The sequence below is a fragment of the Streptococcus pluranimalium genome, from assembly GCF_047785705.1.
GTDB classification, from domain to species: Bacteria; Bacillota; Bacilli; order Lactobacillales; family Streptococcaceae; genus Streptococcus; species Streptococcus pluranimalium_A.
On record NZ_JBLOJV010000001.1, the window covers coordinates 1 to 57671 of the forward strand.

Consider the following 57671-nt stretch of genomic DNA (forward strand, 5'->3'; position numbering starts at 1 on the left):
AAACGAGCGTATATCTTACTTTACAAGTCATTTTTGGAGTTCAGATAAATCTGTCGACAGTATTAGATTAACTATTTCTTTATATATATTCTACCAAGAAATAAAAAAAGTGTCTTGCACTAAGTACAAAACACTTAATCTATTAACCTTTTTACTTTCATTGATTGTCCTGATTTGAATACTACCTCTATGCTCTTGTCTCCTACTACAACTTTGGTAATAATTTTCCGTACAATATCTTCATCAAATTCATCTATTAAAGTTGACTGTGATTCTATGAAATCATTAATTTCAGATAACCTATTTTGAAAATTCTCCTGTTCGTTGTTCTGTATTTGAGTGTTATTTTTTATACTTAATAATTCATCTATCTCTAATATGATATGCTCATAGTTTGTATTCTGATTGATGCAAGACTCCAACTCTCGCTGTAAATCTTTGATTCTTTTTTCTATTCCAGAAAGACTTCCACTATCCAATACTATAACTTCCTCAATATCATTTTTTAAGGATTCTAACATATTCACTCTATTACCTAACATTCTATTTATCACTCGTATAATATGATTTTGAAGTTCTTTTTCAGAAATAGATTCTGAGTTGCACTTACAAATCCCCTCTGTAATTCTAGTTTTGCATCGCCATCTAACATAGTGTTTCCCTTTTGAGTTATGTTCAACTCTTCTAAGGTAATTCCCACATTTTTCGCATTCCAAAATGCTAGATAAGGCATATTTACTATTGTATGCCGTTCTACTAATTTTCTGCTGTTCATGTAGCTTTGATCTTCTTTTTAATTCTTGTTGAACTCTTTGGAACATCTCCTTGGATATAATTGCTTCATGACTATTTTCTACATAATATTGTGGTGCTAATCCATTGTTTACTACTCGCTTTTTATTTAGCACATCAACTGTGCAAGTTTTCTGTAGTAAAGCATCTCCCATATACTTTTCATTTAATAATATCTTTCTAATGCTTTCACCTCGCCAAGTTGGTTTATTAGCTGCAGTCAAAATATTATCTTTCATCAAATCTTTAGCGATTTTGTTTAGGCTTTTTCCTTCTAAATACTCCTTGAAGATTCGTTTGACTACTTCTGCCTCAGCATGATCAATAACTAAGTTCTTGTTTTCATCTTTGGTATATCCTAAGAATCGGCTATGGTTTACTCTAACCTCACCTTTTTGATATCGATACTGAATACCCATTCTAACATTCTTACTAATAGATTCTGATTCTTGTTGTGCTAATGAGGCCATAATGGTTAGTAACACTTCTCCCTTAGAATCCATTGTGTTGATGTTCTCTTTTTCAAAATAAACGGGGACATTGTATTCTTTTAATTCACGTATATATTTTAGACAGTCTAATGTATTTCTTGCAAACCGACTGATGGATTTAGTAATAATCATATTGATTTTACCGTCTTTACACGATTGAATCATACGATTAAATTCAACCCTCTTTTTAGTGTTTGTTCCACTAATGCCGTCATCTGCAAAAATTCCTGCAAACTCCCAGTCATTTCTACTATTGATATAGTTAGTATAAAACTCCACTTGGGCATCATAACTGGATGCCTGTTCTTCACTATCTGTACTAACCCTACAATAGGCTGCTACTTTCTTCTTTATGACTTTGTTATTTGTTAGTCCAACATTATGATTTGTTGATGCTGGAATGACAGTAACGACACGTTTTTCTACCAATTTATATCCCTCCAATCTTTATTAAACTATATTTGTAAGATGATTCCTCGTAGGGATCATCAAACTCTCTATCTTTTGCCTCAATTATAAAATCCAGCGAGATTTTTCTATCTTTGACTTTTTCCTTGAAATTATCTCTTCCTAGTTTTTTTGCGATTTCGCTTCGTCTTGTTTGAACTTTTTCAAATATTTCTTTTGAAATAATTGGTGGGTAGTTCAAAGCACCGATGTATTTTTCGTTCTCAAGTATTCTGCTGATGGTTCCATGACTTCCTTTTATACCTACAGTCTCTGCTGCTTTTACTAAATTAAAACCCTCAAGATATTTTTCAAATAAAGACTGTATTTTTAATGCTTCTTCTTTGCTGACGATAATTTTCCCATTTTCAATCTTGTATCCTTTTGGTAAGTGTTTCATTCTAATCCAACCTTTCTTCTAGAGCTAAGCCACATTTCAAAATAAACTTAACCTTAGTACGGTTTATAACTTCAATGTTTTCTATAAACTCAGAAAATACTACATCGTCAAACTCTGCAAGATAGCATGATTTTTGGACAAACTCTATAAGCTTATCTAAATACATTTTTGACTTCTTTTTATTGTAATCATTACTCAACAAATGATTACTTTGTGCATTCAATCTTTCTTGATCCGATAATAGCTGATTCTTAATTCTAGAGTATGATTTAAAATCTAAGTATTCCCCATAAAATAGTTTTTCTGTTTCTTCTAACTTGATTTGTTTTTCAACTATTTTTTCCTGTAATGCTTCTAATTGCTTGTCGATAGAACGACTGTTAAGTTTTGCTAATTGCTTTTTTAGTGGATTCAATAAATAGTCACGTCCAAATATCAACTTGTTCATCATCATAATAAAAGCATGTTTAATCGCTTCTTCTTCAACATACTTCATGCTGCATTGTTCTTTATCCTCAATATGCCTACCACAGCACCAAGCGATGTACTTTCTACCTTTTGCTTTTGTATGCGTACGCCTTTTAAAAGTTCCCTTACATTCTCCACATATTATTTTGCCTGACATGGCATAACGATTGGCAGATTCTCCTTTGGCTTTATTTCCTTTTTCTAATCGTCTTTGTTCTAAAATCTCATTAGCTTTTTTATAGGTTTCCTTGGAAATAATTGCCTCATGGTGATTTTCAACCAAATAACTATCGACTTCTCCCTTATTGTGTTTTCTAGTGAAATCATCTTTTGTATATGTCTTTTGAAATATGGCATCCCCGGTATACTTTTCATTTTTTATAATTCCGTTGATAGTTCCTGCTGACCATTTTTTCTTTCGTTTCGTTTGTATATTTCTACTGTTCAAATCAGCTGAAATACTATGAGTGCTAAACCCCATAAGTGTTTTACTAAAGATTTCTTTTACAACATCTGCTTCTTCAGGAATAATCTCCATCACCCCATTGTTGTTACAGTAGCCATAGGGTGGATATGAAATAATGTAAGTTCCATTTTTAAATCGATTTTTAATTGACCATTTTTCATTTTCTGAAATGCTTTTTGATTCGTTAGCAGCAAGTTCTGCCAAAATCGAAAGCATAAGCTCGCCGTCCATATCATCAGTTTTGATGTTCTCTTTTTCAAAAAAAACAGCAACATCATAAGCTAAAAGCTTTCTAACCAATTTCAAGCAGTCTACTGTGTTTCTAGCAAATCTGCTGATTGACTTGGTTAAGACTAAATTGATGAGCCCTTTTTCACAGTCATCAATTAACCGATTTAAACCCTCTCGATTTTTTAGTTTTGTTCCACTTATCCCTTCATCAAAATACACATCAACGAATTCCCAATCTTTATTAGAATTAATGTATCTTTCATAATGCTCTTTTTGAGCTTTCAAACTAGATAATTGTTCTTCCGTATTAGAAGATACTCTAGCGTATGCTGCTACTCGAACTTTATGATTTAGCGGTATTTCTAAAGGCTTTATGGGATGAATTTTTTTCATACGATCACCTCCATTTTTGTTATGGACATATTCCCGTAATAAGTACTATTTATCAAGTCATTTGGGTGATTATTTCTGATAAATATGGTGTAAACTGGTCAATGATTTTTTGCGTGATTTTAAGCTTTTCATCACTAGTAATAAGTCCTTGTTCAAACATGTTTTTTACTATACTTAATGAAAGAAACGCATCGTACTCGTTCTCTAAATCTTTGAGGGTATAGGTAATCTCGTAGTCTCTTATTTTTGTATCTTCAATTTTGATTACTTCCATAAAAAAAAACACCTCCTACAAGGTAGCCTTGAGAGGAGGTAAAATCGGACGTTTCCCTTATTCTTTTTTATAAAATTCGCAAACATATCCATCAGAATCTAGCAGTAGACCACTTGCCCAAGTTGGAACAATGGACATGGTATTACAAATAGATTCTATCGTTACATCTGATGGTGCTTCTATGATAATCTCATCATGAACATGAGCCACAATTTGGTAATCTCTTAGATTATTCATCGCATACATTAAAATATCTCTAGCAATCCCCTGTACGATGTTTTCTACAAACTTAGGACCATAACTTTCAATTCTATCCCATTTCTTTGTTGTTCCTACACCTTCATAAGTTACTGACTCGCCACCAAATTTGTTCTCTCCAATTCGCGGTTTAATATATGAGAGCTTTCTTCCACTAGGAAGTGTGATAAACAACATACCACTTTTGTATGAAAACAAAATGCCATGAGTCGATGTTGTCATTCGTTCTTTAACTGTTTGTTTGACACAGCGATCAACCGACCACCACAAATCGACAATCATAGGATTTGAACTTCGCCAAGCATCTACTAGTGGTTTTAGTTCATCTTCTTCAATGCCCATATCAAGTGCTCCCATTGCAGTTAAAGCACCAACTGAACCACCATATCCTAAGGCAAGTTCTGCAATTTTTCCTTTCTGTCTAAGTCCAGCATTCACACCATGCTTTTCCACAGGAACACCAAACATCTGACTAGCTGAAGCACAATAAATATCTCCACCATCTTTAAACACGTTTAATCGCCACTTTTCTCCTGCAAGCCATGCAATCACCCTTGCTTCTATGGCTGAAAAATCGGCAACATAAAATAAATGTTTATCTTTTGGTATAAATGCTGTTCTAATTAATTGAGAAAGTAAATCTGGGATATTATCATATAAAAGTTCAACTGCATCAAAGTTACCACTCGCTACTAATGCCCTGGATTCACTTAAATCACCGATATGATTTTGTGGCAAGTTTTGAAGTTGCACTAACCTTCCTGCAAATCTTCCTGTTCGATTCGCTCCTAAAAATTGAAACATCCCTCGACACCTTTTATCCCTACAAGCAACCTCCTTCATTGCTTCATACTTTTTCACTGAGGACTTTGATAGTTGTTGTCTAATTTTTAAGACCTTTGATGATTCTTCATTGGCATCTTTTAATAGCAGTTTGACTGACTTTTTATCTAGGCTTTCTGTTTCTATCCCGTTATCTGCTAACCATTTTCTAAGTTGAATGACAGAATTAGGATTTTCTAGTCCCGTGATTTCAGATATTTGATTCATTAGCCTTTCTCTTGTTTTGTTATGAAGGCTTATCGCATGATTTACAAATGTCTCTTCAATCATAATGCCTCTATCATTAATTTGTTGATCCAAATGATATTCAGACCATATTTCATCTGTCACAGGAAACCTTTGAAGTTTATTTGCTATTTCCATTTCAACTTCCACATCTCGAATGTTGTAATTCTTAAAATCAGTCCATTTATTAGGAGCGTGAGAAGGAAGATTTCTCGTCCTTTGTCCATTTGCTTTGGTTGGAGTACATGGCATACAAAAATACTTAATTAATTCTTTTCCTTGTGTCAATTTTTGTTTTTCAAGGCCAAGGACACTGCCTACCCCTTCAAGAGATAAAGGAAGTCCAAGTGTTGCCGACCAAACCATCGTACATCGCCAAGATGATGGATTAAGGTATTCTCCATTTGAAAACTTGAGATACCGAGATAAACAAATTCTTTCAAACTGAGCATTAAACGCCCATTTCACAACAGATTCATCAACTAAAGCTTTTTTTATTTTTTCTGGTATTTCTTCTCCATTTTTTAAATCAATAACTTTAGCATTGCCATCATTAACGCTATATGCAAATAAAAGGATTTCAAAATCATCGGATTCAGCATATTTGTAAACGCCTGATTTTTGAAGATTGACACTACTATATGTTTCAATATCACAGTTAAGCTTTTTTATTTTCTCCAAAAAATCACCTCCTAAATAAAGGTGATAGGAAAATACCTACCACCCATTTAACCTACTTTTTATTAAGTTTCTCTTTGATATCTATATAGAGATTAACCATTGTTTTTGTCACGATTTCAAATAGTAATGTACCAATAAAAATCGTTAGAAATACTTCCATTATTTTCATCTTTTTGCTCCTCTAGCCTTTTTAGCTTTTCTATCTGCTAACCAATTACTAATGACAATTAACAATTGACCTAGGATCATTCCAACTGTTCCTCCAAAAGCAATAGATAGCATCATTTTTTCAATACCATTCATGCTTAACCTCCTACGCTAAAAAGTCATCATCTTCTAATGTCGTGAAATCATCACTCGCACTGCTACGTCCACCAAGTGGTGCTCCATCTTTAATTTTTTGAATATTTCCTAGTCCACAAGCAACCCCCTTATTGCCATTTGAATTAAAGGCATAAAAGTTAAGTGACACTCTTGCATAACAGCCTGAATAGACTTCGCTTTGGTCTAAAATCGGCTGTACTTGTTTATCTACAATTTGTGGTGCTTTGATGGAATTTGCATTAATAAAGTAATGTCCTTTATATGCTTCATCTTCTTTTTCAATATCACCATCACGAAGCGGTAATTTAATCGCAGCTTTATTTGGTTTCTTCCCACCAAATTTCGCAATACCTTCTTCAATAGCAGCATCAATTGCTTTTTCAATTTTTGATAATGTTTCTTTGTCATCTTTTGGAATTAGGACAGATACAGAATACTTCTCTGTTCCACCATTAATCGATACTGGTTCCCATCCATTAAAATAAGATAATCTTGTGTTTACTCCTGTAATTACTTTTGTGTTGTTAAACTTTGCCATATTAGTTTTCCTCCTTGATTTCATTAAATTCTTGTTTGGCATTTACAATGGCTTGTCTTTTATCTGTTAATGTAACAAGCGTTGGTTTTCCTAATTGTTTGATTAGTTGTTCGTTAAATAAAGTTTCAAATTTTGTCTTACCCATTAACTTTTGAAGTTCAGTTATTGAAAGTAAAGTTTGTTTGTAGATGTTGTCGTATCCATTTTCTTTTGCAATTTCCACAACTGTTTCTTCGTCTTTAAATTTCCTTGTACTTCTACCATGAACTAGTTTATAACCGTTCCACTGTTTTCCACTTTGAAGGGCTAGTTTAGTCGCATATTCTTTGACTTCATTTGACCACTTTACTAAATCATCAATGTGATCTAAAACTTCCTCAATCTCACTATCCGTTAGTAAATATGGTGATTTTAGTTCAAAACGTTCTAGTTTTTTATGATGGTCAAACCTTGCACGTAGTACAGCTCCACAGCTTGAAAATTGACACCAAGGACCATAAGTAATGACTCCCTTTCCTTCAAAGGCCGCTTCTGCTTTTTCTTTTAATTCAGTTTCTGCCCATGTTGTCAGTTTATCTACTCCTAATTCAAAGGTTGAGATATTGTATTTTCTCGGTTGAAAAATAGTCATCTTCACAGTCTCAATATCATAAAGTGCATCATAAATATTTAATGCTCCAAGTCCATATAACATCATTTGTGGATTGTTTTCTGCACTTACCTCTACTCCTTGACCATACTTAAAATCAATAATATGAAGGTTTTTATCCGAGATAATAATGCAGTCACCTGTTCCAAAGCCTTCTGGTACATAATGTGAAAAGTCTAAGCGTTGTTCAATGAGTACAACAACATCTTTTGTTGTTTGTTTTTCAAGTTCTACTTGTTCCAAGATATAAGAAACATAATCATCTGTGTGCTCTTGCATTTCTTGATTAAACTTCTTCATATTTAATGGTGCTACTTCTTCTTTCAAAACAACCCTTAGCTTATATTCTGCTAACTTATGGGCTAATGTCCCTTCGATGGCTGCATCGCTGATTTCATTTTGGAAAAATGATTCAAGCCTTGGAAGTGGTGGACAACTTAGCCATCTGTGACTACTTGATGCGCTTAATAATGCGTGTTTACTCATGAGATAGCTCCTTTGCTTTTTTAAGTAACAAAGCATAGTCTCGTGGATTAACATCGCTTAGTTTATTGACTCCAAAAGTTTGAATGAGCGCTTTAACTTCCTTTGTAAATCCTGCTCTACTTTTTTCAGCCAGCACACCTCTAACTTCCTCAAGTGTAATCACCGTTTCTTGCTTTTCTTTTATGTCACTTTCTTCTCGATTCTCACCAACAGCATTTACAAGCTCTGAAATACTTTGATTAAGATTGTCTAAGTCATCTAGCACTTGTTTAAGCAATTTCATCCTACTCATCTTGATCTCCTTTCTTTTTAATGGCTACTTCTTCAATCCTGTCACTTGGAATCAGTACAACAATGTCTCTTTTATTTCCAAATAGAAATCTTAGAAGTCTTTCTCTCATAGAAACCTTTCGACATCTCATCACACTGTCCGATGATGGTTTTTTTGAAACACTGACTTTTAATTGATGTTTCATAGTTGGTTCTCCTTTCTAGAGAGTGTTTATTTATCTCTCTAATAGTTAGCCTTGGGAGAGTACAAAATCGGACGGTAGTTTAAAAAATTTTTTCAAAAACAAAAAAAGACCTATCCAAGTACTATGACTTAGATAGGTTTATTGCTTAAATCATCTCATTTACTTTTCTTTGTATAGCGCTATAGTCATAACCTGCTTTTGATAGACGGTTCTTTCTATCTTGCCCGATACCCCATTTCCCATTAATGACCTCCTTGGCAATGTCATCGATCGGCTTTAGTGCTTTACTAGATTGTTCGCTTAATAACTCATTTACTTTTGCCTGAACTAGATTATAGTCATATCCAGCATGTAATAGTGATTTCTTACGATGTGATCCATTACCCCACTTCCCATCAATCACTTCTTTTGCGATATCTACCATATCTTTTAGGTTTTCTTTTGAAACGGGATAAACTGTATTTCCTTTTTCATCAAACACACGATAGCCATACTTATCTGCGCAAGCCTTCGCATTTTCAAAATGTCTAAATGCACCCTTTTGACTTTTAGCATCATTCCATGAAACTCGTACTCTAAATAAACCTTTAAGTATCACTTCTTTAGTCAACTTTTGATTTAATCTCTTGTTTACTTCAGATGCAATGTATGGAAACTTACTACCAAGATAAGGTCCTGGACAGTTGGTATTGGCAAACCATTCATGTTTGGTTAAATTTCCTTTGGTATCTCCTGTATAATTTAATGCCTTGATGCCATTTCTCTTACAAATATCGACACAAAGTTCGATAGTCTTTTCCAATGCCACATCACTAACATGCCAAGACCCACCAATCTCATCGTTGGCAACTTCGATGGTAATCGCTCGATGGTCATTTTCTGGACTAGAAGAACACCAAGAACGGTTATGTTCTTCCACATACATGCCAACTCTTCCTTTTGAGTCAACTGCGTAATTAGAACTTGCTTGTCTTGAAACAGGCTTAAATACCAAACCACAAGTTTCAACCGATAAATTACCTGCCATATGATGGATTGTAATTCTATCAATCTTATATTTTCTTCGCCCACTATGATTTGGACTTAAATTTACATGATTAACTAAGGGACTATTACTCATTATTTTCCACTCTCCTTATCTTTTAATTGTTCAAGTATTGATTGCAGTTTTTCAGGAATGGGAAGTCCTAAATGTGCTGCATTTTCAATGATTGAAATTCCTTCATTGGATAAATAAAAAAAGATCACAACAGAGCGTAGTACACCTGCATGACCTAATATTTGAACATCTAATAGATGACCAATTCCAACTAAAGAAAAGATGATGACTTTTCTTGCGATTCCATTAAATCCTATCTCGCTAGATAGCTTTCCATCTGATATAGCACATAGGACTCCTGTTAGATAATCAACGACTACAAAAGCAATTAATGTATATAACAGCCCGTCCATTCCTCCTAATAAATAACCAAGTGTTCCACCTACTGCAGATAGTAACACTTGTATGCTTATCCATAATTCTTTCATTGTTTTCCCTCCTATTTATTTCCATCTTCCGATGGCATAATAATTTAATATATAATTCGCATTTGTTGCTTCAACTCCTCTTGCGATTTGAAATGCACCTGTGTTTGATGTTGTTGATGGATGACCCGTAGCATTTACCAAAAAACCTACCCATGACAGTGATGATAAATTTACAATTAATGTTGGTACATCCTTAAATGTAAAAGGGTATGTCAAATTCGTATCGGTTATTGCCCCAGATACAAACAGACCACCCCATTTTGTTTTGATATCAATAGTTACTTGTTTTCTTGTTGTCATTTCCATTAATCCACTGTTCCATTTTCTCCATCTCCAACCAAATGTTGTGCCTGTCGATTCTATAAAATCTGCGATTTGACTTCCCTTATATCCAATAGTCCAACTCGGAGAGAGGTCAAATAGCAATGGCTCTTCAGATACTTTTCCGACACCGATTCCTTTACCTGTTTTATGAAAATCTAGTAACACAAAAGCTGTCCCGACATTAACAACTGCCCTACTTGTGGTAAAAGCATCAGTTAATTGAATGCTTACCTCCCAAGTATTCTCCCCACTAGCAGGAAAAATCACACTACCTGATTTACTGAAAGTATCCATTGTAATGCTTCGTGTTGTTTGAGTTGATTGATTAAGCTGTCGATAACTGTAGGACAGTGTCTTTTTATTTTTGTTATTAACCGGTGCAACAGCACAGGCATACTCTAGTTTGATGTGATTACCCGTTTCATCAATCGTTCCATTGGACTGACATCGATTCGCCTTTATCATTGTAATTTTAGGTTCATACCAATCATAAACAATCGGTGTTACAACCTTTGTACCAGTTAGACCTCTTGAGTCTGTTACTTTAGCTTCGATACGTTGTGTCGTAGATTTTATTATTTCTGATGTTTGGTCATTACTTTGATAAGTAATCCCATTTAAGAGTAAACTCCTTGTGGTAACAACCGCTTGCTCGTAAAGGGTCTCTGTTACTTTGGCTCGAATCTTTGATTTTCCTTTTACAAACCCTCCGTATGTTGTGTAAAAGTTGTTAGCATCAGTTAAAGCGATATTGACAACAGGTGTCATATCACTTGTTGCTCTGACACTAATTAAAGGTGCTTCTTTAGTTCCTATACGCTGCGATCCTGAATAGGTTAATACTCTAATTCTTAATTTATCTGTTGAATGGGTTAAATACCTCGCCCAAGTTTTAGGCAAGGTATACGTAAAGCTTGTGGCAATATTGGTTGCGATATTCGTATAATTTAACTTCCCATCAACACTTGCTTGTACGGTGTGCGTAAAAGTCGTAGATGCTCTAGGTGTACTAATGATGATACTTTCTCCAAATGCCATCGATGTTTTATTAACTGATGGCTGTGTCGCTCTTGCGATCATAGGTAATGCCCATGAACCACTTCCTCTTGCGTTAACAGCATAATAGTAAATTCCCGCTTCACAGCTTGCATTAAAGGTTTTATTCCCATCAGCATTATGGGTTATGGTATATTGCCCGGATGCAACGGTCGTAGTTCCTGTTAATTGAATACGAGTTTCCGATTGATAAACTGTCCGCCCTTCAATAACCACTTTAAAATTTCCAGACATATACCAAGTATAAGGATTTGTTCCATTTCCTCTTAATTTCCAATTTATTGTGGTTTGATTGGTTGCGACATTTTGGCTTGCCACACTCCATTCAAAAGTTAAATACCTCACTTCATAGGCATTTGTATTAAATGATCCACTCATCTTAGTCCTCCACTTTTGTAAAACTTAAATTTCCAGTTTGTCTAGGAATAAAGGCAAACTTCCCTAATTTCAAACTGTTAATGAACTCTCCATCTACCGCATAGAACTTACGATTATGCCAGTAGGCACTTTCAACACCACTTTCTAAAAAGACAATCCGTTCATTTTCTATTCTTAAAACAATAGGACTATTTTGTTCTCCAAGAATAATGTTTCCATTTTCAAATCGGATATATTTGCTAAGTTCCGTAAACTTCTTGGCATTTTCTCCATATAGCCTTTCTTGACTTTGCTTATATTGATTAAACTGAAAAGTAATGGCATTTGAGGTTTGTGTCATCAGCGTTTGAACTGATTGAAGTAGTTCATCTGATTTTTCTTTGTTATAGTATTTTTCAGACACTTCAAGCCTAATATCATTGGCAGATTGTTGGATGTATGAATTGGCTTCTCTAATTGCTCTAACAATCGCTAGTGCATTTAACTCTTTCATGTTTTCCTTTATATTTTGATGCATCGTTTCAATGGAATGAATCGTATTAAACTGAGTGGTTGTGAGTGTTTTTTCTTCACTACCGATTGTTAGAACATTACTTTCAGGATGTAGTAAATCAAGAGATAAGCCACTAATTAACATTCGCTCATTAATGTTTAAGCTTGGAACATTAACTTTTACTTTTTGTCCTAGATAAAAGGATGATACATCCTCTCCTGTTTTTGAAAGGTCTGCTGCTGTTAGCGTGATTTTGCTTAGTAGTTTTACAGAGTCAGCTAAATCTTTTCTTCCTGCTCTAAGAAGATTTTGTGGAAGTGTAATGCCCTCATGATGAACAACCTTTGTGATTTCGCCATACTTTTGAATCGCTGTTCCATCCCTTAAAGTCATCAAGCCATTATTAACACTTTCTATGGTTAGATAGGTTTCCTCGTCACTTTCTTCATCACTCATTTTTGCGCCAAGTGGAAGTATGATGGTTGCTAAATCTTCACTTAACCACTCCCTTTTAGCATCTAATAAGTTAACTGTTTGTGTAATTTCTTGCTCTCCTACATAATTTAGATCAGCTACATAATCTAAGTACGCTTCATTGTTTTCATAACGGACATAAAAATAACCACCTAGTTTCTTTAAGAGCTTATCTCTTAAAAAAGACCATGTGGTTAAATACTCTAAGCTACCTCGAACAATATCGCCACTTTCCGTATCGTTAGTAACACTAACCGTTCCTAGATTAAATTGTTTATCTTTTTGAACTTGCTTATTGTGTTCATTTAATACTTTGTTTAATACCGTTTGAACACTTTGTTTTCCAAAATGAAATGGTGCTTGTATCGTGTCATTAAAGAAAGCTAAATCTCCCTCGCACTCGATGGTTTCATTTTGAAATAGATCCATGCTCGGTGAAAAAGCACGACCTCTAAAAATGAGTTTACTATCGTCAAAGACTTTTATAATTGATTTCATATACTGTATACGACCATAAGACGGATTTGTCTTTGGAATAGTAATGACTAAATTCCCAGAAGCATTAATTTCAATATCAAGTCTTGCATCTATGACATCATAGTCAGAAATCAGCGGATGATAAATCAATTCTTCATCACAGTAGATTCGATACATTATAGCTCCTCCATTCTATACTGATAACTTAAGGTGCCTGAGCCCGATAGGGTAAGTTCGTTATTTCCTACTTCTAAAACAATACCTAGCTTATGTTCTCCTTTTTCAACTGAATACCTGTTTCCTTTATGTTCAATAATCGCATTTCCTGTTGTCTTAATGACAATAGGAACGGGCATTCCAAGGTAAAGCACATGAATCGTTCTTGGAGTAGAACTTAAAGCAATACTTGATGACACTTCTTCATTAGAAATCTTAAATGGATAACAGTCAACACTTGCTTGAATGGTTGATTTCGCAGGATTTCTCTCATAAGAATGAAAGGTGATATCGCCTAAAAAGTAGCCATTTAAATGCGAGAACTCTACCTTTACTTGTTTGTTCGTGGTGATTTGAAATAAAGCTGAGCGCTTTTCTTCCCTATCTGCTTCACTTCCTGTCAGTCCAAGTGTCAGATTAATCGTTCGGTTATGAAAATGCGTAAAGCCTGTTAATGCTCTTGTCATATCTAAATCACCATTTCGTCCAGGTACTGATACTTTATGCATTTTAGGATCAGGAATGCCAATATCAAAGTGTTCAAGCACAATTCCCATCTCGTCATAAATATTAAAACCATCGATTGCTAATGTAATCATCCCCTTGACCTCCTTACAGCTAATTTACCTAAGCCACTATCAATGCTTGGAAGTAGTTTCCCAACAAGTGTGCCATCATCTAAATAAATGTTTTGTGTGCTGTTTTCTGCGATTATCGCTAAATATTTCTCCATTGTTTCCGTACTTCCAAGTCGCTCTGAAAACAGCTTATCCAAGTGACTATAAAACCCTTTTAATGGTAGGATGGCTTCTGCTCCTGCCTCACCGCCTGCCAAAAGTGATGAACCATTTAGTCCAAATACTGTTGGCTTTGTCATAATTCCACCTTCTTTGTACCAATCAATTGATAACCTTGGTACAGATGGTGGCATTAATGAAAAACTTCCTTTAATACTAAAATGTGGCAGTTTAATTTTAGGAAATGAAATCTTCATACCCGAGAAGAATCCCACAACTGAATCAATTGCTTTTTTGACGGTATTCTTAGCTGCCTCAATTGGTGTTACAATTGCTGATTTAATGCCATTCCATACATTTGTTGCAGTAGATTTAATGCTATTAAATACTGTGCTAATCGTTGAAGAGACGGTATTAAAAACGGTAGAAACACTGGTTTTTATTCCATTAATAACCCCAGTAATGACTGATTTAATGCCATTCCAAATGTTACTAGCAGTCGTTTTAATGGAGTTAAATACGCTCGATACCACATTAAAAATAGATGACAACACAATTGAAATTCCACTACTAATAGCATTCCAAATCGTTGTAAGGATACTTTGTATCGTACCCATCACCGTTTCAATCACACTGGATACAGCACTAATCGCATTACCTACAATGTTTTTAATACTCTCCCATACAGATATGATGACCTCTTTACAGTTTTCCCATATGAATTGAAATGGTAGTGTGATAAGTGCAAATGCACCTTGAATAAGAGCTACTAAAAACTGCAATCCAACATCAAGAATATTTTTTATCAGTTCCCAAGTGGTAGTAAAAAAGCTAACAATTCCATTCCAAGCTGTCATGAAAAAGTTAGCTATATTTTGAACGACAGTCATTACTGTTTGCGTGATAGTCTCCCACACACCTTTAAACCACTCAGTAATAGCACCCCAATTTTTAATCACTAAAATGATGGCAGCAATAGCAGCGATAATACCAGCGATAATTCCTATAATCGGTAATAACGATAGATTTAATGCTCCAAATCCCGTTGCAGCCCCTGTTGCAGCAACACCAGCTGCTGTAGTTCCTGCTGCACTTGCCCCTCCAGCTACACCCATTGCAGTTGTCGCTGCACTTGTTCCAGTAATTAGACCAATAAGCGGTGCTAAAAGTCCTGTAATTGTTCCAATGGCAGATATTACTTTTCCAATGACAACGACAATTGGACCTACTGTAGCCACTAAAACACCAAATGAAACAATGGCTTCTTGCATACCTGGAGATAAGCTATCCCATCCTTTTTTGATGTTCTTAAAAACTTCTGAAAGCTTTTCAAGCATAGGTTTTAAGACGGTCATTAACGCATTCCCAACTTCAGCACCGACAATTTTTAATTGGTTCATTGTAGTTTTGAAACTATCAATTGGATCAATGGTATTTTCAAAGGTTGTTTCTACATTACCTAGATTATCTTGTAAGGAAGTACCAAGTTCATTAAAGTTAAGAGATCCATTTTTACAAGCTTGATAAATTGCACCACCTGCTCTTTTACCAAAAAGTTCATAGGCTTTTTCTAAACCTTCTGTATCTGATTTCGCATTGACCATGCTATCTTGAATCTCTGCTAGTGCCTCATTGAGTGGTTTACCTTCAGCCGTTGCAGTCGCTAATGCTTTCGTAAGTCCTGTCATCACTTGAGAGGTATCTGCACCAGACATTTCGACATTGCCTAGAAAGTTTGCAGCATCACTTGCATTAAAACCTAGTTGTTGTAATGTTGCTGCATTAGAAATTAAAGCACTGGATAAAGTATCCATGCTGATTCCTGTTCTCTGACCTACTGCATTCATCGTATCCAATAGGGCTCCAGCATCTTCTGTCGTAAGGCCAAAGGCTGCAATCACTTTTTGCGTGTTATCAATAGCATTAGATACATCAATGTTATTGATCTCGGCAAACTTGATAAACTTACTGGATAATTCTTCGAGCTTATCTCCTGTGACACCAAATCGAGTATTCACTTCTCCAATTGCGGCCCCTGCAGTAGCAAAGTCAGTCGGAATGCTTGTTGCGATGTTCTCCATGATGCCTTTCATTTCTTCAAGTGCATCACCACTTGCCCCTGTTTTAGTAACAATGGTATCTAAGCCTGCATCGACTTCATTAAAAGCACTAATGGATGCTGCACCAATCCCAACAAGTGGTAGTGTAAGATGGGTACTTAGTGTTTTACCAACTTCCTGTGTTTTATCACCAAGCTCTTTAATTTTATCTCCAGCTTCTTTTACTGATAACGTGACAGCATTGGGTACTTTCTTGAATTCATCTTGTAGTTTGGATAAAGACTGCTCTGTTTCGATAATTTCACGCTGTAAAGCATCATACTTATCTTGACCTAAGTCCCCATTTTCAAGTTGGACTTTAGCTTGTTTGTCAGCTTCTTTTAAGGCATCCAGTTTACTACTTGTTTCCTTAATGGCTTGTCCGAGTAATTTTTGTTTTTGCGATAATAACTCGGTATTCTTAGGATCAAGTTTTAATAATCGATTCACGTCTTTTAATGCTGACTGCGTTGAACGAATGTTGTTATTGACTGATTTTAATGACTTATCTAATCCTGTCGTATCGCCACCAATTTCAACAGTAATCCCTCTAATTCTTCCTGCCATATGGTCCTCCTTTCTTAAAAATGGGTATTAAAAAAGACCTTCTTTAAGGCCACTTATTCTTTAAAACCTATCAAACTCACTTTGTCCTGCTACTTTTTGATATTTAACACTATCGTTTCCTTTTTCAGTCCAAATATCTAAAACCATCCCGATAGATAATAAATCGAGTTCACTGATAGAAATACCTATCTCGACACATCGAAGTAGGAATAATGCTGTTGTCATTTCCCTACTACTTGATTGAACTTTTTTTTACTCTCAACTTCGACCCTAAGATTACTACCCCATAATTCTAGAATTTCTGGTAAGACTTCATAGATTGAAAACATTTCAAATTGATCTAACCATTCTTCAATAGTTGGTGGGATTGTGTTGTCCCCATGAAATGCCATAATATAGGCAACATTTTCAAAAATCTCTAAATCTTCAATCTCAAAACTACTATTATCTCCTTTATAGGATTTTTCTAGTTTCGATAAATCTTTAAAAATGTCACGCTTAAATTTCAAACGATATAGCCTTGGAATGGTGGCTGACGATTTGAATACTACCTCTTGGTTATTAATCATTATTTTCTTTTCTAACATTAGCTACCTGCCCTTCCTGTAGGTGATACTGTTTCTGTTTTTGGTGTAGGTAAATACACACTCTTATACCAATTTTGATAACTCGTATCCTGAGTAGCATCTCCTGTTCTTGATTTCACTAATCCATCTTCTCTAGGATCAGCAGTTAATGTTAATTTCTCTGTACCTGGGGAAATAGACTCTTCCTTCGTTTCCGATTCAATGGATGGTCTAGAAGTTGAACAGTTATATAGAACATGACGGATCGCTTTTTCATCGCCATCAAATTCAAAGAGTAATGCAAATTTTTCTGTTTCCTTAATGGATGCCTTCTCCACGAGCACTCCATTTTTATCTAATTCTTCTTTTAAGATATCGGTTCTAAACCATTCAGGGATAAGTGCAATCTCTAAATCCCCACTGTATCCATTATTAGATGTCGACCTAAAATAGACGATACCATCGGCGTAAAATGGACTTGATTCTCCTTCAGCCTCTAAACTAATACTGACCGCACCTGGTATTGGTTTAGGTGTTTCGTAAGTAAATGTACCTTCTTGTGTTTTTGTTAGTTTTGCAGCGTGTACATTTTTTAAATTATATTTGACTTTGTTTGCCATAATTTTTGTTCCTCCATTTCAAATGTATATAAAACTTCGTAGAGCTTTTCGCTCTCAATCCAAGTTTCATGCTTGTCATAGACAATCTCATACTTTTCTAAAATACTTTCTAATCTACTTTCTAAAGTGATGTCTTTTTTATCTGTATAAAGTTCTAGATGAACCACTGATATTTTATGATGGATTTTCCCATCTGCTTTGAAGTGATTGGTACTTGGTAACAGATAAATTAAAAAAGGTGGGCTCACCGCATTACTTTCTGCAAAGTGATGATAAGCATAAGGGAGATTCATTTCTTTAATCACGTTTATTAAACTAGTCATTTTCTAATATCTCCTTTACTTTTTGTTCAAATGAACTGACTGCTTGTTTCTCAGCATTTGCAATATGTGGCATCGCCCTTGTCCTTCCACCGCCTCTTTTTGCATGTCCAAATTCAAGTAAATGCGTCAGCTGATACTTATTTCTAGAGTGAACCACTACACTCAATGAACCACTTGTCTCTTTATCCCTTTTAACTGCCCAACTTTTCGCATACTTGCCACTTTTCTTCGGTGCGCTAGATTGAATCATTTCTTTTGTTTCTTTTCCAACTTCCTTGATGACTTTTTTTAGTTGTTCAGTTGTGACTTTTTGATATTTCTCTAATTCTTTTTGAATAGCATTTGCCATATCATCTACTTTGACTTTCATCTTTCCACCAACTGACAATGTAGCTTTAAGCTTTTCTTTCTAAAGTTCATATGGTCAATACCTTTGATGTTATAAATTTTGTCATTAAATAATACTCTATGTTTTGTACTATCAAGATGACTCACTTCAGATGAGTAGCGAATCGTAAAATCTATTTTAGACCTATCCCATATTGCACCCACTGATGTTTGTTCAAGTGGACTTTCCTTACTAACCGTTGCAAAACAAGAATACATATCCATCCAATCTTCAAGTTGATTGCCTATTTCATCCATTGTCATAATAGATTCTTGAATGATAATTCGAGTATTTAATAAGCTCACTTTCATTAGAATTCCGCCTTTCTAATTCCAAAAAGCAGACTTCTTAGTGTTAAAGTTAGCTCCTTGTGGTTTGCTTCTTCTCTATGCTCATATAGATAAGCGACACTATACAAAATAGCAGTCTTAACTTCTTCGCATAATAAAAGAGTAGACGTTTCATCTACTCTTAAAATATGCATACATAATTGTTTTGATGTTGCCAAGAGAGATTCAAGCAGTAAGTCATCATCACTTGAATCTACTCTGACATATTGTTTTACTTCTTCGAGTGTTGGACTCACTGCTTATCTCCTTTCTAGCCTTGAACACTTAAAATTTGAACTGCTTCTTTTACAATAAGTTTCGCATCAACTCTTTCTTTTGCCACATAACCAATCATGCCGTTTCCTGCAAATAACTCAGTTAATGCTTTAAATGAACGTGAACCACGATCTCCAATGTTGTAATAACTAATATCCCCAAAAGCAATCGCATTTTCTGGTGCAAATGCTGATGTATAAACTGGATAACCTAATAGTCTATCGGGCTCACCTTGTTGATAGCTTGGTTGCCAAATATAGGCGCCATTACTATCTTTGAATTTACGAATTTGCGCGATTGTCTTATCGTTTGTGATAAAGACTGCATTTTTACGATATGGACGTTTTAAGGCATGGACTAAGTTAATCACATCATCTGCTTTAATTGCAGATACCTTATCTAAGAACGTACCACCACTTGTCTCATTAAAGATACCGGTTGGTTTATTGTTACCATCACCATTCAAGAAGGCATCTTCTTCAGCATTGGCTAAGGCTTTACCAAATTGCTCTGTGATATAGTCTTCTAAATCAAAAGCACTATCATAGAGTAATTCTTCTGTGACTTTAATAGCGACATGAAGTTTATGCGCATCAAGTAACATCTGCTTAAATGTCGCATCAGAGAATTTTAGTTCCTCTCCCTCGTCAATCCAAGCTGCTGCAGGAGAGGTTCCTGCGATATTAATTTTGTGATTTCCTGATGTTTGAATGATTGTTGCTAAGCTACGGATAATATTTTCTTCTTCAAGAACAGTAATTAAACGCTCATCATATTCTTCTGGAACTAAATAACCACCATCTGCATCCACACCTTCTTGCAGCACGTTAGATACTTGCTTAAAGTTTGTTCTAAGTGCTTTTAACATGCCATCTTTATATTCTTTACTTGCACGACCTGTCTTTTCGTGTTTGTCCTGGTGCGGTTTTTCAGTAATGGGTTTATTAATTGGTTTTGATAATTCTTTCTCCATTTGTTCCTCCCTTTGCATACGATCAATTTCTTGACTAAAGTTTTTAATCTTATCTTCCATTTGTTGGTACTGATCCATGTGTTCTTTTGAAAGCAGTCCGTCTTTGTCTTTGTTGGCTTCAACAAAAGCCTTCGCACCTTCCCATGCTTTATTTCTTTTTTCAATCATTTCTAAAATTTTACTCATACTATTTACCTCCAATTTTTCATTAAGTTGAGTCTTTCAATTAAGTCCTTTGACTTAACAGTTTCTTGTTTTGTATTGATTTGGCATTTTTCTGCTATCTTCTTTCTTAGTGAGTTTTCGACAACGACCTTTGAATATTGACTAGATACATTTGGTATTTCTATATCGGATTCTTCTCTTTCAAGTAGTCCATCACAAAAACCAAGTTCAATCGCTTTATGCACATTCATCCATGTTTCACTATCCATCATGTTGGATAATTTTTGTCTAAGAAGTCCTGTCTTGATTTCATAAGCATTCATAATGGACTCTTTGACTTCATCTAACATCGACATCGCTTGTTTCATCTGTTCTTTATCTCCAAATGCAACCGTCATTGGATTATGAATCATCATCATAGATACAGGGCTCATTAATACCTTTGTACCTGCCATTGCGATAACCGATGCTGCACTTGCAGCAATGCCATCAACTTTAATAACGACTTCTCCTTTATGGTCGATTAACATGTTGTAAATTTGTGCCGCTGCAATGCAATCCCCACCTGGAGAGTTAATCCAAACGGTAATATCTCCTTTGTGGTTTTCTAACTCAGATTTAAAAAGCCTTGGTGTGATATCATCATCAAACCAAGACTCTTCAGCAATCGTGCCATTTAAAAATAAAATATGTTCACTATCATTTTTGGTCTTCCAGTTCCAAAATTTCTTCACTCGTATTGTCCTCCTTATTTATATTTGCAAATGCTCCTGCATTTTTTAGTGGGAGCATGTTCCCATTAATGAGATACAAATCGCCACCTTCTTCTTTGGGAATTTTATCCAAGTTTTCAAGTGCTCTGATATCATTGGCACTCATCCACCCATTTTGTCTACCGACTGCATAACCATTCATTCTTGATTGGTAGTCACCACGAAGTAAACCATCCACATTAAACTTCACGTAGTATGTTGATTTTTCATTTTCCTTTAACAGTCGTCTGTTGATGGCTTGTTCAAATCGAATAACCCATGGATCTAAGGTATACTTCACAAATTCTAGCGACTGTTGTTCAATATTAGAAAAGCTAGATTTTTCAAGGTCGCCTACCATATGAGGTGGCACTCTGAAAATTCTAGCTATCTCGTTAATTTGAAATTTACGTGTTTCTAAAAACTGTGCTTCATTTGGACTAATAGAAATCGGCGTGTACTTCATTCCTTCTTCAAGGATGGCTACTTTATGAGAATTACTCCCTGAAAAACCACGCATCCAACTTTCTCTTAGGCTTTCAGCATTTTTAACTGTACCTGGATGTTCTAAAATACCACTCGGTGTTGCACCGTTTGAGAAAAACTTTGCTCCATACTCTTCTGCTGCAATAGACATACCAATCGCATTTTTTGCCATCGCAATAGGAGAGTAACCCACCAGTCCATCAAATCCAAGTCCTGGAATATGAAGGACATCTTGAGTGGTTAGTAAGACTTTCTTACCATCACCTGATTGATATTCATAAAAAATGGTGTTGTGCTCATCCCTATCGACTTTCATCTTATCTGGCATGAGTGGATACAGCCCTATCACATCACCTTTACCATTCCTAATAATTTGAGCATAGGCATTTCCCCAAAGTAATAAATGTGTCATAAGGGTTTCTCTAAAAATAAAACTTGTCATTTCAGGATTGGGTTCATCATGTAGTAGATGATATAAGCTATGACTTGTTGCTTTTTTATTTCCTACTTCTGTTGTTTCATAGACATGAAGTGGTAAACTTGCTAATGTTTCCGATAAAATGCGAACACATGAATAGACTGCAGTCATTTGCATAGCCGTTCTTTCATTGACTCGTTTTCCACTAGATGACTGTCCAGTAAAAAATGTGTAGCTATTATGACTTAGTTTATTTTCTGGTTTATCTCTAGATTTAAATAAGCCGCTTAAAATTCCCATCGTTTCAATCTCCTTTTTCTCATCAAAAAAGCACCTATCAAATGACAGATGCTTTTAGTTTATTTAGTTTTCACTCTTATGTTTGCCTAATATTTTAGAAATATTATCCCATGCGATCTTTTCAATAACATGGTCGTATAATTCTAAAAACTCCTCGCTTTCATCATCTTCCATGTTTGTCGTTAGCTTTATTAAAGGATGCATGATTTGTTGAATCATAACATAAGAGTTTATATCATTATGGTTTCGTAGAAATTCTTTGATTTTATAAAGGAACATATCAACCTCCTATAAAAATCTTACTACAATTTCAAAAAATAAAACTATCATTATTGTTACGATTATTTAATAGACTTTAACCTAAAGAAAAAGCAATCCTCTATTATCATAAACACTTTCAATGTTCACATTCCCACAACGAATTGCTCTATCTAATGCCATTATGGTTGCAATCGCACCGTCAATTTTTTCTGTTGATTTTTCTTTATCTGCTTTAATATTTCCTGCAGGATCTGTTCGAATAAAAATATTATCCATATTCCATCTTAAAACAGGATGTCCACCATGTGCTATTTTTTGCTCTAAGGTAAGTTTCATTAATTCTTTTGTTGGTGGACTCATATCCTTAAACCCCTGTCCAAAGGGTACAACAGTAAATCCCATCGCTTCTAGGTTTTGAACCATTTGTACAGCACCCCATCTATCGAAAGCAATCTCTTTAATATTAAATTTTTCTCCTAAGCGTTCGATAAATTTTTCAATGTGTGCATAGTGAACGACATTTCCTTCAGTGGTGCCTATTTTTTCTTGCCTTTCCCAAATATCGTAGGGAACATGATCTCGTCTTACACGAAGAGAAATGGTATCTTCTGGCAACCAAAAATATGGCAGTATTACATACTTATCATCTTCATCAACTGGTGGAAAGACTAATACAAAAGCTGTAAGGTCTGTTGTTGACGAAAGGTCTAAGCCTCCATAACATACCCTACCTTCTAATTCTTCTTCATTAACAACAAAGGAACAGGCATCCCATTTTTCCATCGGCATCCAACGGACAGCTTGTTTTACCCATTGATTAAGTCTTAGCTGTCTGAAGGCATTTTCTTCTCCTGGGTTTTGTTTTGCAGACTCACAAGCCATTTTTACCTTTTCAATCGGCACAGTTACACCAAGTGATGGGTTGGCTTTTTTCCAAGTTAATGGATCAGTCCAATCATCACTCTCATCTGCCCCATAAATCACAGGATAAAAGGTTGGATCAACTTTCCTACCTTCTAAAATATCTTTTGCTTTTTGATGAGTTTCATAACATATGGAATTCGTATCTGTTCCAGCTGTTGTAATTAAAAAATATAACGGCTGTGTTCTAGCATCTCCTGAGCCTTTTGTCATAACATCAAAAAGTTTTCGGTTAGGCTGAGTATGAAGTTCATCAAAGACAACACCATGAATATTAAAACCGTGTTTAGAATAAGCTTCTGCCGATAACACTTGATAAAAACTATTGGTTGGTAGATATACGATTCGTTTTTGAGAAGCTAGGATCTTCACTCTTTTATTTAATGCTGGACACATCCTTACCATATCAGCTGCCACTTCAAAAACAATACTCGCTTGTTGCCTATCTGCAGCACACCCATACACTTCAGCGCGTTCTTCAAAATCGCCACAACAAAGAAGGAGTGCAACAGCTGCTGCAAGTTCACTCTTACCCATTTTCTTTGGGATTTCTATGTACGCTGTGTTAAATTGGCGATACCCATCTTTTTTCACAATACCAAATAAATCACGAATTATCTGTTCTTGCCAAGGGAGTAGTTTGAATGGTTTACCTGCCCACGTTCCTTTAGTATGGGATAAACATTCAATGAAATTTACCGCATAATCAGCTAAGTCTTTGTTGTATTTAGATGTTTTTTGCTTAAACGGACTTGGTTTATATTTCACAGTTATCCCTCCCAAATTTTAGGTAATAAAAAAAGACCTTACTGGCCCAGCTAACGAGAAAAAGAGCATTCGCCCAATTTCCTTTTATTAAAATAAGTCATCTATTTTCTGATACTCTTTTTCTTTTATTTCGATTTCTTGCATTAAGCACTGTGCTCTAAATCCATTCTTACACACACTTAATTTTTGCTTTAGATCCTTGAGTTCTTGTTTTCTTTTCTTTAGCACTTCTATGCCATTTCCTTCTTTTGCATCAAGGTAGTCTATTTCAAAACGCGTCATTTATTTTCCCTCCAAGGCTAAGAACTCATCGTAGGAAATAAGTCCTGCATCATAAAGTTCGTAGTTTTCATTTCCTTGGTAGGCTAGTCTTAATTCTTCTTCTCTTTTAATTGAAAGCTTTACATATTCATTCCAGCCAATTTTTCCTTCATCATAAAGTTTTCTTTCTGGCTCTCTTTCGTAAAGTGCTTTTTGCTTTTCTTGTAATTTTATTGTTGCTTCTTTGAATACTTCTTGTTTGTTCATCGTTGTTCTCCTTGCTTTTGTTATGTGTATATTCCCGTATAATCAAAATAATAGCAAGTTGTTTTTAAAGAAATATCGGCATTATTCTACTATTTTTTCAACTTTATCCACACCATAAATTACACTAAGAGAACTGCCATTATCCCAAGAAACAAGCAGTGATCCTAAATCATCAACACCTTTTACTGTTCCAAGTGTTCCAACAGGTGGTGCCCATTTATCATTCATTTCGATAAGTTTTACTCGAGTACCTTTTCGGTACTCAAGCCTCAAACTTTCAATTCTACTTTTCATTTTTTCCATCTGATTTACCTAATTCGTATGCTTCTTTTAGCATCCTTTCAATCCCCCACACTGACATGTCTAAAAAATCATCACCATCGTTGTGTCGACTTTTCAAATCTCCTCGGTGTTCAACTGCGTAACTATGTTTTGCTGCAATGTCGTATAATTTCTTTTCTAGTTTTTTGTTCATGGTTTTTCTCCTGTGTTTTTCGTTACACTATATATCACTCTAAAGGACTTATTTATCAAGTTATTTCTGCATATTTCATCTAACATTTTTAACTTTTAGAACTTATCGTAACAAGTTTTTTCATAATGTAAACGACACAAGGAAGGGCTATTCCATTACCCCACATCTTATACTGAGCCGAGTCTGAATATGGATTTAAAAGCCATTTACGAATTTGCTTTTCAGATTTTGATTTTATTTTACCATTAATGATTCGATACTCTTCAAACACATCTTTCCAAAAATTAAGTTCTTCAGTCGTAGGATTTAAAATAGATAAATCTTCACACCAATTATCTGGAAAGCCTTGTAGCCTTCCACACTCAGTTGGTGTTAATCGTCTTACCTTAAAGTTTCTCTCATTTACAATTGGTGGGTCTTTATAATCAGTTGCAACTAGAGTTCCCACTTCATTGGTATTTGCGATAGTATGGTGAGAATTCTTACTTGTTGAATAGACTACTGCAAGCCCACCTTGATTTCTATCTGGATTGTTTCCCCCAGTATCAATGGTTCTTGAAGTATCTGTTTCATAAATATTTGCCCTTACGTTTTTCGTGTTTTCGCTTGTAAGGCGAATATCATAAGTCTTGGCATTTACTACCAGTGGCTGATTGTTCCCACCTAAACCAAGATTTGCGCCAATTGTAGGGCTTATTTCAAGAGGACCGTTAAAGCGTGAGTCTTGTCCATGATTTTCAAAAACACAAGGTGCTCTATTTCCTTTTGCCCTAAGAGTTGGTGTGTACTCATTCGTTACATCCATTCGCTCTCCGCCATGGTCATTTAAGCATATTGTAGTGCTCTTTCTAAAACTTCTGGCAGTTTCTTTCCTCGAAGTTTCGCTCTGTTTAATATCCCCTGACAGGCTTTCTTGGTCAAATAATATTTCTCCGGCACGTTGTCCATTAAAATCTGTGACAAGAAAGATTCTTCTACGTCTTTGGGGTACTCCAAAATACCGAGCATCAAGCACTCGCCAACAAAGAGAGAATTCTCTTCCCACAATACTTCCACTGTTTGACCACTTGGTAGCTTTAGGGATAAATGTTTTATCTTCTTTGATTTTGCAGATTTCTTCAAGGACGCATCTAAAGTCTTCTCCTTTGTTACTTGAAAAGGCTCCTGGCACATTTTCCCAAATGATATATCTTGGTTTTTCTCCATTCGTCTTATCCCTCATTTCTTTTACAATTCGTATTGCCTCATAAAAAAGGTTAGACTTACTTCCGTCTAACCCTTCACGCTTTCCTGCGATAGATAAATCTTGGCAAGGACTACCAAATGTAATGATATCAACAGGATCTATTTTACTTCCATCAATCTTTTTTATATTTCCTAAATGTTTAACCCTTGGTAGATTTTTTCTAGTTACCAAAATAGGAAATGGCTCTACTTCACTGTTCCAAATAGGCGTTATCCCTACCATCTGTGATGCAAGTTCAAATCCTCCAGAGCCTGAAAATAAACTGCCCATGGTTAGATTAGTCATTGTTATCACCTACAAGTTCTTTATAGGGTATTTTATTTCCATCTCTTAAGACATACACATCATCAGAACTTCCAACTTGTTCAATGTATCTTTTTACGATAACATCACAATACTTCTCATCAAGTTCAATCGTATAACAAACTCTATCTAACTGATCACTTGCAAGAAGTGTAGAGCCACTACCCCCAAACATATCTAGCACGATACTGTTTGTCATACTTGAGTTTTTAATCGGATAAGCAATAAGCTCAATTGGTTTCATGGTAGGATGGTCTGCATTTTTCTTAGGTTTATCAAATTCCCAAATGGTTGACTCTTTTCTTCCTGTATACCATTGGTGCTTTCCTTTTTTCTTCCAACCAAATAAAATGGGTTCATGCTGCCATTGATATGGGCTTCGACCTAACACCAAGGATTGTTTTTTCCAAATACAAGTACCGGATAAATAGAAATTTGCATCTCTAAAAGCTTTTCTAAAGTTATAACCTTCAGTATCTGCATGAAAGACATAAATACTAGAATCACTTGCCATAACCTTTTCAGCTTGAGTAAATGCTAAAAGTAAGAACTGATAAAATGCACCATCTTCCATATCATCATTTTTAATTTTCCCTGCACTACCTTCGTAGTTTACGTTGTATGGTGGATCTGTAACCACAAGATTAACCTTAGTATCTCCAAGAAGCTTTTTGTATGTTTCTTCTTTGGTGGAATCACCACAGACTAGAGTGTGTTTTCCTAAGTGCCACTTATCTCCAAATTTTGTGATTGCTTTTTTCTTAAGCTCTTCTTCTACATCAAAGTCATCTTCTTGAATCTCTTTTTCATCATCAAATAGCTTTGAGAGTTCTTTATCATCAAATCCAAGTAAATCCATATCAAATTCAAGTCCTTGTAGTTCTGATAATTCAATACTTAACAGTTCGTTATCCCATCCAGCATTTAATGCTAGTTTGTTATCGGCAATGATATAGGCTTTCTTCTGACCATCAGATAAGTGGCTTTCTTTAATACAAGGTATTTTTTCAAGACCTAACTTCTGTGCTGCATAAAATCTTCCATGTCCTGCAAGGATGGTATTATCTTCACTGACAATCACAGGGTTTAGAAAACCAAACTCTTTTATACTTGAAGCAATCTGTGCAATTTGTGTGTCTGAATGTGTTCTTGCATTATTAACATATGGAATTAATTCATTGATGTTTGCTAAATAATACTGTGCTTCTTTTAACATAAATCACCTCTAAAAAAGACCCCACTCGGCTAGTTTTTCAAAACCACCAATGGAGTCTATATATTCTTTTGCGATATTTACGATGTCTTCATAAGGAATGCCGTCAATGGTATCGTCACCAATGGCACATGAGAATTGCATTGGTTCTTTTAATCTTTGTGCTCTTAAAAAAGCATAGATATTTACAGATACATCGGCTTTAGATAAATCTTTACCGTGAAGTCCACCACCTGTTACACCATCTGCCATATCACTTCCAAGTTTTCTATTGGTAGCACCCGTATCGACATCTGGTCCACCTGTCCAATCACCTAGTGGATTTACAATGACATTAGGATACTTAACTTTTAGAAACTGTGTATAAACATTGCTTTGACAAATGATGAGTTTGTCATTATCTAAAATGTATTTGCCATCAAATGGATACTCTTGATAGATATTTCTTGCAATATCAGATAGTTTCTTTTGTTCAGCAGTAATAGGCATACCTTTAAAAATCCCATTATCCCCACATCTAATTTTTCCTTTTTGATTATTAGATAGATGAACATCTTGTTTTTCAAGCGTAATCTCGCATTTTAATTTCCCTGCGATTCTTTCAATAATTTTTGTGATTTCTTTTTTCGTAAGTGTCACTGTCGTTTCAATCATTACATAACACTTACCATGCCCAATTAACACTTCTACAGCTATCTTTGGATTTTCTTCTTTTGTGTATGCTAAATCAACAATCGCTCCTGCAATCCTATCTGCAATCTTATCTGGATGCGATGGGTTTACTTTTTCAATCATATTTATATTCCTTTCCTAGAACGAAGTAATCGTTCCATCATGTCATTTCCTGTATCTTCAAATACTTCAGTACAGTTTTGTTTTACAATGTCGTAAATTTCATACCACAATAGATTGGCTTGTTTTTGAAATTGAACCGACATTTGAACAAACGGAGAGGTAACTACTCCGCCAGTTGTTGGATGTTTGCCAAGTAATCCATAGGTACTAATGGCTTCTTCACATTGAATGTATCTAGCAAAAGCCTGTGCATAGGATTCAATGAGTCTTTTGTTGACCAACTTTTCGCAATGTCTCTCTTTTAACCACAACCAAATTTCTTTATATATAGCATCTGCACCTAGAGGCATTCCGTTTTTTTGTTTGGTAGATAGGTAATCACTCGGCTTTGGTATGACACTTCCTTCGAGAACAACACCTTCTGGTAGGTCAACTGCTTCTAATTCAGATATATCTAAATCGGGTATGTCATTGTTCATAATCTTGACAGATTTTCCTTGTTGTATTTTTTCATTAACTGCTTGTGGTTTTGGACCTGTGTTCCTACGTCTGCCACCACGATTTGTTCCGTCTTTTGCCATGCTTACATGCTTACCTTCCTTTCTGATTTATTTTTTATATCCCCCCTTTGAATAGGAGTTTTTGTGCGTGTCAGGAGGCGCCCGTTATCCTTTGTGATCTAGTTTAGAGATTGTTATCCCCCTACCCCTATTTCTTTTTGTTCCAACGACTACCATCTTTGGCGTGAATTCTTGCATGACAGCTTTGACAAAGAGAAATGAGATTATGTTCATCATGTGTGCCGCCTTCTGATAAAGGAACTTTATGATGCACTTCTTCAACAAGTGTCATCCTACCTTCCTTAAAACATAGCTCACAATAAGGATGAGTTCTTACATACTTTGCACGAACTTTACACCATGAACTTCCATATCTTTTTCTAACGATTGGATTTCTATCATACTTCTCGTATCGTTTGTTTTCTCTTTTTTGATGTTCCTCACAATACCTTCCGTCAGTTAATTTTGGACACATTGGATAAGAACATGCTCGTTTAGGTTTAGTTGGCATAATTTCCTCCAATAAAAAAGCCCTGACGGATTTCTCCACCAGAGCATTGTTTTAATTATACTTTTTCACAATTATAGTCTATCATAGCGTCCTTACTGAATACTAGTGAACTCGACTGCACTTAACTGAACTCAACTGAACAATTGATCCAAATCTTTTAGTGCTAGTCCATGTAGCTTATATATCCATCGTTCTGAATAATACATACTTGCTGCAATCTGTCCCCACGACTTCTTTTCAAAGTATCTTTTTATCAGTAATATCTGATACTCTTTCTCAAGCATTGATATTGCATCCATCCCTTTTGCTTTTTGACTGGCAAGTTCAAATTTTAGTTCTTTTATCTCATCTTCAATTTCTAATGCTTTGGTTAATGCTTTTGCCATGGGTTCTAGTTCTCTACTTGCCTTTTTAGGCATATCAGAATATATGGGTGAACTTAAACCTTCTGCAAGTGTTCTATAGGTTTGTGCCATATAGCTTTTTGATTCGATTTGGTTTTCTAATTGTTTTAAGTATCTAAAAAATTCTTTTGATGTCATCTCTTACCTCCAAGATTTCTGAGGTAAGTTCTCTCTAGAACCTCTACTCAAGATTTGCTTTAACTGCTTCCATTAAAGCCGATTGTATTTTATCTTTTTTCTTTAGTGCCTTCATCACATCAAAGTCAATCGTTCCTTTGGTTAAGATGTGATGGATCACCACAGTATCTTTTTGTCCTTGTCTATGAAGTCTGGCATTGGTTTGTTGATAGAGTTCTAAACTCCAAGTCAGCGAGTACCAAATCAGTGTCGAGCCACCTTGTTGTAAATTCAGTCCATGACCTGCACTTGCTGGATGAATGAGTGCAACGGGTATATCTCCTTTATTCCAATGATCTATATCTTCACTTGTTTTGATTTCTCGAACATTAAATCTTTTCATGATTCTATCTCTATCACTTTGAAACCAATAGGCTACAAGGACTGGTTTACCATTGGCACCTTCAATTAAATCTTCAAGTGCATCTAATTTCTTATCATGAATAGTATGGGCGTTTTTGTTTTCATCATAGACTGTTCCATTTGCCATTTGAAGAAGTTTATTTGAAAGACTTGCTGCATTAATCGCATCAATTTCTGTATCCTTGATGGATACAATCATCTCTTCTTTTAATGTGTCGTAGACTTTCTTTTCTTTCTTATCAAGTTTTACTTCCACTTCATTCATGATACATTCAGGAAGCTTTAGGTAGTCTTTTGCTTTCATAGATATCGTAATATCTTCAATTTTCTTATATATTCTCTCTTCAGCATTTGCTTGCGGTTTATAGGAATACACGATCATTCCATTTCGCTTATCTGGTACAAAGTAGGTGTTCCTGTAATGACTAATATATCGACCAAGCCTTTCTCCAAAGTCTAGTATTCTAAACTGAGCCCATAAATCCATTAAGCCATTACTACTTGGTGTTCCAGTAAGTCCAACAATGCGTTTTATCTTTGGTCTGACTTTAAGTAAACTTTTAACCCTCTTACTTTGATAAGACTTAAAAGAACTAAGCTCATCAATCACAACCATATCAAAATTAAATGGGCATCCACTTTTATTAATTAGCCAGTCAACATTTTCTCGGTTAATGATATAGATATCAGCTTTTATCTTTAATGCTTTTAATCTTTCTTTCTCGCTGCCTATTACCACAGAATACTTTAAATCTTTAAGATGACTCCATTTTGAGATTTCAGATGGCCAAGTAGTCATCGATACTCGAAATGGTCCAATAATCAACACTTTACTGACATCAAAATAATCAAACATTAACTCGTTGATTGCTGATAGAGTAATTACCGTTTTGCCCTCAACCTAAGCCCATATCCAAAAATAACGCTGATATATCATGTATTACAATATGATTAATTGAATACGCTTGATAATTATGTGGATTGAACTTCATTTGGCATCACCCCCTTCTTTTATTTTTCTCATCATGATGTTAACCTATCTACCAATTCATCAATGCGTGTGATTTCATCAACAACATAAACATCAAATCCTAACTTTTCAAATTGACTTTTACGTTTCAACTGCAAAGGTCTTAACTTTTTACCAGGAGCCTTAACTTCTACAAAACAAAAATTCCCAAACGGCATCAAAATGATTCTATCTGGAACACCATTCATGCTTAAACAATTAAACTTTAAGCATAAGCCTCCCTTTTCTTTAATGCTTTTGACTAACTGCCTTTCAATTTCTTTTTCTAACATAGTATTCTCCTAACCTATGACAGCCTATGATACCTATTTACCTATATAATATATATACTTTATTTTTTCTATTCCTATATAAGGTTATGTAATAGACTATCATATACCGTCATATTTCTATTTATGACACTGGGTTACAATAGTTTTTTGATTTCAAGTTAAAATACAAAAATTAAAACCCTACTGAAATGAGTGTCATACACCATCATTCAAATTCCGATTTCAATTTAAGTCCATACACAAACGAACCCTTCATATTCTTTTTACGCTTAAAATCTGCATTTTCAAGTGCAGCGTAAAAGTCAGCTGTGCCACGAGTAAACTCACCATTTCGTAAACAAAATGCTCTATATTCAGTATATAGCTCACCACTCTTTTCTGTAGCTGAAACATCCACTTCACAACATTCTTCAATGAAGTGATTAAGCCAATCGTTATTTTCCTTATAAACTTTAATGGCATCTTCCACAACTTGTGGTTTTTGAATTTTAAAGTTAGAGCTGATGACTGATTTTGCTCCTTCAATGATCCAACTTAAAATCGCACCACCACATTCTTCATATAAATAATCGGCATAATTTTTTATATCACTAGTCCCTTCAATCTTGGCATTAAACGGTATAACGATTAACCTTCTCCAAGTTCCTTTATCTAACGCTCCAACTCTTGGCAGATGATTTGTATATAGGACTAATGTATGAGTAGGCACATAACTAAATGGCGATTTGAATTTCTTTTCTGCAAAAATCTCATCCGTTGAACAAAGCTGTTTTACATTGGATGTATTCATACGCATTCCTTCTTCAAGCTCTGCAGCAATAAGTAGTCTTTTTCCTTTTGCCTCAGCAAGTTCTGGTTTCACATTTCGTCTACATCCAACGGTCAACATATCTGCAGAGATATTGCCACTATACGTTCCAAGGACTCTTGCAATAACGTTCCAAAAGGTAGACTTTCCGTTTCTACCTTCTCCATAAGCAATAATAAGTGCTTCAACATAAACTTTACCTACACTAGCTAGTCCTACTATTTGCTGAACATAATCGATTAGCTCTTGGTTATCCGTAAAAAATGTATTTAGTGCTTCTTTCCAAATATCCATGCCTTTATTACTTGGTGCTACACTTGTTTGTTTTGTAATAAAATCTTGATAGTTATGATTCTGTAAATTTTCGTTGATTAAATTTATCGTTCCAGTTGGAGTATTAAGTAGAAACTCATTTCTGTCTAGCATTACAGGTTCGATTTGAACAAGTGGTCTTACTTCTTTAAGAGTAGACCAAATATACTTACTATCTCTTCTTTTAATCGCATATTTTTGATACGTTAGTGCGTTTTTATACTTATCGAATACTCTTTTTTGCTTATCATTAAATTGATCCATAGCTTTTTTCTCACCAAGTGATAAGATAAGCGGCATCGCACCTAGACTTGTTAATTCTTTTATGCATTTTTGGATTTCAACCTCAGCTTCTTCGAGTTGTCTTTCTGTTAACTCTTGTGACAAGGCTTGTGCATTAGGTAAGGACTCCTCCCAAAAACTACCGTTATATACTAAATATTCTGTTGCTGGAGAGTATTTTATTTTACTCTCATATTCTCTTGAAAGAATGACTGCTTGACCTACATCTGAAAAGTCTGATGGTATTAACCTTAATTCTTGATTGTATAATTCTGGTTCGATATATCCAGCTTGCTTCGATACCTTACTTCCAAACTTACACGCACTATGCCATATTGTTTTTAATTCACTATCGCTAAGTGGAGGACTGCACTTTTCTGACTCTTTCATAAAAAGTTCAAAACAATCATCAGTACTTCCATAACGCTTTATAAGTTTTCCAGCTAAATGACTCATAGTCGCATTTCTTGACCCAGATTGAATGGTAATCGATTCATCATCTAATAGTGCAAAATGATCAACTTCGTCAATTCCTATAACATCTTCAATATCAACACTTCCTTCAAACCACATCACCTCACTTACAGCATGACCAAAGATAAATCTTGCGGCATCTAATGCATTACCATCTAAAAAAGGAAATCGGTCATAGACTTTTTGCTTGAAAGCCTCACACTCATTAGCAGAGTGAAAAATGCGATGAGGAAGATATAAATGATGTCTTGGTCTGGCAGATTTACCGTTTTTTACTTTGCCATCATTACGACTAGGCACTACTGCAAAACTTGCCCCTTCTAATAAGAACTCATAATCTTCAGGATAGATCCAGTCTGAGGGATCATCACTATGGTCATTATCACAATCAAACACATCACAGTTGCACTCTAAAAAGTTATCTTTGTTTCGATAATTATTTTTAAAGCTCGCACAGACATGGTCAAAACTGACCACGTCTATGAGCTCTTTTTCATTTGTTATGATGTGCTGATTAGGATAAATACAATTTTTCGCATTTCCTTGACTACTTGAGTTATATATCGTTAATTGCATTTACGCTCCTCCTTGCACTCACTTGTAAAATATCTAATTGTTTGTCTTCTTCTTTTAGATATTTCTAATTCTTGGTGCATCCCATCTGTTATCGTATCTCCAAACACCCAGACTTCTTGACATTTCCCTAGAAAAATCTTATCCATAGATAATGCAGACTGCCTGTCTGCTAAACTTCCGTCATCTAAAAATGGAAATAGTAGATGTGGTGTAAGTGGTATTGCACCATTCTCATAAGCAAACTTCGCATACTTAACTGCTTGTTTGGTATTAAAGGTCGTATCACCACTAAATGGAGCACAGATATAAACTATCGGTTTGAACTGATGTTGTTTTTCACTAATGATTTTTTTAATGGATTTACTCATCGAAAGCCTCCTGTTCCATAAGCGGTAAGATATTATTTGACTTTAGTAACTGATAAATAAACAATCGTCCTTTTTGTGTCCAATAGGTATGAACCTTTGCACCTTGACTGCCATCATGGTGAGTAAATGAATGTGTTTTTGTGTTGGTATAACCAAGTGCTGCATATTTTTGATAAAGTAGCCACGTATCACCTTGCTTGAACTGAACACCTAGATCATGCAGTTTGGCATTCATCCACTGTGCTGATTTACCATAATCTTTGGCAAGAGTACGCATGGGAATCGCATTATTACTACTTAAAATGACATCATAATATGAAGCCTTTGGTTTCATCTCAACAATTTGCTGATTTTGAATGGCGATAGTCTTAGTCAGAGTCTTGTTTCTTTCCCTCTCTTTTTTTAATGCCGTAAATGCTGCAATGGCAATGTCTGGATTATCGAGTAGATAATCAGTCGCATACATACCTGTTTTACGAATAGACGGTAATACTTCAGTTGTAACCCACCTTTTAAATGCTTTAGCTTTTGGCATGTGGCTAGAAAGAATTAAACTGTACAGTCCTGATTCGTTGATGATGATTGGATTTTGTTCTCTACCTATGGAGTCACGAATCGTTACCCCATCTGTCTTATCCTCATCATCAACATGGTCCAATAAGGCTTTTCTAGTATTCGAGTATCCTAGAATCTCTGCTACATCTTTTCCAATAAACATTGGATTTCCTTTAACCATAATGGTTCTTACCTTGCCAAACTCATCGTTTGAAAAAATTTGAATTTTCGTCATCCTAATGACCTCCTATAAATTTCTAGAGGACTTGTCCTCTACTAGGTAGCCACGAGGGACATCAAAATCGGACGTTTCTAAAATTATTTTTTCTAGTTTTTTTCTAAACCTTACTAATTTATGAGAGAGATTGTTTTCTACTTTTGAGATTAGCTTCTTGTATTCTTTCTCGCTCATCCCTTCTGGTCTTGGATTTTGAATCATTGCAATTTCTCTAAGCGTGTAACCTTCAAAAACAACCTTAGTAAACAAATCAACAAGCTCTTGTTTATTAATGTGCTTAGTTAGAAACCTGTAGCAATTCTCCAATTCTTCACGATAATTTCTTTCATTCTCTTCTTTATAAAAGATACTGCTATCTTCAACTTCAGTTATTAACGGTTCTTTGAAGTGACCAAAATAATCGTCTCCATCTTCAGATACTTTTTTGGAATAACCTACATGACGATTGTGTCTGTGCCAGTTGTTGTAATCTGGTTTATTGTATTTTTCGTTAATTGCTTCTTGAATTCGTTCTTGCAGTTCTTCTTCTGATTCATCTTCAATCACATCAATCTTTAGCCACCCTTTTAATTCATCTAATTCCACGTCTAGTTCTACTTTTTTGTTGTTGTCTTGCCATTTAATCTTCATATTTTTGTTTCAACCTTCCTACTCAAAGGACGAGAAACAAAAAGAACTGTGGCATTTCAACACACCACAGTTTTAGAAGTTGGCATCAAATAGGCGCAACAAAACACGGTCGGTGCATTGAAATTTCAAAATTACCTAGACTACTGCTTACTTCATCTATATAGTTGGTAATTTCTAAATTCACTTTTGCATCTCGTCCGTTCTTGTAGGCCTACTTGAACTTTTTATGAGATTTTATATTTATTTTTGCGAAGATTTTTTTTGAAATTTGCATATTAATTTTCTATAACTACATTTTTCCTTCTAGTTTCACTGTTAGCGTTAATGGAAATTTGATATAATATTAGTAATAGACATGTACATTTACAAAAATGTTCTTCACACTTATTAACTTATAGTTAACACTGTTACAGTCAATGCAGTTCATAGTTAATAACGTGGAATAGAGTTACTAATTTTTAAGGAGGTTATAGAGATGACTTCAAAGACGGTACCGTACTTTACATTTGGAATATTATTTAATTTATTCATGCAGGCTGTAAAACCAAAAATAAACGCAAGAGACCGGGTCGACGGTAAAAAAGACATATACAATGATGTTAATGTTTTTAAGCGACTTCTTTCATTAGTCATATTTTCAGATGTTTATAGCTATGAACCATCACTTTCAAAACATATAAGCGACTTTAAAACCTGTAAGTCAAACTCAAGTGTATATATTCCAATGAATGATCCAAGCACTATAGAGAGTTTTTCTTCGAATATAAGAACTAACAAATCTTCTCTAATTAAAAGTACCTCAGCATTCGTAGATAATTATTTACACGAGGAAAAATTAAATTGGTTAGTATGCGCAATTATAGAAACTATTCTTCTAGATGATTCGATTGATTCAAACACTGAATTCGAAACGCAATTAAACTGCACAACAAAAAAAGAGCAACTACCAAAAGTTACTCACATAGAATTAGAAATATTTTTAATAAGCGTTATGGAATATATAATTTCTAAGCATCCAGATAATAAAAATGGGAGAGACACTTTTACTAAATGGTTTAAACAAGATGGTGAACGCACTCCTTGGAAATTCGTAAAAATAGGACTAGGGGAAAAGTACAGACAACAAATTTCTGTGTTAAGGAGTATCGTTCCGTCTTTCAATGAAGATATCGAATTAGAAAATATTGTTGAAGATGACTTGGATGATTCCATTAAGGACGAAGTCCCAGAGGATCCAATAATATTAGACCCTATCGATATTCAGGAAGATGAATTACACAAAAAGAACATTACTCAAGTAGTTAATAATCCAAAAGTGGTTATTCAAAACGCTACTAACATTTATAACATTGAACATGTAGAAAATCTAAATTAGGAGGGGTAAATCTTTGTCAAATGAAATCAAAAAATTTATAACAAATACTTTGCCAGCTGAAATTCCAATCCAACAAAAAGCAGACAAAATTTATAATATTGAAAAAGCAGCAAACATCAATGTAACACATGTTTATACTTCGAATCCATCAATTGACTTAGGATTAGCTACTTTAGACGATAGGTTAAATACTAACTATTACCATCTAATTGTCTTAGGCAATGCTTTCGACTCAATTATAGTTACTATTCCAAAAGAGAGAGCTCTCTCCTCCCACTATACTGATGAGAAAATTAGAAATAAGTTTGTTGAATTAACCCAAGAAAATATATCAGAGTTGTTGAAATATCCAGTATTAATAACTACTGAATGCTCCGATTACTACGCAAAGGCAGACAACGAACAAATTGCATATGTAGGAAAAATTGAGAAAATCAGAACTGAACCACAAGGTATAAAATTGAAATTAAAGTTAGAATTAAGCAAACCAATATTATTACAAAAAATATGCTCATTAGGATTTGAATTGAATCTATTAAATATGGATATCGCAATTACTGAACTCAACCATTCTCATTGGGCATTAAAACCTGTTAACTTAATTCAAGAGTTAAGTGATGCCGGAATAGATATCAAAGGCAGTATATTTTAATAGGAGGAAGAAATGAGAAAAATAGAATCATTGATAACACGGTTAAAAATATCTGAAGCAACATATTCTAATTCAAATACTGTTATTTCTCCCACGTTAATCAATTTCTTTTTTGGTAATAATGGATCTGGAAAATCTACTATAGCAAAAACGATTAATAAATCTGAGAATCTAAGCTGGAAAGACAATATTCCACCTTCTGATTTTTATATTCATACTTATAATGCTGAGTATGTCGCAAACAATATATCCAATTATCATAATCTGCCTGGTGTTTTTACATTTGGTGAAATTAACATAGATATTCAAAATAAAATAGATGAATTAAACAAAGAAAAAGAAAAACTATCTGATGAATTATCTTTATTGAATCAAGAACAAACAAAGATAACTAATAGAAAAACTGAATTAAAAACAAAATTTACAGATAAAACATGGTCAGCATACACTAAATATAAAAATGCTTTCTCAGAAGCTTTCCAAGGTTTTAAAACAAAAAGTGCTTTTGTCGAAAGATTACTAAAACAAACACACTTTGATAATCATGAATGGGCAGATTTAGTAAATTTGTACGATGCGGCTTACTCTTCTGATAACACGATATTGAATGAATTTTATGAAATTACAAACGTTAATATTCTTGATGATATTGAAGATATCGATTTATTAAATAAACAGATTATCAGCAGTTCAAATACTCCTTTTGCTGAATTTATTAAAGCTTTAAATGCAACATCATGGGTTAAGCAAGGTTTAGATCATTACCATGAATCTGCTAAAGGAAAATGTATTTACTGCCAGCAAACACTTCCTTCGAACTTTAAAGATGAAATTACAAAATGTTTTGATAGACAATTTGAAAACGACACAAAAAAGATAATGGATCTTTATGGGAAATACCGAGAACTAGCAAATAAAGAGTTTATGGCTCTTTCAAATATTCCCGTTCCCAATATTATCGAACAAGACAAGCTAGATAACTATAAAAATAAATTAGATGCTCTAAAAGGAATAATTGCTACAAATATTCAACTCATTACTAATAAACAACAGAATTATGCAAGTGAAATTCAATTAGAAAAAACTTCTGATTTATTTGAAGAAATAAGAATATTAGTCTCAAACTTTAACGAGCAAATAAGAACATATAATGATATTCTAACATCTAAATCAGTTAAGAGAGATAGCTTAAAAAACATGCTTTGGGAAAAACTAGGGCATGATTTATCTGAAATAACCTCTACTTATAATGATGAGATTAATGCACTTGATTTATCTTTAAAAAATAATAATCAAAGGATTGAAACTATCAAAGCAAGCATTAAGGAAATCACCTACACCATATCAGAAGATATGAAAAATATTGTGAATACCAAGGCGACAATAGACAATATCAATACCATATTAAAAGATACTGGTTTTCAAGGATTTTCTATTCGAGAAAAATCAAATATCCCTAATGTATATGAAGTAGTACGTCAAGATAATTCTCTTGCAGTTAACCTAAGCGAAGGAGAAAAAAACTTTTTGGCCTTCTTATACTTTTATCACCAAGTCAAAGGAAATCCAACACCAAATAGTAACACTAGTAATAAGATTGTTGTAATAGATGATCCGGTTTCTAGTATGGATAGTGGTAGTTTATTTATTATCGCTTCATTAATAAGAGAATTAATAAAAATTTGTGAAAATAATGCTACGCCTAATAATAATTATATAAAAGATAGATACATTAAGCAGTTGTTCATATTCACGCACAACACTTATTTTCACAAAGAGATATCATACGAATCAGTCAAATATTATCCCTATGTAAATTTATATCTAGTTACAAAAACTGATAACCAGTCGTTTATTAAATTGTGTGAGAAAAATCATCCTAATAAACTCGATGAAAAAATAAATTATAACCCTGTTCAAAACTCTTATTCGGCCTTATGGGAAGAATATAAAGTCTTGAATACTCCTATACCACTTATGAATGTTATAAGAAGGATTCTAGAATATTATTTTCTACAACTATGTGGCTACGATGGGACGACACTGCGTGAAGTTATTCTTAATAGAAATAAGGACAAGTTTATCAAGATTGATAATGACTGTAACCATGACTACACAATGTATCAAATAGCTTCTGCAATGTTATCTTATATCCATTCAAACTCAACGATTGGAATATCTGACGGAATGTACTATGTTGACGACACAGTAGATATCCAACAAAGCAAAGAAACTTTTAAATTAATTTTTGAGCTGATGAATCAAAATCAGCATTTTGAAATGATGATGAATACAAATGTTTAGGAGGATATCATGAAATTAAAAATTAGTTATAACAAATTGTGGAAACGACTTATTGATGTAGGTTGGTCTAAAACTCAATTGAGAGAAGAAGCTGGTATTAGCTCTTCTTCTCTTGCTAAATTAGGAAAAGGTGAAAATGTCACAACTGATGTGCTGTTGAAGATTTGTAGTGTTTTAGATTGTGGCATAGAAGATATTATGGAAACTGTGAAGGAGGAAATACAATGATCGATAAAATAATCACTGGAGATAATTCACACGGATTTGCAAATGAATATCTTATTGAAGCTGCCTTAAAAAACAAACGTTTAAAAGACATCACACCACATTTAAAAAAATTTATTAAACATATATGTAAAGATCACAATATTGATATTTCGGAATCAGATATGATTGATGCTAATATCGCTAAACGAGAACTCGACCCTGAATCTGGTAAAAATATAAATGCCAAACCAGACTTATATATAAAAATAAACAATTCTCAGTTTGGAATTAGTACTAAAATGGGCGTTGGTAATAGCGTTCATCAGGAAAAAGTAGAATCCTTTATTAATTGGAGTAATAACAATCCCAATATAACTGTTAACGACATATCAATTTATGATGACCTAAGACTATTAATTTGGGGAGACGGTACTTTAGATGGATCAGCACCAATAATAAGGGACAATAATGGATTCGTAATTGGGAGGTTTACAACAAAAGAATTCAAAACTATATACAATGATAAATGGAAAAGAATACAATCTTTTCTTGATATTAATAAAACAGAAATATTGAAACGGGCATTGTTTTTTGGAAAAACAAACAAAGAAGTTCATTATATTTATCATGGTACTGATACTCAAGGAACATGGATATCACAAGATGATTTATTAACATTTAATATTGATAATCCACTAGCAAATAGCACTTTTAACGTTGGTAGATTATCTTTTCAAATCTATAATTCAGATAAAAAAGGAACACCCTCTGGAGCAAAAAAAAGAGGTGATGTTCAATTTAAGTACGGCAATTTGTCTAACGACTTACAACTTTTAATGTTAAATAAAAGTGATAATCTTGGCACATTTGAAGGGGATATAGAAGAGTTTAATCTTTCAAAATTATTAAATAGAAATAAAAACCATAAATTCTGGAAAATACTAACTGAGAAATTAAATTTGGATCCAGTAAAACACTATTATGTTGTCAAAGTAATTGGAAATAAATATTCTAAAAATTCCAACAAAAAAGTCAAGTGTAAAACTGATAATTATATAGTATCCACACTGGAGCCGATTAACAAAAAATTATTATTAAAAAATGAATATCAATTAACTGAAAATGATTTAAAGGTTATAAACAAATATGATGTAGTAAGTGAGTCTGGAATTTCAGTCAAACACAAAAATTCTAGAAGTTATACAATATCCAAAATGACAATAGAGAGCTTTAAATCAGCATTCAAAGTATACATTAAAGATGTAGATAACTATATTCAAGCTCTTGTTTTATATTGTGATAAAAAACAAATAGAAAAAAATAAAAAAATTGCAAAAGACTTAAACATTAATGAAGATAACTTTAAAAACTATTTTAATCAAAAATTCGAATTAAATATCAATAATTTATTAGACTATGTAGAACTTGAAAAACTAAAAAAGTTAGTAAAAGCAAAAATAAAATCTACGATTGAGGAAAATCCTACCCTAAAAGATAATCTTTTTAAAGGTACTGAATGGTTTGATGCACCTTATTATATTAATTTTATTTACGCCCATGGAACCTTAACAAACGATATTTACTCAACCTACAATATTGATAATGGATCAGGTCGTTCTAAAGGTGAATATACCATTATTTTAAAACCATATTTTAAAGAGTTCTAAATAAAAGAAAAAAGACAGCCTACGAAGCTATTTTATACGTTGGTTGTCTTTTTCTAAACTGTTAAATATGTCTATTAAATTCTTAGCTATTTCATCAACTATCGGAACAATGATACTATTACCTAGTTGCTTATAACTTTGACTATAATTAGATTTGATTTTGTAATCTTCAGGAAACCCCATTATTTTAAGACATTCTTTTATAGATAATTTTCTTTTTTGCTGATAAATAACTGGTACATTGTTACCACCAGTTCCCATTTTTGCTGTTAGACATGGGGATATCCCGTTGCAACTAAATGAAACTTTAGACGGTCTTATATTATTAGCGATAATCGGTTCATCAGATTGTTTAGTTCTATTTAGGAATTCATTTATATGAATTTCCATATTATTTATTGCTACCTTAGAGACTTTGTGTTCAACTCCTTCGTTATCAGAAATAATATTTTTCAAAGTGAGCATTAGCTCTTTTTTTTCAGGGAAAACTAATTGTAAATTTGGCTTTATTTCATCACAATACATCTCATTGTTTATTCCAACACAATACCACCTATTTCTATTTTGAGGAACACCATAGTCTTTAGCATTTAGTAATTTCCAGCTAATAGAATAGTTCAAATCTTCTAAAATATTAGTTATGGTTGTCAAAGTCTTCCCATTATCATGATTTACTATTCCCGCTACATTCTCTAGTATGAATCCTCTCGGTCTCTTATCATTAATAATTCTGGCAACTTCAAAAAATAAAGTACCTCTTACATCATCAAAACCTAATCTTTTTCCTGCTATAGAAAAAGGTTGGCACGGGAAACCGGCACATAAAATATCATGGTCAGGAATATTTTCTGATTTGATTTCAAAAATATCACCATGAGGAATCTCATTAAAATTTTCCTTATAGGTTTCTCTAGCAAATTTATCAATTTCACTTGAAAAAACACATTTTGCTCCATTTTTCTCTAATGCTATACGAAATCCACCAATACCAGCAAATAAATCAATAAAATTTATTTTCATTTTTTATTATTCTCCTTTACTTTCTAATTTTAAAAGAAAATCATTCAAATGATTAAATATTTCTTTAATTACCGGTGGACTAACTGCATTCCCTGCTTGTTTGTATAACTGAGTATCACTAACACCAATGGATTTTAAATTCTCTATAAAGCTATCATCAAACCCTTGGGTTCTAAGATTTTCAATAGGTGTCAGTTTTCTAATCCTCATCTGTCCATCTTCATTAACTAAAATCTTAGTTGTATCTGATCTAGCTAATAATGTAGGCGAGATTCCTCTAATAGAATGTACTCTCCTCTGCCTCTCTTGATCGTTATGAATATTTTTTGGCAAATCAAATAATCGAATAATTTTTCTCTCCGAATTAATTTCTTTAATTTTAATTTTTAATAGAAATTCCTTTATTTTTGGAGTTTCAAAATAATATTTCTCATCAACTACAGGATCTAATATATTTTCTATGGTTTTAAAGTCATCAATTTTTCTCATATTATTAAAAAAATTAAAAGAATTAAAGTTAGATTTTTCATTTAGTTCTTGTTTTAACTTATTTATTTTTACACTTCTTTCATCAACTTCGTAATTTTCTTTTTGGAAATGTCTAATCCCAATAATGAATGTTCTTGATCTACTTTGTGGTACACCCATTTCGGAGGAATTGATGATAGTAAAATCAATTGTATATCCCAATTTATTTAATATATCTAAAATTGTTCTTATAGTATTGGACTTGTCATGATTAATTAGGTTTTCTACATTTTCTAAAAGAACAATTTTTGGCGATTTTTCCTTTAGTATTCTAGCAACATCAAAAAATAGAGTTCCCCTAGTATCATTGAAACCATCTCTCTTTCCTGCTATACTAAACGCTTGACAAGGAAAACCTGCAACTAAAATATCATGATTAGGTATTTCTTTCTCACTAATCTTTGTGATATCACCAAATAATTGATGATTAGGAAAATTTGCAAGATACGAAGCTTTAGCGAATTTTTCAATTTCTGAAGCAAAAACAACACTTGCTTTCATTGAAGATGAAAGGATTCCACTTTCAAAACCACCTATACCTGAAAATAAACTTACAATTTTCAGGTCAGTTTCTGGACAATCTGTGATTTTGTCTTTTCTTTCAACAATATCTTTTATATCACAATCAAGACATTCACAAATTCGATCAATCACTTCCATACTTACATATTGATTTTTACTTAATTTAGATAGTGTTTGATTACTAATTTTTGCCATATCACGTAACTGGGTTTTATTTAAATTATAATCAACCAATTTTTTCCATAATTTTTTATATGAAACGCTCATATGACACCTCTTTGTAGATAATAGTTCTGTATTTACAGAATTATTGTACCATAATATTGGCTAACTTTCAATTCAAAACACTTTAAACTTTTACATATAAACTCTAATCAAACCCATCAACTCAACCTATAAATAACAGACTTGTCAACTCCACACTCTTCTCAAGTAAAAATTTCTCTTCAAGAAAAAAATTCCTAAGCATCATTCCAAATCGAACATCACTCAGAAATCCTTTATTTATCAGCATATTTACTACATCCGATCTATTTTCTTTCCAACAACACTACACACTCCACATGATGCGTTTGTGGAAATAGGTCTACGGGTTGTACTTTTTTGAGTTGGTAGCCGAGTTCTGCATAGTATTTGACATCACGCGCCATAGTTGCTGGGTTACATGAGATATAGGTGATTTTTTGAGGTGCCATAGCGACACTTGCTTTGATAAAACTCTCTGTCAAGCCTTTTCGTGGTGGATCAACGATGATGACGCTAGGCTTAAGACCCTCTTTGGACCACTTGGCCATGGCATTTTCCGCAGAGTCGGTGACATACTGCACATTGGTGATGCCATTACGCTCTGCATTTTTCTGAGCATCTTCAATAGCACTATCGACAATATCAACACCATAGACTGCTTTGACCTGCTTAGCAAAGGATAAACCAATCGTGCCAATGCCTGAATAGGCATCAATGACCACATCATCTGCTGTCAATTCTGAAAATGAAATGGCTATTTGGTAAAGTTTTTCAGCCATTTCTGTATTAACCTGATAAAAAGACTCAGGAGAAATGGCATAGTCATTGCCTAGCATTTGATCAGTGATCGTCTCCTTGCCATAAAGAAGGCGAAAGTTGGAACTCATAATCTTATTGGTCTTTTGATCATTGATATTTTGGATTATAGAGACTACATTTGGAAATGCTGCGATGATTTTTGCGATGATCTGTTCAATCCGAAATAGTTTGGGACGGGTTGTCACAAAGACCAACATCAGCTCACCCGTATAATGACCTCGACGTACAACCAAATGACGAATCAAGCCTGTTTGCTCTACCTCATCATAAGGCTTAAGGTCATATTGACGTAATAGATCTCGAACAAAAAGAACCAGAGCATCTATTTCTTTATGTTGAATGTAAAAATCTTCCATAGGTATCAAATCATGGGAATGTTTTCGAAAAAAGCCTGTTTCTACTTGACCATTAAGACGACGAACAGGTATGGCTGCTTTATTACGATAAGCAATCGGATGAGCCATACCAAGGGTTTGGGCCACCTCAATATCAGTGATGCCCGCTATCTTATAAAGGTTTTTCAGAACCTGTTGACGCTTAAAGACCAGCTGCTCATCATAGGACAAATGCCCCAAATCAGCAATCCCTGAACGCAAGTAGGCAAGATCAAGGCCTTGATAACGCTGGTCAGAAAACTTCAGATAGGCCTCCACTTTACCAAAGCCGATTTTTGAGGTTCGTTTGAGCACTCGCATCTGAATGCGTTCGCCAGGCAGGGCGTTGTCGACAAAAAACACCAAGCCCTCTACTTTAGCAATCCCTTGGCCTTCGTGGCTTAAATCAATTATATCTACTTCAACAATATCATTTTTTTGCATCTTTTTAACTCATTTCTAGTGTGACAGATCTACTCTTTTTCAAATGAAAAAGAGAGAGCTTCCTCTCTCATTATATCATATTTACCTCAATCCTAAGTCAGATAATTTCTCTTGGTATTTATCAAAATCAATGGCCAAGCCTTGACCACCATAGACATCAAACTCATCAATCCAGTCACCTTGCTCTGGAATCGTAGTTTTTTGAATAGCAAAGTCACCGCTAGCTAAGCTGGTTAAGCCTGCCTTTAGGAGATAAGGGTAAGAAACATTGGTTGAGGTCAAGGCGTAGATTTTACCCAAAGCCTCAGAGCCTGTGAAAAGCTTGCTTGGGTCTTTAACTTGCTTCATAATCTCGCTCAAGACCTGTTGCTGCCTTTGAGTACGTCCATAGTCTCCCAAATCATCCTTACGAAAACGGGCATAATTTAGGAGTGTACGACCATCCATGCGTTGCTTACCAACTCTAATGATCTGATCTGGCACATTGCCCTGCTCATCCATGGACAAATCATCTGGAACGGCTACCTCATCAACGTCCTCACCATCCACTGTCGCAAATACTGCATTGATTGAAACGCCCTTTGGAAATAAAGCATCAATAGCCTCAGCAAAGGTTTCAAAATCCACCATCATGTAGTATTTAATATCAATATCAAAATTAGCTTTAAGCGTCTCACGCATCAGCTCTGCACCCTGATGATTGTTTTGCTCACCAACGTTAAAGGCCGTATTCAGCTTTTGATCGTTCAAGTAGTCTGTGCTACTAAGACCAGGAATGTTTACCAAGGTATCTCTCATAAAACTGACCATTTTAACATCTTTGTCTTTATTGCCAACATTAACAACCATGATGGTATCAGTCCTAGCATCTTCACTGCCTTGAGCAATACGTTTATCACTGCCTAAGATTAAGATATTGGCCCCATCTCTGCTATCTTGTCCCTCAAAATACTCCTGAACAGCCGGTTGCAATTGTTCGCCATTAGACTTTGAACTGCCTGTGACCCCTTTAAAGAACATGACAAAAAGAGCTGCCATTAGCATTAAAAAGAGAAACATTACAGTTAAAAAGAAGCGTTTCACACGCGATCTTTTGGGCTTGTTATGCCCTCTCCCTTTATCTGAAATAGCTTGCTGTCTTCTATGTTGACGCGAATAACGTGGCTTGTGGTTGCTTGATTGCCTAGCTTCCGGAAAAACTGGCAGACCTTGAGCTGTCAGATTGTCTTGATAAGTCGTTTCTATTTGATCATTGATTTGCTGTTGCTTATGATAAAGGTAATCAAATTCAGCTTTTTCACGTTCACTAAGATAGCGACTATGCTTCAAAAGATACTGATACCGCAATTCTTCGTGATGCGATAGGCCTTCTGTGTGTTTTTTTACCATGATAAATGTCTCATACTATTCTATCCATTCATACTGACTAAACGTTTTTGCTGGCTTTAAAAAGAAAGCCCATCTAAAATCTTATAATTTCTTCTAGCACTTGTCAAGAATTCATTGGCACTCTCTCAAATAGCGTTGACGCAATGACTCCCTTGCTTCTAAATACATGATAAGGTCAGGATTTTAAGCCCAACCTTGTCATGACTATAAGAGATCATCAAGTGCCTGATCAACACGCTTTTTAATCAAGTTTGCAGATGCTTCTAGCTTAGCGATCTCATCATCAGTCAATGGCAAGGTGACATCACCTACTTTGCCATCATGTCCTATCAAGGCTGGATAGCCAATATAGGTTCCTAAGGTCTCTTGGTAACTTGAGACGACTAATGCTTTTTTAGCATCTGAAAAAATAGCTTTGATAAGGCGAATAGCCGTTGTGGCAATGCCGTATGACGTGTAACCTTTACCATAAAAGACCGTATGGCCGCCCTTCATAGTGGCTAAGGTAAGATCATCTAATGCTTTCTCAGAAAGAAGAGCCGAAATCGCCTGTCCTTCAACACGAACCTGACTCCAGGCAGTAAACTGTGAGTTACCATGCTCACCAAGCGTATAACCAGATACACTTTTAGGAGTGACCCCTAGACGCTCACTAACAACACGCTTCATCCGAGCCGTATCAAGAAGGGTCCCAGTCCCAATCACGCGCTCTCTAGGAAAACCCGTCAAAGCTTGGTAGAGGGCTGAGACAGCGTCCACTGGGTTAGAGATAACGATGAGGATACCGGAAAATCCTGACGCCTTGAGCGAAGCCGCAACCTTAGGGACTTGTTCCTGCATGAAAGCAAACTCCGCAAATCTGTCTTCTCCTGCATTATGTTGAAGACTGATATTACCAAGGGCTGACACCACCACATCAGCATCTGCTAAGGCAGCATAATCATTGATGGTGATGGTCGCAAAGCTGGAATGATTGGCCATGGCATCCTGAAAATCCAGCTGTTCTGCACGCACTTTCTCTTCCTTAGGATCAATCAGCACATAATGGTCTGCCAGTCCCTGAGCGATAAGCCCATGTGTCAAGGTTGAGCCGACATGTCCCATTCCAATAATACCCATTTTACGAGCCATAGGCTATCTCCTCTCTCTACATCGGCTGCTGTCTTTAAATGTCTGCTAATTCTTTTAAAGGCTTAAAGATGATACGCTCAAGATCTGACATGTAGGTAGCTAGCGCTTGTTGAGCATTGAAATAATCTCTCACACTTGGATCAGCCTCTATTTTTTCAGTCATTGACTGAATAGCTTTTTGATCGTCTTCTGAGGGCATTTGTCCAGATTGCATCTTCTGGTACAAATCCTCTTGAAAGGCAGAAAACTCTGCAAAAAGAGCTTTTGAGTCTGGATTAGCATCAACGCTAGCTCTAGCATCAACAACCATCTGATACTCTGGTAACTTACGAATACCACGCTCTAGTTCATTTGCTAAATCATAAATATTAGTTGTCATGACAACATCCTCCAATTTTTTAATGCTTATACCTACTATTTTACCATAATAGATGTCATTTCATTCCCTTTAAAAAATCAATACTAATCTTATTTTTTGGTCTCTGTCCAAAAGCCTATTGACCAAGCGATGCTGGGGATCTTCTACTTCCTTCAAAAATAGCCCTTAAACCATTTCCTTCATATGGGTCTTGTAGGATGCGTTTAATCTTTCGATCAACTGCTTTTTTTCGGTTGTACTGGCAAAAGCATCTTCAATCGCCGTCAGGTTGTGATTATAAAAATCACGGATGGTAACGCCAAAGTGCTCAACGTAGAGGCTATATTCTTTGGTCAGTGAGGTATCTGAGACTGTTCGATTATCAGTATTGATGGATAACCTAGCATTAGCTTCCTTCATCAAGAGATAGGGAAAATCCGCCAAGGTCTTCGCTGCCTTGGTGTGAAGATTGGAAACCAAACACAGCTCCCCGTGAACACCCTTTTTAACAAACTCAGCTAGTAAATCAGGGTCTTTCGATAAGGCTGTGACATGACCTAATCGCTGAATGCCCAAATCCATCGCATCTTGAATGTAATTAGGGCAACCACATTCTCCTGCGTGAAAGGTCATTGGGTGAGAGCGCTTTTTCGTATCCAAAATCATATCAGCAAGCCGCTTAGGAGGATAGTCTGACTCATTGCCCGCAAAATCATAACCCACAATGGCCTCGTTATCCATCTGATCCACCTGATCAAAAATAGAGGTGGTTAAATCAGGAGGAGATTGCCTTAACCCACAAATCAAGGCTTTCGCAACAATCTTAAAATCCCTTTGAGCTTCTTCTAAACCTTGACAGACTGCTGATACCACTTGGGTAGCGTCTAAACCTTTATCCATTGATAGTTCGGGTGCAAAGCGAACTTCAATGTAAATCACGTTTTCCGCAGCAGCTGTTTTAGCAACATCGTAAGCAGCGTATCGCAAGGCTTCTTGGGTCTGAAGCAGGGGTCTGATAAAGCCAAAAGTCTTTAAATAATCGTTTAAACTTTGACAAGAAACCGGTGCCGTAACTAATGATTTCAACTCCTGATCAGTATCAGGAAGCCAAACATGAGCTAGTTTAGCGAGATGTCTAATAGCATCAAGCGACAAGGAGCCATCCAAATGACAATGCAATTCTACCTTAGCTAAAGATGTTAGTGTGGTCGGTGAGATCATAAGCAATTTCCTACTAAAAAGTTATCACTATCATATCACAAATACTGGGTTATGATGAGCGATTACTTATGATTACGACTTGTTTAGCCCTAATGACAAAGGTTCGTTTAGAAAGGAATTGAAAACAAGGTCTACAAACTTACCTCACCGTCTCTATCTGCCAGTGACGATGTCCTCTAAAGCGAATGGCTCCTTCTTGATCTGTGCGATAGACTTGCATGCCTTGCTGTTCAAAGCGTTCCAAGGTTTCAGTATTGGGGTGGTGATAGCGATTGTTCAAGCCTGCTGAAATCAGGGCTACTTTGGCGTTGATATGCCTTAAAAATGCTGGATCTGATGAGCCTTTTGAGCCATGATGACCCGCCTTTAACACATCAACTGCTAGCTTTGGATACTTGTTGATCAAGGCTTTTTCCCCTTCAATCTCCAAATCCCCTGTAAACAAAAAGGTCTTGTCCAGTAATTTTCCATAAAGCACTAGAGAGTCGTTATTACCCCCATCTCCTTGCTCCCAAGGATAGAGCACTTGCAAGAAAGATCCCATCATAGGTAGTTGATCACCTGCCTTGATAAGACGAACCCTAGTCTTCATTTTTTGTAATGCCTCTACAAATGATGGCTCGGTCATTGCCCCTGGGCTGACCAATATTTCCTTAATCTTAAACGCCTTAGCCAAAACCTGCATATCTCCCATGTGGTCAGTATCGGTGTGGGTGATTAAGAGCTGATCAATGTTTGATATCCCCCGACTTTTCAAGTAAGGGATGGAGGTTCGCTTTGCATTGGCTGTCATCTGACGCTCTCGCCACTGCTCTTTTTGAGCAAACACGACTCGACCACCCGTATCAATCAAGAGATTCTTACCCCTCATATCCCTAATGAAAATCGAATCTCCCTGCCCAATGTCCATAATGGTAACTTCATTCTCCAAAGGATTTTTCGTCACTCCAAACAAGACCACTAGCCCCAACATCAACCCATATCTGACTTTTTTGACCCTCCAAAAATCATGCAAAGCAGCTAAACTCATTAACATGATAAGAAGAACTAAGAAGCTAGGGCTACCAAAGACCAAGGGTCTAGGGGATAACTCTCCTACCCACTTGATCAAGACTTCTAAGAAGGCAAAGAAAGGGTTCAAAAAAGCTAAGGATACTAAAGGACTAAGGATTAAAATCAAACCCAACAAGGGTAACATCAGCACATCAAAAACAAGGGCAAAGCCCGCGGTTAAAAGCATTGACATGGGCTGAAAAGTGCCAAAATAAAACATGAGAAGAGGCAAGATCGCAACGGACAAGACTAAACTCTCAACCACTGCTTTTTGCCGTCCCTGCAATGCCTCTAAATCAAGGGTTGCTAAGATAAAGGCATAGGCAAAAGACAGGACACCTCCTGGCGTCTGCAAAAAATGAGGAGATAGGAAAAACAAGAGTAAGATGGTCAATCCCAAGTTATCCCACTGACGAAGGCCAAACTGACTGAGAATGGCTTGAATGAGGCTACGAACTACCGAAATCGTAAAGCCAGTCAGCCCTGCGTAAACCAAGGCAAAGCCCATCAAGGCATACTTGAGATGCTCTCTAAATAACCCTACTCTTAGAAAAAGCCAGCGAAAAATCCCGATAAAAAAGCCAACCTGCATGCCAGAAAGGGCAAAAAGATGAATAATCCCCAACTCTGTGTAAATCTCACTCATCTCATCAAAGGATTGATCCAAATGTCCCAATAAAAGCCCCGTCATATAATGTTTCATGGGAGCTGGAAAATGGTGGTCGATATGCACCAAAAGCCGTCGTCGCCAAAGCCTAACCCTCTCAACCAAATGCCTTGGCTTGACAGGACGAATAGCCTTGATTGACTTGACACTAACAAGACCATAAATGCCCTCACGCTTTAAATAAGCCTTGTAATCAAATCCCTTAAAGTTGCGCTGACCAATAGGCCTCTCCACCGTCCCTACCACCGATAGACTCACTAAATGATCCAGGTTTTGGAAATACTTTTTTTCTGATGGTGTTTGTAATTGGTAATAGACTTGATAAACCTGCTTGCCTTCAGAAGCACGCACTGATAACAAATCGCCATCAATAGACAGACTATCTGGAAGCAATCTCAAGGTTTGGACTTGACTTGGTAGCTGTCTTTCCATGCTCTCTTGCTTGATTTTGACCACCGCAAAGTAAGCGGCAAACAAGGAGACCAGAAGAAGTGTTTGAGCAAGCGTTTTGAGATCATACTGCTTGACTAGGGCTAGGATGATGATCGTCAAGCCTAAACCAACAAGCCAAGATGGTGACATGATTAGGCTATAAACCAGAGCGACTAAAAAAGCCAGATACATGGGCTGCAAAGAGAGCGATTTAATCAACACTGACTTCCTTTCGGATCCTTTCCAAGGTTTTGTCACCGATGCCTGAGACATTGGATAACTCATCCACCGATTGAAAACCGCCATTGCTATCACGGTAGTCTAAAATATCTTGTGCTCGTTTTTGACCGATACCAGAAATGGTTTGTAGATCAGCTAAGGTCGCCTTATTGAGATTAACCTTTTCAGTAGCCTTAGATGGATCATCAGGCTTTGCTGAGGCTTGGTTAACGACCGACAGTTGCTCTCCTACAGTCGCTACATAAATAACGGCCTCATCACTTAGTTTCTGAGCAAAATTCACCGACTGTCGATCGGCTTGTTCGCTGACACCACCTGCTAGGTTGATCGCATCATTGACACGACTGTTACTAGGTAATTCATAGACACCTGGTTTTTGGACAGCCCCCTTGATGTCCACAGTGATATAAAGGGAAGTGCTATCCTCTTTTGCTTCACTTGTTTTGGCTACTTTAGCTGTGCTGCTCGTTTTTTCGGACTGAGTCACCAAAGGCTCTAATGGTTCTCCTTGATCAGGCTTTGAAGGATTGAACCAAAAAAAGCCTCCAAAGATAAGACCCACAAGGACTATCCCAGCTAAACCTGCTAGTAATTTGTTGTCACGACTTTTTTCCACAATAAGCTCAATCATCATTTTCCTCCTATTTTATTATTCGAAAAAGGATTCTAAAAAAACTTCAGCTAACTGAAGTTTTTGAAGATTATGGTTTTTTGACGGTTCGCTCTGGATTCCAGATAAAACTGGCTATCCAGCTAAAGATTAGGGTCAAACAAACAGCCACAATAGCTAAAAGTCCCAGTGGGATGCGGTAAATTAGAGTAAGGGGATGACGCGTCATTTTTGTGGTACGATAGCTTTCATTTTCAGCATCTAGCTGATCAAAAGCGGCTTGAATGCGACGAGCCACCTCAGCAATCCCCTCATCATTCATCCGACGAATGTCTGATATATCGATCGGATTGCCAAAATTCATGTCCACTCGTTCGCCCTTTAAAAGCCCTTTTGCGGTCATAGGCCCAGTATAGGCCGCAGGCATAATTTTGACCTTGGCTGTTTTGGCAATCACTGCAACGCCACCTTTGACATCTTGAGAATGACGGCTACCACTCGGAAACATCACCAAGGAACGATCGCCTTTTCGCAACATGCTGACAGGATACTTGATGGCTTCTTGACCTGGATTGTTACGATCGATGGGAAAAGCGCCACACATGCGAATCCACCAGCCAAAGACACGATTCGTAAATAACTCTTTTTTTGCCATGAAAATAAATTTTTTAGGACGGGCTGCGAAAGCCATGTAAACGGGATCCCAAAAAGTCCTATGAGGTGCTACAAGGATATAATTCTCATCAGCGGGTAATATTTTGCTCTCATTATGATAGTGGGCATTGCCATTAAAAACCCACAGCAAAAAAACCACTAAACCACGTAAATACACATAAAACATGCTCTTTCCTCCCTACCTATACCATCTATTATAGCATTTTATAAGCATTTGGAAAATAGACAAGGATATCTCAATGAAAACATATCATCTCTCACGATCTGGCTATTGTTTATAGCTAAAGATAGTTGAAAAGCCTTGGAAACAGTTATCGCAAGGCTTTCTCTGTACCTTATACAAGACGCGCCTGACTGACACATCCCTATCTCCTATCAATTAATCCCTAAGCCTTAAAGGCCTCGTAGAGCTTTTGATATAAGTGATTTTTTTCGTTTTTCTGAGAATTATACTCTTTTTTGCCGTAGTCAAAATTAGCTACTGCAAATCCTTCCGCATCATTATCAGAGAAAGTCAAATATTCTATGTCAATTAAAGTATTCTTTTTAGAATCCTCTATGGCAGTTTCTAAATGACTGTTAAATTGTGTAACATCCTCTTCACTAACTCCAAACCCCATAGCAGCTCCATCTGCAATGATATTTGAAAAGATTTCTTCTGAAGAGGCTACTTCTTTGGCAGATATTAGATAGACAGCATCTTCTGTTTCGACTTGCTTGACTTTACGCCATTTTTTAGCATCACTAGAAGAGATAGTATAGACGGTTAATTCAACCGTTGCTTTATTGGCATTTTCTGTTTTCATAACGTGTTTTCCAAAGAAGAACATGGCAAGTATTGCTGCTATGACTAGCAAAATCATATAACTGGACTTTTTCATATCTGACTCCCTAAATCTTTCATATCAATGACTACATCAACTTTTTGGTACACTGCTGGATCGTGTGTGGCTATAATAAGGTATTTATTTTCAGCTGCTTCACTCAATAATAAATCAATGATTTCTTCTCCAATTTCACTATCCAAAGCTCCTGTAGGCTCATCTGCTAAAATAATCTTACGAGGTTTCATTAACATTCTGGCAATAGCGACACGTTGAGCCTGTCCTCCAGATAATTCGTATATTTTTTGATTGATATAATCGCTAGAAAGGCCTACTTTTTCAAGAGCATCAGACATCATCTTTTTGTCTTTATTGATGAGACTCAGATTATCATAAACGGTTTTATTTTCAATTAAAGAATAGTTCTGAAAAACATAGCCAAGACTGTTTTTAAAGAAACTTCTCTCCTTGGTTTTCCAAATGTCCTGTCCATCAACGAGAACGGTTCCACTGTCGATTTTTTCTAGTCTGCCTATGATATTAAGCAGGGTACTTTTTCCTGAGCCAGAACCTCCAATCAAGGCATAACTCTTACCAGCTTCAAACCTTAAATTCAAATCAGTGAATATTTTTTTTGAGCCAAATGTTTTGGTCACATTTGAGATATCAATGGTCATTATTCATCTCCTTTTAAAATTTGAGTGTATCTGTCAGATAATTGTCTAAAACTAATGATTGTTGACGTCATTAAAACCATTAATGAAGCAAGACCAATATACAATAACGCTACTTGCCCTGTCAGCAGAAATGTCAGTAGGATAACCACTGTAAGCGTCATAATAATGTATTTGAGGTTTGATATGGCTATCCGTAGTTTTGAAAGACCTAAAATAATCTTTTTAACATCGTCATTTTGTTTTGACGACATAAAGAGTTGAACATATTGGTAAATCAGTAAAAATACAATGCCATAAATCATCTTTTGCAAGATGTTGGAAAGGAAAATTTGATGCTCTAAGGATGTCACATTAAGTTTCACTATTTGGTAAACATCTACTGGATTGATGGAAAAGTTAGCTTTCTGACTCAAATCGTTAATGCTCTTTATGGCTTGTGGACTAAAAAGGGAATTGTTTACAATATTACTAGCCAAAGACACGTCCTTGTCTTCAATCATTTGATCAGTATCTAGCACAACGACTATATTATCTTTACTCTCAGCTAGACCTGCTAAAGGTAGAGTAGGCTTAGTATCAGCATAATGGTCGCCATTTTCATTGAAGTAAAATAATGATTTTCCATTAGGAATGATTTTCACTGCAAGATGGTCTTTGGTATAGTTTGTTCCAGAAAATTGCTCTGCTACAACGGTATTCTCAATGGATTGCTTATTCTCTTCAAATTTTTTAGGAATATAAATCGTTGCTATCTTATGATCTAATACCTGATAATCAGTTCCATTAACCTTATTTTGGACATTAGCTCCTGTTTGATTGATATAAACCAGTTCCTTATTGACTTCTGGATGCTTTATGCCATCATTTTCTAATGTTCTAGAAAAATCTTCTGCAAAAGCAGACGACTTGAGATGATCTGGAATGTATACTGAAGATGGTTTGATATATAAAAATTCCAATTGTTTTAAGGCAGCGGCGATAGGCAGATATTGCGATTCTGAAGCACTGGTTTCACCACTATCAACAGATTCCGTTTCAAGTCCCAAAAACTCTGGTCTTTTCCAATCTTTTACTGCACTCCAAGGTTCTAAGTGCTTTATCTGCATGTTAATCTTTGATTGACTAGCCTTTGTTTCCCGTAAAAAGACTCCTGAAACACCTATTATGCTGGAAATAACCGCAAGCCATACGATAAAAATGAGACTATTTTTGGCCTTGTTTTTGATAATCTCAATGGGTTTTTCAACCTTAATCGTCAACCAAAAGAGGATCAAGGTAATCATATCAATGATTTGAAATAGAATAAGATTGGTTAACAGCATTGAGAAAAACAACTTGGAGCTATAAGTGAAGAAACCCTCACCCCAAAAATAACGATAAGCAATCATCAATAAAGCGATCATCACCAATTCAAAAGTAACCGAAATGGCATAATCTTTTCTTAGATGGTATATGGGTAAACCTAAGGAACGCCTGATAATCCCTTCTTTTATCTGTCGCATCCTAACAAGAAACAACACAACTAATAAGGTTAAGTAAATGGATAGCATTAACAAGAACCTTAGCGTCCCAGCAAATGGTAAAATACCTCCTATGTACCAGGGATAGGCCATATAGACGATTTTCAATCCTGTATTTTTAAAGGGGTTTAAACGATTGGTATCTAGTCTTCCTAAAGTATAATACATCCCTGTTATCGGCATGGACTTTAGTTGGTTTACGTTGCTATCATTGACCTTTACATAGGTCAACTGACCCGAATCTTGAACAAGGGGCTTAT

Annotated in this window: 61 protein-coding genes and 1 pseudogene (1 of these 62 running past the window's edge); 5 read left to right on the top strand and 57 right to left on the bottom strand. The window is 35.4% G+C overall.

Going from position 1 to position 57671, the window contains the following annotated elements; genetic code table 11:
• Positions 1–134 precede the first annotated feature (134 nt).
• The 44 genes and pseudogenes from ACMZ6Z_RS00005 to ACMZ6Z_RS00220 all read right to left on the bottom strand — a co-directional run bounded on the left by ACMZ6Z_RS00005 (position 135) and on the right by ACMZ6Z_RS00220 (position 36456).
• On the bottom strand, positions 135–1712 hold the full coding sequence (locus ACMZ6Z_RS00005) for a recombinase family protein (protein ID WP_237665663.1): 1578 nt from the start codon (positions 1710–1712) through the stop codon (positions 135–137).
• Position 1713: 1 nt separating this feature from the next.
• Complete coding sequence (locus ACMZ6Z_RS00010; RefSeq protein WP_124748744.1) at positions 1714–2130, bottom strand: recombinase family protein; 417 nt, start codon at positions 2128–2130, stop codon at positions 1714–1716.
• A 1-nt stretch (position 2131) separates the two neighbouring features.
• On the bottom strand, positions 2132–3688 hold the full coding sequence (locus ACMZ6Z_RS00015) for a recombinase family protein (RefSeq protein ID WP_124748745.1): 1557 nt from the start codon (positions 3686–3688) through the stop codon (positions 2132–2134).
• 52 nt (positions 3689–3740) lie between these two features.
• Positions 3741–3962: an SHOCT domain-containing protein gene (locus tag ACMZ6Z_RS00020; protein WP_124748746.1), complete on the bottom strand. Its 222-nt coding sequence runs from the start codon at positions 3960–3962 to the stop codon at positions 3741–3743.
• Positions 3963–4019: 57 nt separating this feature from the next.
• Complete coding sequence (locus tag ACMZ6Z_RS00025) at positions 4020–5960, bottom strand: DNA polymerase (RefSeq protein WP_408126690.1); 1941 nt, start codon at positions 5958–5960, stop codon at positions 4020–4022.
• 174 nt (positions 5961–6134) lie between these two features.
• Complete coding sequence (locus tag ACMZ6Z_RS00030; protein WP_416130642.1) at positions 6135–6272, bottom strand: hypothetical protein; 138 nt, start codon at positions 6270–6272, stop codon at positions 6135–6137.
• A gap of 10 nt (positions 6273–6282) precedes the next feature.
• A complete protein-coding gene (locus ACMZ6Z_RS00035; protein WP_124748747.1) occupies positions 6283–6831 on the bottom strand; it encodes a DUF2815 family protein in 549 nt (182 codons plus the stop codon).
• Between the two features lies 1 nt (position 6832).
• On the bottom strand, positions 6833–7966 hold the full coding sequence (locus ACMZ6Z_RS00040; protein ID WP_416130643.1) for a DUF2800 domain-containing protein: 1134 nt from the start codon (positions 7964–7966) through the stop codon (positions 6833–6835).
• Positions 7959–8258, bottom strand: a complete 300-nt coding sequence (locus ACMZ6Z_RS00045) for an rRNA biogenesis protein rrp5 (RefSeq protein WP_124748749.1) — start codon at positions 8256–8258, stop codon at positions 7959–7961. The genes ACMZ6Z_RS00040 and ACMZ6Z_RS00045 overlap by 8 nt, the downstream gene beginning before the upstream one ends.
• Entirely contained in the window at positions 8251–8442 is a 192-nt protein-coding gene (locus ACMZ6Z_RS00050; protein WP_124748750.1) for a hypothetical protein, read from the bottom strand. Before ACMZ6Z_RS00050 ends, ACMZ6Z_RS00045 begins: the two co-directional genes overlap by 8 nt.
• A gap of 145 nt (positions 8443–8587) precedes the next feature.
• Positions 8588–9562 (bottom strand): N-acetylmuramoyl-L-alanine amidase, encoded by a 975-nt coding sequence (locus ACMZ6Z_RS00055; RefSeq protein ID WP_124748751.1) that lies wholly within the window; start codon positions 9560–9562, stop codon positions 8588–8590.
• On the bottom strand, positions 9562–9969 hold the full coding sequence (locus tag ACMZ6Z_RS00060; protein ID WP_124748752.1) for a phage holin family protein: 408 nt from the start codon (positions 9967–9969) through the stop codon (positions 9562–9564). Before ACMZ6Z_RS00060 ends, ACMZ6Z_RS00055 begins: the two co-directional genes overlap by 1 nt.
• Before the next feature lie 15 nt (positions 9970–9984).
• Positions 9985–11727 carry a hypothetical protein gene (locus ACMZ6Z_RS00065; protein ID WP_409482535.1) on the bottom strand — a complete coding sequence of 581 codons (1743 nt, stop codon included), beginning with the start codon at positions 11725–11727 and terminating at the stop codon, positions 9985–9987.
• A 1-nt stretch (position 11728) separates the two neighbouring features.
• Positions 11729–13348 carry a phage tail protein gene (locus tag ACMZ6Z_RS00070; RefSeq protein ID WP_124748754.1) on the bottom strand — a complete coding sequence of 540 codons (1620 nt, stop codon included), beginning with the start codon at positions 13346–13348 and terminating at the stop codon, positions 11729–11731.
• Positions 13348–13986, bottom strand: a complete 639-nt coding sequence (locus ACMZ6Z_RS00075; RefSeq protein ID WP_124748755.1) for a hypothetical protein — start codon at positions 13984–13986, stop codon at positions 13348–13350. The genes ACMZ6Z_RS00070 and ACMZ6Z_RS00075 overlap by 1 nt, the downstream gene beginning before the upstream one ends.
• Positions 13983–16790, bottom strand: coding sequence for a phage tail tape measure protein (locus tag ACMZ6Z_RS00080; protein WP_416130644.1), 2808 nt, complete (start codon positions 16788–16790; stop codon positions 13983–13985). Before ACMZ6Z_RS00080 ends, ACMZ6Z_RS00075 begins: the two co-directional genes overlap by 4 nt.
• 60 nt (positions 16791–16850) lie before the next feature.
• Positions 16851–17015: a hypothetical protein gene (locus ACMZ6Z_RS00085; RefSeq protein ID WP_185690661.1), complete on the bottom strand. Its 165-nt coding sequence runs from the start codon at positions 17013–17015 to the stop codon at positions 16851–16853.
• Positions 17012–17377, bottom strand: a complete 366-nt coding sequence (locus ACMZ6Z_RS00090) for a hypothetical protein (protein WP_124748757.1) — start codon at positions 17375–17377, stop codon at positions 17012–17014. The genes ACMZ6Z_RS00085 and ACMZ6Z_RS00090 overlap by 4 nt, the downstream gene beginning before the upstream one ends.
• On the bottom strand, positions 17377–17976 hold the full coding sequence (locus ACMZ6Z_RS00095; protein ID WP_408126685.1) for a major tail protein: 600 nt from the start codon (positions 17974–17976) through the stop codon (positions 17377–17379). The genes ACMZ6Z_RS00090 and ACMZ6Z_RS00095 overlap by 1 nt, the downstream gene beginning before the upstream one ends.
• Positions 17949–18299: a hypothetical protein gene (locus ACMZ6Z_RS00100; protein WP_408126684.1), complete on the bottom strand. Its 351-nt coding sequence runs from the start codon at positions 18297–18299 to the stop codon at positions 17949–17951. The genes ACMZ6Z_RS00095 and ACMZ6Z_RS00100 overlap by 28 nt, the downstream gene beginning before the upstream one ends.
• A complete protein-coding gene (locus tag ACMZ6Z_RS00105; protein ID WP_124748760.1) occupies positions 18292–18669 on the bottom strand; it encodes an HK97 gp10 family phage protein in 378 nt (125 codons plus the stop codon). The genes ACMZ6Z_RS00100 and ACMZ6Z_RS00105 overlap by 8 nt, the downstream gene beginning before the upstream one ends.
• Positions 18666–18998 (bottom strand): phage head closure protein, encoded by a 333-nt coding sequence (locus ACMZ6Z_RS00110; protein ID WP_124748761.1) that lies wholly within the window; start codon positions 18996–18998, stop codon positions 18666–18668. The genes ACMZ6Z_RS00105 and ACMZ6Z_RS00110 overlap by 4 nt, the downstream gene beginning before the upstream one ends.
• The gene (locus ACMZ6Z_RS00115; protein WP_124748762.1) at positions 18998–19273 is read right to left on the bottom strand and encodes a head-tail connector protein; all 276 of its coding nucleotides are present in this window, start codon (positions 19271–19273) and stop codon (positions 18998–19000) included. The genes ACMZ6Z_RS00110 and ACMZ6Z_RS00115 overlap by 1 nt, the downstream gene beginning before the upstream one ends.
• Positions 19274–19287: 14 nt before the next feature.
• Positions 19288–20451, bottom strand: coding sequence for a phage major capsid protein (locus tag ACMZ6Z_RS00120; protein ID WP_124748763.1), 1164 nt, complete (start codon positions 20449–20451; stop codon positions 19288–19290).
• 5 nt (positions 20452–20456) lie between these two features.
• Entirely contained in the window at positions 20457–21164 is a 708-nt protein-coding gene (locus ACMZ6Z_RS00125) for a head maturation protease, ClpP-related (protein ID WP_185690662.1), read from the bottom strand.
• Complete coding sequence (locus tag ACMZ6Z_RS00130) at positions 21130–22386, bottom strand: phage portal protein (RefSeq protein ID WP_124748764.1); 1257 nt, start codon at positions 22384–22386, stop codon at positions 21130–21132. The genes ACMZ6Z_RS00125 and ACMZ6Z_RS00130 overlap by 35 nt, the downstream gene beginning before the upstream one ends.
• 63 nt (positions 22387–22449) lie before the next feature.
• Positions 22450–22665, bottom strand: coding sequence for a hypothetical protein (locus ACMZ6Z_RS00135; protein ID WP_124748765.1), 216 nt, complete (start codon positions 22663–22665; stop codon positions 22450–22452).
• Positions 22666–22746: 81 nt separating this feature from the next.
• A complete protein-coding gene (locus tag ACMZ6Z_RS00140) occupies positions 22747–24336 on the bottom strand; it encodes a terminase large subunit (RefSeq protein ID WP_185690663.1) in 1590 nt (529 codons plus the stop codon).
• 87 nt (positions 24337–24423) lie between these two features.
• Positions 24424–24618 carry a hypothetical protein gene (locus ACMZ6Z_RS00145; protein ID WP_124748766.1) on the bottom strand — a complete coding sequence of 65 codons (195 nt, stop codon included), beginning with the start codon at positions 24616–24618 and terminating at the stop codon, positions 24424–24426.
• Complete coding sequence (locus tag ACMZ6Z_RS00150; protein ID WP_124748767.1) at positions 24619–24864, bottom strand: hypothetical protein; 246 nt, start codon at positions 24862–24864, stop codon at positions 24619–24621. It lies immediately after the preceding gene.
• Positions 24865–24945: 81 nt separating this feature from the next.
• Entirely contained in the window at positions 24946–25158 is a 213-nt protein-coding gene (locus tag ACMZ6Z_RS00155; protein ID WP_124748768.1) for a DUF4314 domain-containing protein, read from the bottom strand.
• Complete coding sequence (locus tag ACMZ6Z_RS00160; protein WP_124748769.1) at positions 25148–25339, bottom strand: DUF6900 domain-containing protein; 192 nt, start codon at positions 25337–25339, stop codon at positions 25148–25150. Before ACMZ6Z_RS00160 ends, ACMZ6Z_RS00155 begins: the two co-directional genes overlap by 11 nt.
• A gap of 88 nt (positions 25340–25427) precedes the next feature.
• A complete protein-coding gene (dcm, locus tag ACMZ6Z_RS00165; RefSeq protein WP_408126682.1) occupies positions 25428–26870 on the bottom strand; it encodes a DNA (cytosine-5-)-methyltransferase in 1443 nt (480 codons plus the stop codon).
• Positions 26863–28104, bottom strand: coding sequence for a site-specific DNA-methyltransferase (locus tag ACMZ6Z_RS00170; protein WP_124748771.1), 1242 nt, complete (start codon positions 28102–28104; stop codon positions 26863–26865). Before ACMZ6Z_RS00170 ends, dcm (ACMZ6Z_RS00165) begins: the two co-directional genes overlap by 8 nt.
• 9 nt (positions 28105–28113) lie before the next feature.
• Positions 28114–28896, bottom strand: a complete 783-nt coding sequence (locus ACMZ6Z_RS00175) for an S-adenosylmethionine synthetase N-terminal domain-containing protein (protein ID WP_416130645.1) — start codon at positions 28894–28896, stop codon at positions 28114–28116.
• 2 nt (positions 28897–28898) lie between these two features.
• The gene (locus ACMZ6Z_RS00180) at positions 28899–29477 is read right to left on the bottom strand and encodes a P27 family phage terminase small subunit (protein WP_185690664.1); all 579 of its coding nucleotides are present in this window, start codon (positions 29475–29477) and stop codon (positions 28899–28901) included.
• Between the two features lie 127 nt (positions 29478–29604).
• Positions 29605–29967 (bottom strand): HNH endonuclease, encoded by a 363-nt coding sequence (locus ACMZ6Z_RS00185; protein WP_416130646.1) that lies wholly within the window; start codon positions 29965–29967, stop codon positions 29605–29607.
• A 131-nt stretch (positions 29968–30098) separates the two neighbouring features.
• On the bottom strand, positions 30099–30509 hold the full coding sequence (locus tag ACMZ6Z_RS00190) for a hypothetical protein (protein WP_124748775.1): 411 nt from the start codon (positions 30507–30509) through the stop codon (positions 30099–30101).
• Between the two features lie 43 nt (positions 30510–30552).
• Positions 30553–31903 (bottom strand): annotated as a pseudogene (locus ACMZ6Z_RS00195) (SNF2-related protein).
• A gap of 31 nt (positions 31904–31934) precedes the next feature.
• Complete coding sequence (locus ACMZ6Z_RS00200) at positions 31935–32213, bottom strand: VRR-NUC domain-containing protein (RefSeq protein ID WP_416130647.1); 279 nt, start codon at positions 32211–32213, stop codon at positions 31935–31937.
• Positions 32214–32418: 205 nt separating this feature from the next.
• Positions 32419–34665, bottom strand: coding sequence for a phage/plasmid primase, P4 family (locus tag ACMZ6Z_RS00205; RefSeq protein ID WP_416130648.1), 2247 nt, complete (start codon positions 34663–34665; stop codon positions 32419–32421).
• Positions 34656–35033: a hypothetical protein gene (locus ACMZ6Z_RS00210; protein ID WP_416130649.1), complete on the bottom strand. Its 378-nt coding sequence runs from the start codon at positions 35031–35033 to the stop codon at positions 34656–34658. The genes ACMZ6Z_RS00205 and ACMZ6Z_RS00210 overlap by 10 nt, the downstream gene beginning before the upstream one ends.
• Positions 35026–35823, bottom strand: a complete 798-nt coding sequence (locus tag ACMZ6Z_RS00215; RefSeq protein WP_416130650.1) for a phage antirepressor — start codon at positions 35821–35823, stop codon at positions 35026–35028. Before ACMZ6Z_RS00215 ends, ACMZ6Z_RS00210 begins: the two co-directional genes overlap by 8 nt.
• Positions 35824–35835: 12 nt before the next feature.
• Positions 35836–36456 (bottom strand): hypothetical protein, encoded by a 621-nt coding sequence (locus ACMZ6Z_RS00220; RefSeq protein ID WP_416130651.1) that lies wholly within the window; start codon positions 36454–36456, stop codon positions 35836–35838.
• A gap of 475 nt (positions 36457–36931) precedes the next feature.
• Between ACMZ6Z_RS00220 and ACMZ6Z_RS00225 the strand changes: the two genes are divergently transcribed.
• Genes ACMZ6Z_RS00225 through ACMZ6Z_RS00245 form a run of 5 tightly spaced genes read left to right on the top strand, consistent with a single transcriptional unit; the run spans position 36932 to position 42661 of the window.
• Positions 36932–37831 carry a hypothetical protein gene (locus ACMZ6Z_RS00225; protein WP_416130652.1) on the top strand — a complete coding sequence of 300 codons (900 nt, stop codon included), beginning with the start codon at positions 36932–36934 and terminating at the stop codon, positions 37829–37831.
• A 13-nt stretch (positions 37832–37844) separates the two neighbouring features.
• The gene (locus ACMZ6Z_RS00230) at positions 37845–38483 is read left to right on the top strand and encodes a hypothetical protein (RefSeq protein ID WP_416130653.1); all 639 of its coding nucleotides are present in this window, start codon (positions 37845–37847) and stop codon (positions 38481–38483) included.
• A gap of 12 nt (positions 38484–38495) precedes the next feature.
• Positions 38496–40787 carry an AAA family ATPase gene (locus ACMZ6Z_RS00235; RefSeq protein WP_416130654.1) on the top strand — a complete coding sequence of 764 codons (2292 nt, stop codon included), beginning with the start codon at positions 38496–38498 and terminating at the stop codon, positions 40785–40787.
• 9 nt (positions 40788–40796) lie between these two features.
• Positions 40797–41015 (top strand): helix-turn-helix domain-containing protein, encoded by a 219-nt coding sequence (locus ACMZ6Z_RS00240; protein ID WP_416130655.1) that lies wholly within the window; start codon positions 40797–40799, stop codon positions 41013–41015.
• Positions 41012–42661, top strand: coding sequence for a hypothetical protein (locus tag ACMZ6Z_RS00245; RefSeq protein ID WP_416130656.1), 1650 nt, complete (start codon positions 41012–41014; stop codon positions 42659–42661). The genes ACMZ6Z_RS00240 and ACMZ6Z_RS00245 overlap by 4 nt, the downstream gene beginning before the upstream one ends.
• Positions 42662–42688: 27 nt before the next feature.
• Here ACMZ6Z_RS00245 and ACMZ6Z_RS00250 read toward each other — a convergent pair whose 3' ends face one another.
• The 13 genes from ACMZ6Z_RS00250 to ACMZ6Z_RS00310 all read right to left on the bottom strand — a co-directional run.
• The gene (locus tag ACMZ6Z_RS00250) at positions 42689–43681 is read right to left on the bottom strand and encodes a DNA cytosine methyltransferase (protein WP_416130657.1); all 993 of its coding nucleotides are present in this window, start codon (positions 43679–43681) and stop codon (positions 42689–42691) included.
• Between the two features lie 6 nt (positions 43682–43687).
• Positions 43688–44998, bottom strand: a complete 1311-nt coding sequence (dcm, locus tag ACMZ6Z_RS00255; RefSeq protein WP_416130658.1) for a DNA (cytosine-5-)-methyltransferase — start codon at positions 44996–44998, stop codon at positions 43688–43690.
• A 263-nt stretch (positions 44999–45261) separates the two neighbouring features.
• Positions 45262–46614, bottom strand: coding sequence for a 23S rRNA (uracil(1939)-C(5))-methyltransferase RlmD (gene rlmD, locus ACMZ6Z_RS00260; RefSeq protein WP_416130659.1), 1353 nt, complete (start codon positions 46612–46614; stop codon positions 45262–45264).
• An 81-nt stretch (positions 46615–46695) separates the two neighbouring features.
• Positions 46696–48003, bottom strand: coding sequence for an LCP family protein (locus ACMZ6Z_RS00265; protein ID WP_416130660.1), 1308 nt, complete (start codon positions 48001–48003; stop codon positions 46696–46698).
• 204 nt (positions 48004–48207) lie between these two features.
• On the bottom strand, positions 48208–49134 hold the full coding sequence (locus ACMZ6Z_RS00270; RefSeq protein WP_416130661.1) for an L-lactate dehydrogenase: 927 nt from the start codon (positions 49132–49134) through the stop codon (positions 48208–48210).
• A 34-nt stretch (positions 49135–49168) separates the two neighbouring features.
• Positions 49169–49513: a YlbF/YmcA family competence regulator gene (locus tag ACMZ6Z_RS00275; protein ID WP_416130662.1), complete on the bottom strand. Its 345-nt coding sequence runs from the start codon at positions 49511–49513 to the stop codon at positions 49169–49171.
• A gap of 165 nt (positions 49514–49678) precedes the next feature.
• Positions 49679–50710, bottom strand: a complete 1032-nt coding sequence (gene add, locus ACMZ6Z_RS00280) for an adenosine deaminase (RefSeq protein ID WP_416130721.1) — start codon at positions 50708–50710, stop codon at positions 49679–49681.
• Between the two features lie 142 nt (positions 50711–50852).
• Complete coding sequence (locus tag ACMZ6Z_RS00285; RefSeq protein ID WP_416130663.1) at positions 50853–53087, bottom strand: DNA internalization-related competence protein ComEC/Rec2; 2235 nt, start codon at positions 53085–53087, stop codon at positions 50853–50855.
• The gene (locus tag ACMZ6Z_RS00290; protein ID WP_416130664.1) at positions 53077–53736 is read right to left on the bottom strand and encodes a helix-hairpin-helix domain-containing protein; all 660 of its coding nucleotides are present in this window, start codon (positions 53734–53736) and stop codon (positions 53077–53079) included. Before ACMZ6Z_RS00290 ends, ACMZ6Z_RS00285 begins: the two co-directional genes overlap by 11 nt.
• A 70-nt stretch (positions 53737–53806) precedes the next feature.
• A complete protein-coding gene (locus ACMZ6Z_RS00295; protein WP_416130665.1) occupies positions 53807–54556 on the bottom strand; it encodes a lysophospholipid acyltransferase family protein in 750 nt (249 codons plus the stop codon).
• 220 nt (positions 54557–54776) lie between these two features.
• Entirely contained in the window at positions 54777–55271 is a 495-nt protein-coding gene (locus tag ACMZ6Z_RS00300) for a hypothetical protein (protein ID WP_416130666.1), read from the bottom strand.
• Positions 55268–55891: an ATP-binding cassette domain-containing protein gene (locus ACMZ6Z_RS00305; protein WP_416130667.1), complete on the bottom strand. Its 624-nt coding sequence runs from the start codon at positions 55889–55891 to the stop codon at positions 55268–55270. Before ACMZ6Z_RS00305 ends, ACMZ6Z_RS00300 begins: the two co-directional genes overlap by 4 nt.
• Positions 55891–57671, bottom strand: the 3' portion of a protein-coding gene (locus ACMZ6Z_RS00310; RefSeq protein WP_416130668.1) for an ABC transporter permease. The gene runs 199 nt beyond the window's last position; the window shows 1781 of its 1980 coding nt (coding positions 200–1980); its start codon lies off the right edge, out of view — the gene reads right to left on this strand; the stop codon is at positions 55891–55893. The genes ACMZ6Z_RS00305 and ACMZ6Z_RS00310 overlap by 1 nt, the downstream gene beginning before the upstream one ends.

Coding starts and splice junctions, on each gene's coding strand:
- ACMZ6Z_RS00010 (WP_124748744.1), bottom strand. CDS start 2,130: ATGAAACACTTACCAAAAGGATACAAGATTGAAAATGGGAAAATTATC.
- ACMZ6Z_RS00015 (WP_124748745.1), bottom strand. CDS start 3,688: ATGAAAAAAATTCATCCCATAAAGCCTTTAGAAATACCGCTAAATCAT.
- ACMZ6Z_RS00020 (WP_124748746.1), bottom strand. CDS start 3,962: ATGGAAGTAATCAAAATTGAAGATACAAAAATAAGAGACTACGAGATT.
- ACMZ6Z_RS00030 (WP_416130642.1), bottom strand. CDS start 6,272: ATGAATGGTATTGAAAAAATGATGCTATCTATTGCTTTTGGAGGAACA.
- ACMZ6Z_RS00035 (WP_124748747.1), bottom strand. CDS start 6,831: ATGGCAAAGTTTAACAACACAAAAGTAATTACAGGAGTAAACACAAGA.
- ACMZ6Z_RS00040 (WP_416130643.1), bottom strand. CDS start 7,966: ATGAGTAAACACGCATTATTAAGCGCATCAAGTAGTCACAGATGGCTA.
- ACMZ6Z_RS00045 (WP_124748749.1), bottom strand. CDS start 8,258: ATGAGTAGGATGAAATTGCTTAAACAAGTGCTAGATGACTTAGACAAT.
- ACMZ6Z_RS00050 (WP_124748750.1), bottom strand. CDS start 8,442: ATGAAACATCAATTAAAAGTCAGTGTTTCAAAAAAACCATCATCGGAC.
- ACMZ6Z_RS00055 (WP_124748751.1), bottom strand. CDS start 9,562: ATGAGTAATAGTCCCTTAGTTAATCATGTAAATTTAAGTCCAAATCAT.
- ACMZ6Z_RS00060 (WP_124748752.1), bottom strand. CDS start 9,969: ATGAAAGAATTATGGATAAGCATACAAGTGTTACTATCTGCAGTAGGT.
- ACMZ6Z_RS00065 (WP_409482535.1), bottom strand. CDS start 11,727: ATGAGTGGATCATTTAATACAAATGCCTATGAAGTGAGGTATTTAACT.
- ACMZ6Z_RS00070 (WP_124748754.1), bottom strand. CDS start 13,348: ATGTATCGAATCTACTGTGATGAAGAATTGATTTATCATCCGCTGATT.
- ACMZ6Z_RS00075 (WP_124748755.1), bottom strand. CDS start 13,986: ATGATTACATTAGCAATCGATGGTTTTAATATTTATGACGAGATGGGA.
- ACMZ6Z_RS00080 (WP_416130644.1), bottom strand. CDS start 16,790: ATGGCAGGAAGAATTAGAGGGATTACTGTTGAAATTGGTGGCGATACG.
- ACMZ6Z_RS00085 (WP_185690661.1), bottom strand. CDS start 17,015: ATGACAACAGCATTATTCCTACTTCGATGTGTCGAGATAGGTATTTCT.
- ACMZ6Z_RS00090 (WP_124748757.1), bottom strand. CDS start 17,377: ATGTTAGAAAAGAAAATAATGATTAATAACCAAGAGGTAGTATTCAAA.
- ACMZ6Z_RS00095 (WP_408126685.1), bottom strand. CDS start 17,976: ATGGCAAACAAAGTCAAATATAATTTAAAAAATGTACACGCTGCAAAA.
- ACMZ6Z_RS00100 (WP_408126684.1), bottom strand. CDS start 18,299: ATGACTAGTTTAATAAACGTGATTAAAGAAATGAATCTCCCTTATGCT.
- ACMZ6Z_RS00105 (WP_124748760.1), bottom strand. CDS start 18,669: ATGAAAGTCAAAGTAGATGATATGGCAAATGCTATTCAAAAAGAATTA.
- ACMZ6Z_RS00110 (WP_124748761.1), bottom strand. CDS start 18,998: ATGAAAGTGAGCTTATTAAATACTCGAATTATCATTCAAGAATCTATT.
- ACMZ6Z_RS00120 (WP_124748763.1), bottom strand. CDS start 20,451: ATGAGTAAAATTTTAGAAATGATTGAAAAAAGAAATAAAGCATGGGAA.
- ACMZ6Z_RS00130 (WP_124748764.1), bottom strand. CDS start 22,386: ATGGGAATTTTAAGCGGCTTATTTAAATCTAGAGATAAACCAGAAAAT.
- ACMZ6Z_RS00135 (WP_124748765.1), bottom strand. CDS start 22,665: ATGTTCCTTTATAAAATCAAAGAATTTCTACGAAACCATAATGATATA.
- ACMZ6Z_RS00145 (WP_124748766.1), bottom strand. CDS start 24,618: ATGACGCGTTTTGAAATAGACTACCTTGATGCAAAAGAAGGAAATGGC.
- ACMZ6Z_RS00150 (WP_124748767.1), bottom strand. CDS start 24,864: ATGAACAAACAAGAAGTATTCAAAGAAGCAACAATAAAATTACAAGAA.
- ACMZ6Z_RS00155 (WP_124748768.1), bottom strand. CDS start 25,158: ATGAAAAGTAGAATTGAAAGTTTGAGGCTTGAGTACCGAAAAGGTACT.
- ACMZ6Z_RS00160 (WP_124748769.1), bottom strand. CDS start 25,339: ATGAACAAAAAACTAGAAAAGAAATTATACGACATTGCAGCAAAACAT.
- dcm (WP_408126682.1), bottom strand. CDS start 26,870: ATGACTAATCTAACCATGGGCAGTTTATTTTCAGGCTCTGGAGGATTT.
- ACMZ6Z_RS00170 (WP_124748771.1), bottom strand. CDS start 28,104: ATGTTAAAAGAAGCACAGTATTATTTAGCAAACATCAATGAATTAATT.
- ACMZ6Z_RS00175 (WP_416130645.1), bottom strand. CDS start 28,896: ATGATTGAAAAAGTAAACCCATCGCATCCAGATAAGATTGCAGATAGG.
- ACMZ6Z_RS00180 (WP_185690664.1), bottom strand. CDS start 29,477: ATGGCAAAAGACGGAACAAATCGTGGTGGCAGACGTAGGAACACAGGT.
- ACMZ6Z_RS00185 (WP_416130646.1), bottom strand. CDS start 29,967: ATGCCAACTAAACCTAAACGAGCATGTTCTTATCCAATGTGTCCAAAA.
- ACMZ6Z_RS00190 (WP_124748775.1), bottom strand. CDS start 30,509: ATGACATCAAAAGAATTTTTTAGATACTTAAAACAATTAGAAAACCAA.
- ACMZ6Z_RS00200 (WP_416130647.1), bottom strand. CDS start 32,213: ATGTTAGAAAAAGAAATTGAAAGGCAGTTAGTCAAAAGCATTAAAGAA.
- ACMZ6Z_RS00205 (WP_416130648.1), bottom strand. CDS start 34,665: ATGCAATTAACGATATATAACTCAAGTAGTCAAGGAAATGCGAAAAAT.
- ACMZ6Z_RS00210 (WP_416130649.1), bottom strand. CDS start 35,033: ATGAGTAAATCCATTAAAAAAATCATTAGTGAAAAACAACATCAGTTC.
- ACMZ6Z_RS00215 (WP_416130650.1), bottom strand. CDS start 35,823: ATGACGAAAATTCAAATTTTTTCAAACGATGAGTTTGGCAAGGTAAGA.
- ACMZ6Z_RS00220 (WP_416130651.1), bottom strand. CDS start 36,456: ATGAAGATTAAATGGCAAGACAACAACAAAAAAGTAGAACTAGACGTG.
- ACMZ6Z_RS00225 (WP_416130652.1), top strand. CDS start 36,932: ATGACTTCAAAGACGGTACCGTACTTTACATTTGGAATATTATTTAAT.
- ACMZ6Z_RS00235 (WP_416130654.1), top strand. CDS start 38,496: ATGAGAAAAATAGAATCATTGATAACACGGTTAAAAATATCTGAAGCA.
- ACMZ6Z_RS00240 (WP_416130655.1), top strand. CDS start 40,797: ATGAAATTAAAAATTAGTTATAACAAATTGTGGAAACGACTTATTGAT.
- ACMZ6Z_RS00245 (WP_416130656.1), top strand. CDS start 41,012: ATGATCGATAAAATAATCACTGGAGATAATTCACACGGATTTGCAAAT.
- ACMZ6Z_RS00250 (WP_416130657.1), bottom strand. CDS start 43,681: ATGAAAATAAATTTTATTGATTTATTTGCTGGTATTGGTGGATTTCGT.
- dcm (WP_416130658.1), bottom strand. CDS start 44,998: ATGAGCGTTTCATATAAAAAATTATGGAAAAAATTGGTTGATTATAAT.
- rlmD (WP_416130659.1), bottom strand. CDS start 46,614: ATGCAAAAAAATGATATTGTTGAAGTAGATATAATTGATTTAAGCCAC.
- ACMZ6Z_RS00265 (WP_416130660.1), bottom strand. CDS start 48,003: ATGGTAAAAAAACACACAGAAGGCCTATCGCATCACGAAGAATTGCGG.
- ACMZ6Z_RS00270 (WP_416130661.1), bottom strand. CDS start 49,134: ATGGCTCGTAAAATGGGTATTATTGGAATGGGACATGTCGGCTCAACC.
- ACMZ6Z_RS00275 (WP_416130662.1), bottom strand. CDS start 49,513: ATGACAACTAATATTTATGATTTAGCAAATGAACTAGAGCGTGGTATT.
- ACMZ6Z_RS00290 (WP_416130664.1), bottom strand. CDS start 53,736: ATGATTGAGCTTATTGTGGAAAAAAGTCGTGACAACAAATTACTAGCA.
- ACMZ6Z_RS00295 (WP_416130665.1), bottom strand. CDS start 54,556: ATGTTTTATGTGTATTTACGTGGTTTAGTGGTTTTTTTGCTGTGGGTT.
- ACMZ6Z_RS00300 (WP_416130666.1), bottom strand. CDS start 55,271: ATGAAAAAGTCCAGTTATATGATTTTGCTAGTCATAGCAGCAATACTT.
- ACMZ6Z_RS00305 (WP_416130667.1), bottom strand. CDS start 55,891: ATGACCATTGATATCTCAAATGTGACCAAAACATTTGGCTCAAAAAAA.